This is a genomic window from Marinomonas sp. 63XJN7_7_ISO-PGPR-S23-202, assembly GCF_056173505.1.
This window is the reverse complement of the sequence record NZ_CM149677.1, coordinates 2,792,470-2,850,140: the sequence shown is the minus strand read 5'-3', so window position 1 is coordinate 2,850,140 and position 57,671 is coordinate 2,792,470. Positions and strand designations below refer to the sequence as shown.

Annotated in this window: 52 protein-coding genes and 1 pseudogene (2 of these 53 only partly in view); 41 read left to right on the top strand and 12 right to left on the bottom strand. The window is 44.1% G+C overall.

Features of this window, described 5'->3' with window-relative positions; translation table 11 throughout:
* Window positions 1-851 carry the 3' portion of an AI-2E family transporter gene (locus AC0VYG_RS13205; RefSeq protein WP_475428459.1) on the top strand. The gene continues 208 nt to the left of window position 1, outside the view, so only the last 851 of its 1,059 coding nucleotides appear in the window; its start codon lies off the left edge, out of view; its stop codon occupies window positions 849-851.
* A 141-nt stretch (window positions 852-992) separates the two neighbouring features.
* Here AC0VYG_RS13205 and AC0VYG_RS13200 read toward each other — a convergent pair whose 3' ends face one another.
* Window positions 993-2,753, bottom strand: coding sequence for a methyl-accepting chemotaxis protein (locus tag AC0VYG_RS13200; RefSeq protein ID WP_475449859.1), 1,761 nt, complete (start codon window positions 2,751-2,753; stop codon window positions 993-995).
* 169 nt (window positions 2,754-2,922) lie between these two features.
* Window positions 2,923-3,660, bottom strand: coding sequence for a hypothetical protein (locus AC0VYG_RS13195; protein WP_475428458.1), 738 nt, complete (start codon window positions 3,658-3,660; stop codon window positions 2,923-2,925).
* A gap of 242 nt (window positions 3,661-3,902) precedes the next feature.
* Here AC0VYG_RS13195 and AC0VYG_RS13190 point away from each other — a divergent pair, with 242 nt between their 5' ends.
* Together AC0VYG_RS13190 and AC0VYG_RS13185 are read left to right on the top strand one after the other, a co-directional pair.
* A complete protein-coding gene (locus tag AC0VYG_RS13190; protein ID WP_475428457.1) occupies window positions 3,903-4,637 on the top strand; it encodes a response regulator in 735 nt (244 codons plus the stop codon).
* Window positions 4,638-4,814: 177 nt separating this feature from the next.
* A complete protein-coding gene (locus tag AC0VYG_RS13185) occupies window positions 4,815-5,516 on the top strand; it encodes a dienelactone hydrolase family protein (RefSeq protein ID WP_475428456.1) in 702 nt (233 codons plus the stop codon).
* A 106-nt stretch (window positions 5,517-5,622) separates the two neighbouring features.
* Here the strand turns inward: AC0VYG_RS13185 and AC0VYG_RS13180 are convergent, their stop codons facing one another.
* Window positions 5,623-6,729, bottom strand: a complete 1,107-nt coding sequence (locus tag AC0VYG_RS13180; protein WP_475428455.1) for an ABC transporter ATP-binding protein — start codon at window positions 6,727-6,729, stop codon at window positions 5,623-5,625.
* Window positions 6,730-6,738: 9 nt separating this feature from the next.
* The gene (locus tag AC0VYG_RS13175; protein ID WP_475428454.1) at window positions 6,739-7,527 is read right to left on the bottom strand and encodes an IclR family transcriptional regulator; all 789 of its coding nucleotides are present in this window, start codon (window positions 7,525-7,527) and stop codon (window positions 6,739-6,741) included.
* A 208-nt stretch (window positions 7,528-7,735) separates the two neighbouring features.
* On the opposite strand from AC0VYG_RS13175, the gene AC0VYG_RS13170 reads away from it, so the two are divergent.
* The 14 genes from AC0VYG_RS13170 (at window position 7,736) to AC0VYG_RS13105 (ending at window position 24,953) form a co-directional block, all read left to right on the top strand.
* Entirely contained in the window at window positions 7,736-8,611 is an 876-nt protein-coding gene (locus AC0VYG_RS13170) for a carbohydrate ABC transporter permease (RefSeq protein WP_475428453.1), read from the top strand.
* Complete coding sequence (locus AC0VYG_RS13165) at window positions 8,611-9,462, top strand: carbohydrate ABC transporter permease (RefSeq protein ID WP_475428452.1); 852 nt, start codon at window positions 8,611-8,613, stop codon at window positions 9,460-9,462. Before AC0VYG_RS13170 ends, AC0VYG_RS13165 begins: the two co-directional genes overlap by 1 nt.
* Window positions 9,463-9,467: 5 nt before the next feature.
* On the top strand, window positions 9,468-11,609 hold the full coding sequence (locus AC0VYG_RS13160; protein WP_475428451.1) for an alpha-galactosidase: 2,142 nt from the start codon (window positions 9,468-9,470) through the stop codon (window positions 11,607-11,609).
* Entirely contained in the window at window positions 11,610-13,373 is a 1,764-nt protein-coding gene (locus AC0VYG_RS13155; RefSeq protein WP_475428450.1) for an IlvD/Edd family dehydratase, read from the top strand.
* Window positions 13,373-14,179, top strand: a complete 807-nt coding sequence (locus tag AC0VYG_RS13150; protein ID WP_475428449.1) for an SDR family NAD(P)-dependent oxidoreductase — start codon at window positions 13,373-13,375, stop codon at window positions 14,177-14,179. The genes AC0VYG_RS13155 and AC0VYG_RS13150 overlap by 1 nt, the downstream gene beginning before the upstream one ends.
* Window positions 14,179-15,165, top strand: coding sequence for a 2-dehydro-3-deoxygalactonokinase (locus AC0VYG_RS13145; RefSeq protein ID WP_475432543.1), 987 nt, complete (start codon window positions 14,179-14,181; stop codon window positions 15,163-15,165). The genes AC0VYG_RS13150 and AC0VYG_RS13145 overlap by 1 nt, the downstream gene beginning before the upstream one ends.
* On the top strand, window positions 15,165-15,809 hold the full coding sequence (locus AC0VYG_RS13140; protein WP_475428448.1) for a 2-dehydro-3-deoxy-6-phosphogalactonate aldolase: 645 nt from the start codon (window positions 15,165-15,167) through the stop codon (window positions 15,807-15,809). Before AC0VYG_RS13145 ends, AC0VYG_RS13140 begins: the two co-directional genes overlap by 1 nt.
* Before the next feature lie 39 nt (window positions 15,810-15,848).
* Window positions 15,849-16,709 carry an SMP-30/gluconolactonase/LRE family protein gene (locus AC0VYG_RS13135; protein WP_475428447.1) on the top strand — a complete coding sequence of 287 codons (861 nt, stop codon included), beginning with the start codon at window positions 15,849-15,851 and terminating at the stop codon, window positions 16,707-16,709.
* 1 nt (window position 16,710) lies between these two features.
* Complete coding sequence (locus AC0VYG_RS13130; RefSeq protein WP_475428446.1) at window positions 16,711-18,696, top strand: beta-galactosidase; 1,986 nt, start codon at window positions 16,711-16,713, stop codon at window positions 18,694-18,696.
* A 41-nt stretch (window positions 18,697-18,737) separates the two neighbouring features.
* Window positions 18,738-19,970 carry an ABC transporter substrate-binding protein gene (locus AC0VYG_RS13125; protein ID WP_067014680.1) on the top strand — a complete coding sequence of 411 codons (1,233 nt, stop codon included), beginning with the start codon at window positions 18,738-18,740 and terminating at the stop codon, window positions 19,968-19,970.
* 291 nt (window positions 19,971-20,261) lie between these two features.
* Window positions 20,262-21,833: an ABC transporter substrate-binding protein gene (locus AC0VYG_RS13120; protein WP_475428445.1), complete on the top strand. Its 1,572-nt coding sequence runs from the start codon at window positions 20,262-20,264 to the stop codon at window positions 21,831-21,833.
* Complete coding sequence (locus AC0VYG_RS13115; RefSeq protein WP_475428444.1) at window positions 21,830-22,765, top strand: ABC transporter permease; 936 nt, start codon at window positions 21,830-21,832, stop codon at window positions 22,763-22,765. Before AC0VYG_RS13120 ends, AC0VYG_RS13115 begins: the two co-directional genes overlap by 4 nt.
* Window positions 22,762-23,562: an ABC transporter permease gene (locus AC0VYG_RS13110; RefSeq protein ID WP_475428443.1), complete on the top strand. Its 801-nt coding sequence runs from the start codon at window positions 22,762-22,764 to the stop codon at window positions 23,560-23,562. The genes AC0VYG_RS13115 and AC0VYG_RS13110 overlap by 4 nt, the downstream gene beginning before the upstream one ends.
* Window positions 23,559-24,953: an ABC transporter ATP-binding protein gene (locus AC0VYG_RS13105; protein WP_475428442.1), complete on the top strand. Its 1,395-nt coding sequence runs from the start codon at window positions 23,559-23,561 to the stop codon at window positions 24,951-24,953. The genes AC0VYG_RS13110 and AC0VYG_RS13105 overlap by 4 nt, the downstream gene beginning before the upstream one ends.
* An 81-nt stretch (window positions 24,954-25,034) precedes the next feature.
* Here AC0VYG_RS13105 and AC0VYG_RS13100 read toward each other — a convergent pair whose 3' ends face one another.
* Entirely contained in the window at window positions 25,035-25,841 is an 807-nt protein-coding gene (locus AC0VYG_RS13100) for a nucleoside-specific channel-forming Tsx family protein (protein ID WP_475428441.1), read from the bottom strand.
* A 411-nt stretch (window positions 25,842-26,252) separates the two neighbouring features.
* Between AC0VYG_RS13100 and AC0VYG_RS13095 the strand changes: the two genes are divergently transcribed.
* The 3 genes from AC0VYG_RS13095 (at window position 26,253) to AC0VYG_RS13085 (ending at window position 31,515) form a co-directional block, all read left to right on the top strand.
* Window positions 26,253-26,498 (top strand): hypothetical protein, encoded by a 246-nt coding sequence (locus tag AC0VYG_RS13095; protein ID WP_475428440.1) that lies wholly within the window; start codon window positions 26,253-26,255, stop codon window positions 26,496-26,498.
* A gap of 80 nt (window positions 26,499-26,578) precedes the next feature.
* On the top strand, window positions 26,579-31,072 hold the full coding sequence (locus AC0VYG_RS13090) for a response regulator (RefSeq protein WP_475449858.1): 4,494 nt from the start codon (window positions 26,579-26,581) through the stop codon (window positions 31,070-31,072).
* Complete coding sequence (locus tag AC0VYG_RS13085) at window positions 31,072-31,515, top strand: response regulator (RefSeq protein WP_475428438.1); 444 nt, start codon at window positions 31,072-31,074, stop codon at window positions 31,513-31,515. The genes AC0VYG_RS13090 and AC0VYG_RS13085 overlap by 1 nt, the downstream gene beginning before the upstream one ends.
* A gap of 98 nt (window positions 31,516-31,613) precedes the next feature.
* Here AC0VYG_RS13085 and leuA read toward each other — a convergent pair whose 3' ends face one another.
* Window positions 31,614-33,302 (bottom strand): 2-isopropylmalate synthase, encoded by a 1,689-nt coding sequence (gene leuA, locus AC0VYG_RS13080; protein WP_475428437.1) that lies wholly within the window; start codon window positions 33,300-33,302, stop codon window positions 31,614-31,616.
* Window positions 33,303-33,517: 215 nt separating this feature from the next.
* Between leuA and AC0VYG_RS13075 the strand changes: the two genes are divergently transcribed.
* Both AC0VYG_RS13075 and ribA read left to right on the top strand, forming a co-directional pair.
* Window positions 33,518-33,991: an Lrp/AsnC family transcriptional regulator gene (locus tag AC0VYG_RS13075; protein ID WP_067014653.1), complete on the top strand. Its 474-nt coding sequence runs from the start codon at window positions 33,518-33,520 to the stop codon at window positions 33,989-33,991.
* Between the two features lie 97 nt (window positions 33,992-34,088).
* On the top strand, window positions 34,089-34,694 hold the full coding sequence (gene ribA, locus AC0VYG_RS13070) for a GTP cyclohydrolase II (protein ID WP_475428436.1): 606 nt from the start codon (window positions 34,089-34,091) through the stop codon (window positions 34,692-34,694).
* A gap of 117 nt (window positions 34,695-34,811) precedes the next feature.
* Here ribA and AC0VYG_RS13065 read toward each other — a convergent pair whose 3' ends face one another.
* On the bottom strand, window positions 34,812-36,017 hold the full coding sequence (locus AC0VYG_RS13065) for a DEAD/DEAH box helicase (protein ID WP_475428435.1): 1,206 nt from the start codon (window positions 36,015-36,017) through the stop codon (window positions 34,812-34,814).
* 172 nt (window positions 36,018-36,189) lie between these two features.
* Here AC0VYG_RS13065 and AC0VYG_RS13060 point away from each other — a divergent pair, with 172 nt between their 5' ends.
* Together AC0VYG_RS13060 and AC0VYG_RS13055 are read left to right on the top strand one after the other, a co-directional pair.
* The gene (locus AC0VYG_RS13060) at window positions 36,190-36,747 is read left to right on the top strand and encodes a DUF1415 domain-containing protein (RefSeq protein ID WP_475432542.1); all 558 of its coding nucleotides are present in this window, start codon (window positions 36,190-36,192) and stop codon (window positions 36,745-36,747) included.
* Between the two features lie 60 nt (window positions 36,748-36,807).
* On the top strand, window positions 36,808-37,641 hold the full coding sequence (locus AC0VYG_RS13055; protein WP_475428434.1) for a CvfB family protein: 834 nt from the start codon (window positions 36,808-36,810) through the stop codon (window positions 37,639-37,641).
* A 36-nt stretch (window positions 37,642-37,677) separates the two neighbouring features.
* Here AC0VYG_RS13055 and AC0VYG_RS13050 read toward each other — a convergent pair whose 3' ends face one another.
* On the bottom strand, window positions 37,678-38,622 hold the full coding sequence (locus tag AC0VYG_RS13050) for a ketopantoate reductase family protein (protein ID WP_475428433.1): 945 nt from the start codon (window positions 38,620-38,622) through the stop codon (window positions 37,678-37,680).
* 85 nt (window positions 38,623-38,707) lie between these two features.
* Here AC0VYG_RS13050 and AC0VYG_RS13045 point away from each other — a divergent pair, with 85 nt between their 5' ends.
* Window positions 38,708-39,193: a YajQ family cyclic di-GMP-binding protein gene (locus tag AC0VYG_RS13045; RefSeq protein ID WP_475428432.1), complete on the top strand. Its 486-nt coding sequence runs from the start codon at window positions 38,708-38,710 to the stop codon at window positions 39,191-39,193.
* Between the two features lie 89 nt (window positions 39,194-39,282).
* Here the strand turns inward: AC0VYG_RS13045 and AC0VYG_RS13040 are convergent, their stop codons facing one another.
* Complete coding sequence (locus AC0VYG_RS13040) at window positions 39,283-39,612, bottom strand: MGMT family protein (protein WP_475449857.1); 330 nt, start codon at window positions 39,610-39,612, stop codon at window positions 39,283-39,285.
* Window positions 39,613-39,661: 49 nt separating this feature from the next.
* Here AC0VYG_RS13040 and AC0VYG_RS13035 point away from each other — a divergent pair, with 49 nt between their 5' ends.
* From AC0VYG_RS13035 to AC0VYG_RS12960, 16 genes and pseudogenes are all read left to right on the top strand, one after another.
* Window positions 39,662-40,141: an FxsA family protein gene (locus tag AC0VYG_RS13035; protein WP_475428430.1), complete on the top strand. Its 480-nt coding sequence runs from the start codon at window positions 39,662-39,664 to the stop codon at window positions 40,139-40,141.
* 130 nt (window positions 40,142-40,271) lie between these two features.
* Window positions 40,272-40,562, top strand: a complete 291-nt coding sequence (locus AC0VYG_RS13030) for a co-chaperone GroES (RefSeq protein WP_067014631.1) — start codon at window positions 40,272-40,274, stop codon at window positions 40,560-40,562.
* Window positions 40,563-40,619: 57 nt separating this feature from the next.
* Entirely contained in the window at window positions 40,620-42,266 is a 1,647-nt protein-coding gene (gene groL / locus AC0VYG_RS13025; RefSeq protein ID WP_475428429.1) for a chaperonin GroEL, read from the top strand.
* 192 nt (window positions 42,267-42,458) lie between these two features.
* A pseudogene (locus AC0VYG_RS13020) lies at window positions 42,459-42,518 on the top strand (HNH endonuclease); the annotation flags it as partial.
* A 24-nt stretch (window positions 42,519-42,542) separates the two neighbouring features.
* The gene (locus AC0VYG_RS13015) at window positions 42,543-42,983 is read left to right on the top strand and encodes a hypothetical protein (RefSeq protein ID WP_475428428.1); all 441 of its coding nucleotides are present in this window, start codon (window positions 42,543-42,545) and stop codon (window positions 42,981-42,983) included.
* A gap of 342 nt (window positions 42,984-43,325) precedes the next feature.
* Complete coding sequence (locus AC0VYG_RS13010; protein WP_475428427.1) at window positions 43,326-45,614, top strand: FimV/HubP family polar landmark protein; 2,289 nt, start codon at window positions 43,326-43,328, stop codon at window positions 45,612-45,614.
* A complete protein-coding gene (gene truA, locus AC0VYG_RS13005; protein ID WP_475428426.1) occupies window positions 45,607-46,524 on the top strand; it encodes a tRNA pseudouridine(38-40) synthase TruA in 918 nt (305 codons plus the stop codon). Before AC0VYG_RS13010 ends, truA begins: the two co-directional genes overlap by 8 nt.
* Window positions 46,508-47,125 carry a phosphoribosylanthranilate isomerase gene (locus AC0VYG_RS13000; protein WP_475428425.1) on the top strand — a complete coding sequence of 206 codons (618 nt, stop codon included), beginning with the start codon at window positions 46,508-46,510 and terminating at the stop codon, window positions 47,123-47,125. The genes truA and AC0VYG_RS13000 overlap by 17 nt, the downstream gene beginning before the upstream one ends.
* The gene (trpB, locus tag AC0VYG_RS12995) at window positions 47,118-48,329 is read left to right on the top strand and encodes a tryptophan synthase subunit beta (RefSeq protein ID WP_475428424.1); all 1,212 of its coding nucleotides are present in this window, start codon (window positions 47,118-47,120) and stop codon (window positions 48,327-48,329) included. Before AC0VYG_RS13000 ends, trpB begins: the two co-directional genes overlap by 8 nt.
* The gene (trpA, locus tag AC0VYG_RS12990) at window positions 48,326-49,147 is read left to right on the top strand and encodes a tryptophan synthase subunit alpha (RefSeq protein WP_475428423.1); all 822 of its coding nucleotides are present in this window, start codon (window positions 48,326-48,328) and stop codon (window positions 49,145-49,147) included. The genes trpB and trpA overlap by 4 nt, the downstream gene beginning before the upstream one ends.
* Before the next feature lie 23 nt (window positions 49,148-49,170).
* Window positions 49,171-50,034: an acetyl-CoA carboxylase, carboxyltransferase subunit beta gene (gene accD / locus AC0VYG_RS12985; RefSeq protein ID WP_475428422.1), complete on the top strand. Its 864-nt coding sequence runs from the start codon at window positions 49,171-49,173 to the stop codon at window positions 50,032-50,034.
* Window positions 50,035-50,038: 4 nt separating this feature from the next.
* Window positions 50,039-51,322: a bifunctional tetrahydrofolate synthase/dihydrofolate synthase gene (folC, locus tag AC0VYG_RS12980; protein ID WP_475428421.1), complete on the top strand. Its 1,284-nt coding sequence runs from the start codon at window positions 50,039-50,041 to the stop codon at window positions 51,320-51,322.
* The gene (locus AC0VYG_RS12975) at window positions 51,316-51,969 is read left to right on the top strand and encodes an SPOR domain-containing protein (RefSeq protein WP_475428420.1); all 654 of its coding nucleotides are present in this window, start codon (window positions 51,316-51,318) and stop codon (window positions 51,967-51,969) included. Before folC ends, AC0VYG_RS12975 begins: the two co-directional genes overlap by 7 nt.
* A gap of 45 nt (window positions 51,970-52,014) precedes the next feature.
* A complete protein-coding gene (locus tag AC0VYG_RS12970; RefSeq protein ID WP_475428419.1) occupies window positions 52,015-52,548 on the top strand; it encodes a CvpA family protein in 534 nt (177 codons plus the stop codon).
* An 81-nt stretch (window positions 52,549-52,629) separates the two neighbouring features.
* Entirely contained in the window at window positions 52,630-54,141 is a 1,512-nt protein-coding gene (gene purF, locus AC0VYG_RS12965; protein WP_475428418.1) for an amidophosphoribosyltransferase, read from the top strand.
* Window positions 54,142-54,370: 229 nt separating this feature from the next.
* Entirely contained in the window at window positions 54,371-55,543 is a 1,173-nt protein-coding gene (locus AC0VYG_RS12960; protein ID WP_475428417.1) for an O-succinylhomoserine sulfhydrylase, read from the top strand.
* A 130-nt stretch (window positions 55,544-55,673) separates the two neighbouring features.
* On the opposite strand, the gene AC0VYG_RS12955 is transcribed toward AC0VYG_RS12960, so the two are convergent.
* From AC0VYG_RS12955 to AC0VYG_RS12945, 3 genes are all read right to left on the bottom strand, one after another.
* Entirely contained in the window at window positions 55,674-56,477 is an 804-nt protein-coding gene (locus AC0VYG_RS12955; protein ID WP_475428416.1) for an OmpA/MotB family protein, read from the bottom strand.
* A 3-nt stretch (window positions 56,478-56,480) separates the two neighbouring features.
* Window positions 56,481-57,248: a motility protein A gene (locus AC0VYG_RS12950; protein ID WP_067020414.1), complete on the bottom strand. Its 768-nt coding sequence runs from the start codon at window positions 57,246-57,248 to the stop codon at window positions 56,481-56,483.
* 135 nt (window positions 57,249-57,383) lie between these two features.
* Window positions 57,384-57,671: the 3' end of an efflux RND transporter permease subunit gene (locus AC0VYG_RS12945; RefSeq protein WP_475428415.1), read on the bottom strand. The gene runs 2,853 nt beyond the window's last position; 288 of the gene's 3,141 nt are visible here — the last part of the coding sequence; the start codon falls outside the window, past its right edge; the stop codon is at window positions 57,384-57,386.

The window sequence follows — 57,671 nt, the reverse complement described above, 5'->3', positions numbered from 1 at the left end:
TGGTTGGCATTGGAAGTTTGGCCGCATTAGTAGGCTCTTCAATGGATAATTTGTCTGAGCAATTGCCAACCTATAAGCAGAACTTTGCAAAACAAATGGAGGTGCTTTTTTCTGGCCTCAATAGTATTGGTATTCATATTTCTGATAGTCGCATTCAAGAGTATCTTGACCCGTCCTCTCTTATGAAGCTCTTCACCAAGGCGCTAACCAGTCTAGGTAGTGCCCTAACCAATATTATTTTGGTGATTATGACCGTTGTTTTTATTTTATTTGAAGTGGTTGAATTGCCCAAAAAATTAACCTTAGCCGTGTCCAACGCAGAAAAATCCTTAAGTGGGGTTCGCTCTTTTGTTGAATCGGTCAATCGCTATTTGGTTATTAAAACCCTTGTTAGTATTCTAACGGGGGTCATGATTGCCATTTGGTTGTGGGCAATAGGGGTGGACTTTCCTATTCTCTGGGGCGTGTGTGCCTTTTTGCTAAATTTTGTTCCGAATATTGGCTCTATTATTGCGGCGGTACCTGCCGTTATGTTGGCTTTTGTTCAGTTAGGAGCTTTTTCTGCAGGGTTAGCAGCGGCGGGTTTTGCTGTCGTCAATTTAGTGGTTGGTAATGTAATTGAGCCACGCTATATGGGGAAAGGACTGGGCTTATCTACATTAGTTGTCTTTTTGTCATTACTGCTTTGGGGGTGGGTATTTGGTCCTGTTGGCATGTTGTTATCCATCCCGCTGACCATTATTATGAAATTGGCCTTTGAAGCGAACCCTCGCATGCATTGGCTCGCGGTGATGATTGACTCAAATACGTCGGCAGCGGATACCGATAAAGATAAAGGCGAAAACAAATAAGGCCATCAAGGTCAGCTCATTATCTCACATGCAAGCCCTTTACCAATTTGCAGTTCTTCCATAGACGAAAAAACCAACTTGAAGGCAAACAAGTTGGTTTTTAGGCAAGTGAGTCGGTAAGCGAACCGAACTCGACCTCAATTAGAAGTTAGCGATTTTCTTTAAATGACTGTGAGAGTCGTTCTCGTTGTCATTCAGTTGGTACTCATTCACGTCAGCAGCTAATTGATCCGCTTGACTGAGTAAACTTTCAGAGGCAGCAGCGGCTTCCTCTACCAAAGCGGCGTTTTGCTGTGTCATTTCATCCATATTGCTAACGGTTTTACTCACTTCATTCAGTGCAATGGATTGTTCTGATGAGGCATCGGCAATTTCGGTCATAATGTCATTCACTTGTTTGATAGCATTGACAATGTTTTGCATCGTTTCACCCGATTCACTCACCAGCTCATTGCCGTTATTAATGTTATGGGCCGATTCCGAGATTAAATCTTTAATTTCTTTGGCAGCGTTGGCTGAGCGCTGTGCCAAAGATCTAACTTCTGAAGCAACCACGGCAAACCCACGCCCTTGCTCTCCTGCACGAGCAGCCTCAACGGCAGCGTTTAATGCCAATATATTCGTCTGAAATGCTATACCATCGATCATACCGATAATATCTGATATCTTTTGTGATGAGTTATTAATAGAAGACATGGTATTCACCACTTGCTCTATTAATTCTCCTCCTTTTGTTGCGATAGAAACCGCATTTGAGGTCAGTTCATTGGCTCGTTTTGCGTTCTTAGCATTCTGTGAAACCGTACTGGTCATTTCTTCCATGGTAGAGGAGGTTTCTTCTAAACTGGCTGCTTGTTGTTCGGTACGAACAGACAAGTCGCTATTACCTGTGGAGATTTCACGAGCACTCACGTGAACGGTTTCAGAAGCCTGACGTATTTGCACAATAATCTGCGTCATGGTATCGAAAAGTGAATTGACCCCCTCAGAAATCGCCAACGTCCCTTCAAACTTACCTTCAGTGGGAATCCTCTTTCTTAAATCCTTGCCTGAAGCGGCTTCAATTGCAGAATTGACCTGTTTGATGGTTTCTTGCAGTTGTTGTTCAGCAAGTACTTCCTTAGTGATATCGGAGGCAAACTTAACGACTTTGTAAGGTTTACCAGAAGAGTCACGAATAGGGCTGTAGTTCGCTTGAATCCAAACCACACTGCCATTTTTATGCACTCGTGGGAAACGTCCAACAAAATGTTTACCTTGGGATAGATCCTGCCAAAACTTTTTATACTCGTCACCTTTTCTGTAGTGAGAATCCACAAATAAACTGTGGTGTTGGCCTCGAATTTCGTTGATTGAGTAACCTAATGTGTCCAAGAAATTTTTATTGGCATCGAGAATGGTGCCATCCAATTTAAATGCGATGACGGCTTGCGAGGCGGAAATGGCTGCTAATTGACTTTCATAATCAGCATTTTGATTCTTTTTATCAGTAATGTCTGTGGCATATTTAACGACTTTATACGGTTTACCATTTTCGTCAAAAATAGGGTTATAGCTTGCTTCAATCCAAACAGGCTTGCCCTCTTTGGAGTATCGACAAAACTCACCTGCTTGAAACTCGCCTTTTCCGATATTGTTCCAAAAGATTTTGTAGTCTTCACTGGCATAGTATTGAGGGTCAACGAAAATACTGTGATGCTTACCTTGTATCTCTTCTAATGTATAACCAAGGACATTTAAAAAGTTTTCATTAGCGAAGAGGATGTTTCCTTTTAAATCAAACTCTATAATGGCTTGTGAACGTGATATGGCAGCTAATTGACCTTGTAAATTAATTAGCTCATCCTTGTTAACGACGACTTTACTGTCATCTACAGGTGTTGAAAACCAGTTTTTAAACATGATCTAAGCATCCTATCCTAATAGCGGTTTAGTTGGACTTTTTCTGTTTTTTAAAACAATGTAATTTTTTTGTTGGTCTTTGGTTGTGATACAAAATTGATGCTAAATGCCTTATCCTAAGACTAGTAAAAAAAATTCAAAAATCCAAAAATCTTGAGAGAAATACGTTTCAATATGTAAACTCTTTTTTAATCAATGAATTAAGTGCTTTTTTGGCACGGTCAAAGTCAATAGATTGCATGGCGCTTCTCAGTGCGCTCACTTCAGGAAAATCAAACTTTCCTAACCTCTCCTCAATATGCTGATAGCGATCTAAAGAACGTAAATTACAATTCTCAACAAGGTTTAGTAGAAAGACCAGCTCTTCATCTAAGTCCATTTCTTCTGTCTGGCCTAGCTGAGGGAGTGGCGAAGAGGTGGTATCTGACGGTGCTGTGGCCAGAGAAATTTTGTTTGCATGGGGTGTTGTTTGAAAAGAAGGATCTGATGCCTGCTGGCTATGCTTTTCTTCGTTTTTCGCAAAATAGCGTGAGACGGTATTGTTAAAAGCATGACATATCTGCTTTGTTTCCCTCACTTTCTCGGCTAGGCCAGAAGCCACTGAGGAGGGGAGGTGTTTTAATTGTGTTTCTAGATGATTCATATCAGCCGACAGTGCCATAAAGCCAAATGTGGCAAACCCACCTTTTAATATATGCAGCCCTTTTGCTGTCTGATCGTTTATCTCTTCAAGATACGTTACTGCGGTCATGACTTCCTTTTGAAAAGCGAATAAGGCCATTTTATAGGTATCAAACGAGTCTAAAAACCGAGATAAAGCCAGATCAAATGTTGAGTCGCTAATATTAAATCCATTATTTTTGAAGTAATTGATAAAATCCAGTTTGTATGTTTGTTCGCTATCCATTTTATTACCCTTTAACTATTTGATGCATCAAGCTTATTCTATGGGTACCTGCTACGTGCCAAAAAGAGATAGGCTATGATCAGCAGATTGCCACGACACCGAGAGGCTGATGGTAAAAGAGCTTGCCTAGGGCACCGATATTTTTTTTATTTATCTTTGTATCCATTAATGGCGACATAGGGATTCTTCACTATACTCATGATAAAAATAGGTGCTATTTAAGGATTGGACAAGGCCACAGGATGAAATTGATTACGAAAGAATTTGATCATACCCCTATCGTTCTTCTGGTTGATGACCAGCCCTCCGTTGCTTTTATTGTAAAAAAGGTTTTAGAAGGCTATTGCGAGTTGCTTTATGCCTCTCATCTTAGTAAGGCCCATGAGTTGTTGATAAAGAACGAAGTCGATCTGGTGTTGTTAGATATTGAGTTACAAGGAGAAACTGGCTGGGATTTCATTGAACAGCTTAAGTCTGTCTACGAGGTGTCTGATTTGCCTCCCATTATGTTCATTACCAGTCACACTGGCAGTGAGATAGAAGAAAAGGCTTTAGAGCTTGGGGCTGCTGACTTTATTGTGAAGCCCATTGTTCCTGCTATTTTAAAACTGAGGGTTATGAATTTATTAAGAATTAAGGCACTCGACAGACAAACCTTATTCTACAAAAATCAATTGGAAGATATGATAGAGCACTCTGCAATGGTGATGTCTTTTTGGTCACTTAATTGGCAATGTTTGTACTTTCGTGATGGCGATAAGGAATTGGACACACCAGATTCACTGAAATTAGTCGATATTCTTCCCATATCTGTAGCAAGCCATGTGATGCAAGTCAGCACAGAAGAAGGGCACCATCATGTTCAAACACAAACGAATCTAGATGGTATCGAAGGGCTGACGATGACAATACGACACTCTAGTATATTTGGTGATTATGTTTTTCTGTCATTCACACGAGCGTCAGATAACGGTTGATGCTCAAGCTGCAGGTTCTTTGATTGACTTGTGTCATCTGCCAGAAAACCGTAGGGTGAAATGCGTAAATACATCGACATTTATCGAAGTGAGTTTGTGAATCAAAATCGACTAGGTACACTCTCTAAAACATAATGCTATTAGCGTTTAAGCTAAGTTATTGCTTTGGAGGAATTTATGAACGGTTCATTTCAATCTCTTTTTGTCGACAATGTGACTCGTCAGCACTATCAGGCTGATCCTGCTACAACGGAAAAATCACATGTTCAGGTCGTTATATGGCCAACTTTTTCAGGCCTGACACAGTTTGAAAAAGACATTGCAGACCAAATCGCAGCTTTTGGGTACTCTGCAACCGCTTTGGATCTATATGGTACGAATACCCCTGAGGCCATGGAAGATAAGCGTTCCATTATGGGGGTTTTGCTCTCTGAAGAGGCACCATTACATGACTTGCAACGTTCATTAGTGGAAGCGGCTTGCCCAAATGCTTCTGGTAAAACCATTGTGCATGTTGGTTTTTGCTTAGGCGGACGTCTGTCTCTGGAAGCAGGACTTCATTTGACTGGGAGTGCGGGAGCTGTAAGTTTTCATGGCTTAATGAGTTTCTATCGCGGTGCCAAAGAGGACGTCAACCGAGATGTGAAAATTATGGTGCTAAATGGCTATGATGATCACTTAGTCGGCGATGAAGATTCACAGTCAGCGAAGCACTACTGGACAGAGTTAGGCATTGATTTCCAATTTATGGATTTTGGTAATACGATGCATTCTTTTATGCTGCCAAGTGCGAACAATCCAGACCATGGTAGTATGTACAACCCAACGGTTGCTAAGCGTGGCTACCATTATCTAGAACATTTTTTGAGTGAGTTTTAAGCCTAATTAAACGGCTTCTATTCTTAATAATACGATTAAATGCCCTCAGTTGAGGGCATTTTCATATGGCGTCGGTTTTTTGCTGTTTTACTGTGGTTTTATTCTGTTAACCACGCACCGGCACGGGCCGATCAATTAGCGCTTCTCCTTTTTGGTTAAAAAGGTAGCAGTCTTGTTTATTGATACCAACCTCAACAGATTCGCCATTCTTAGTTAAGTTTTGACCACTGGCTTCAATGGTTAGTTTGTGGCCCTTGTGTTCGCCATATAGGAAAGTCGTGCCACCTAAATGCTCTGCAACATCGACTTTAACACTCAATGTAAAGTCGGCGTTTTGTGTGGTTTCACTGACATGTTCAGGTCTCAGGCCAAGTTTTACATGGTCGTTTTTCGCGACCTTGATGCCATCCACTTCTAATTGAATGATTTGTCCTGCAACATCAATGGTGGCAAGGTCGTTGCCATCGATTTCCAATACTTTTGCATCTAAAAAATTCATTTTTGGCGAGCCAATAAAACCTGCGACAAACTCATTGGCTGGGTTATGATAAAGTTCGAGTGGCGAACCAACCTGTTCGACTCTTCCGTCGCGTAGTACGACAATTTTGTCGGCTAAGGTCATGGCTTCGACTTGATCGTGGGTGACGTAAATCATCGATGACTTTAAGCGATTATGTAGCTTAGCTATTTGAATGCGCATGTCGACGCGAAGCTCTGCATCCAAGTTAGATAAGGGTTCGTCAAAAAGAAACACATCCGGTTGTCGTACAATGGCGCGACCAATGGCAACCCGTTGACGTTGGCCTCCGGACAGCTGCTTGGGTTTGCGTTTAAGAAGTGGCTCCAGTTGCAGTATGCTGGCGGCATTGGCCACTTGCTTTTTGATTTGCTCAGGATCGCCTCCTGTCATGCGCAAACCAAAACTCATGTTTTCCTCGACAGTCATATGCGGATACAAGGCATAGGACTGGAATACCATGGCAACACCCCGATCAGCCGGAGCAACATGGTTCATGTTTTGTCCATTGATCTCTAGAGAGCCTTCGGTGATGTCTTCTAAGCCAGCAATTAAACGCAGTAGCGTTGATTTACCACAACCAGATGGACCAACAAAGACGACAAATTCACCATCTTCTAGGTCTAGATTGACCCCATGAATGGTTTCGATGTCATTAAAGCGTTTGATGACGTTTTTTAAAGTTATTGTTGCCATGAAATTACCTTACTGCTTGTCGGAGGCGATGGCCCCCATACGATTGGAGACTTTCAAGCAAGCTTCTTTAACCAGTGCTTGAAAGTGTTGGAAACGCGCGTCATCGACTCGAAATTTCGGGGCGGTGATACTAAGCGCAGCGATGGGGTCGTTTAAATGGTTAAAGATGACCGATGCGGCACATTGAATGCCTTCTTCATGTTCTTCTAAATCCAGTGAAATCTTGCTCTTACGAATGTCGGCCAATCTGGCTTTTAGGTCGTCCGCATTGGTAATAGTGGTCGGTGTATGACGAATAAAGGATTGCGCTTTTATCGCTTCTTCTAGTTGTTCCTCCTTTAGAAATGCCATCATGGCTTTTCCTACGCCAGTACAATAACCGGGGCCTTTTTTACCAACAGCTGAGAATAAGCGTAAGCTTTTTTGGCTTTCCAGTTTGTCAATGTAAATGACATCACCACGGTCTAATACGGCTAAGTGAATGGTTTCACCGGTTTCCTTCCAAAGATGTTTCATTTGATCGGCGGCGATGTCTCTCACATCAATTTTCGACCAAGACTGATGAGCTAACTCTAATAAACCATACCCTGGATGGTAGGTTTGGGCGTCTTCATCGAAGCGTAATAAACCTTTATCGACAAGTGAGAGCAAAATGCGATGGGCTGTTGCTTTAGGTAAATCTGCGCTTTCAACAATCTCGGCGAATCTTAGAGGTATCTCAGACATGCACACCTTCTGGAGCAAGCTTAGTGCTTTATCCAGAGAGGAGCCTCCGCTTTTGGTCTCCGATTTTGTCATGGTAGTTCTCCAAAAAGTAAGCTTAATAATCTTTATATCTATATGTGGAACTCGGTTCCATTATTTTTTTATTAAGTGTTGCAAAAAATGGAACTTTATTCCATTATTTTTTTAGGTGAGTTGTCTGTCAAGAATGATGACCCTTTATTTTAATAAAAATAGTTATAACTCTAACAAAAATAGTAATAAAAATAAGAGGTGGGTTAGCATGCAGAAATTGCATCGCAAACAACAACAATGGATGCCGATTGCCTTTCTTGCGCCGGCCGTCATTTTGTTTTCAGTGTACGTTCTCTTCCCCATTGTTCAGAGTGTTTGGTTAAGCTTCTATCAATGGGATGGGCTTGGTGAAAAAACCTTTGTTGGCTTTGGTAATTATATTGAGTTGTTTCAGGATGGTCAGTTCTGGACCGCATTTGTCAATAATATCTACTGGCTGATTTTTTTCATGTTGGCGCCACCTATTGGGTTATTGCTAGCGTTGTTTTTAAACCAAAAAATGATGGGCATTCGCTTTGTTAAAGCCATGTTCTTCTTTCCTTTCGTTATCTCCCAAGTGGTGGTTGGCTTAGTCTTTTCCTGGTTTTACGATCCGAGCTTTGGTCTGTTCAATAAATTCATTGAATTGTTTGGCTTTCAACCGATTGCGGTCTTGTCGGATCCAAATGTGGTTACCTTTGGCATTATTGCTGCTGGGTTGTGGCCGCAAATTGCCTATTGCATGATTTTGTATCTCACAGGGTTAAACAATCTCAACCCGGATCAAATTGAAGCCGCCCGCTTAGATGGTGCTTATGGCTGGAAAATGCTGCGTCATGTGATTCTTCCTCAGCTAAAGCCAGCGACGTTTATTGCTATTGTGGTTACCGTCATCGGTGCTTTACGAAGTTTCGATTTAGTGGCGACCATGACCTCTGGTGGACCATTTGGTAGCTCCAGTGTGCTGGCTTACTTCATGTACGAACAGTCGATTTTCAATTATCGCGTGGGCTATGGCGCTGCTATTGCCACGGTCTTGTTCCTGATGATGGATATCTACATTGCCTACTTTCTATGGCGCATGCTGAAGAGTGAGAAAGCCTAATGTTTCCTACCCCAATCGAAAAAAGATCATTACCTTTTAATATTAGTTACCGTGTCGCGGTTTGGATTGCCTTAATTTTATGGCTCCTACCTTTGATTGCGGTGTTATTAACCTCAGCGCGTTCTACGGCAGATTTAAATGCGGGAAATTACTGGGGGATTCCCACCCAGTGGATGCTTGTTCAGAACTATGAGCAAGTCTTTACGCAAACTCCCATGCTGCGTTATTTATTAAACTCCATCATTATTACGGTGCCATCTGTGATTGGCGCGGTGTCTCTGTCGACATTAGCTGGATATTCCCTGGCGAAATTTAAGTTCCGTGGGCGTATGGGGTTATTTGCGACTTTTATCGCTGGGAATTTTGTTCCCTTTCAAATTTTAATGATACCCGTACGAGATTTAACCATTCATATGGGCTTGTATGATACCGCCAGTGGTTTGATTTTATTCCATATTGCCTTTCAAACAGGGTTTTGTACCTTATTTATGCGCAACTTCATCGTGGGCTTGCCTGATGAATTGATAGAAGCGGCAAGGGTAGAAGGGGTGAGTGAGTGGAAGATTTTCCGCCATATCGTCTTACCCTTGGTCAGGCCCGCGCTAGCAGCTTTGGCGGTGCTCATTTTTACCTTTGTTTGGAATGATTATTTTTGGGCCTTGGTCTTGGTGCAAAGCGATGATGTACGCCCGATTACCGCTGGTATCGCTGCCTTGAAAGGTCAGTGGATGGCATCCTGGCAGTTAATTTCGGCTGGCTCCATTGTTGCTGCGTTGCCTCCGGTGATGTTGTTTTTTGCCATGCAACGACACTTTATTGCGGGTCTAACGCTCGGTGCAACGAAGGGGTAATGGTGATGAAAAATACACACAATATTGCTCTGTATCGTCAGGATAGACAGAATCAAACGTTGGTGATTGCTTGCCCACAAGATGGCGCGCCAGAATTGCTCTACTTTGGACGAGCTTTACCAAAAGACACTCACTTAAACAGTCTTTATTGGTCTCAGCAGCAAGCAACTCAGCAGGCATCCCTGGACGTACCCGCTCCAATGAGTTTGATTCCTGAAGCAGGCCGGGGGTGGTTGCAATCTCCTGGGGTAGAAGCCAGCGCAGTGGATCGGCCCGCTTGGGCAATGTGTTGGTCACTGTCAAACGTTCATCAGCAAACGGATGGTTTTTTGATTGAGTTGGAAGACACCCAGGCTCAGCTTGCGGTGGCCTTGTCTATTGGTTTGCAACCATCTGGGCTGTTACGGCATCAGTTGACACTGACGAATCAGGGACAAGGGGATATTACCGTTCATCGTCTTGCCTGCACCCTGCCAATGCCACCACATTTTACCCAAATGATGAGTTTTTATGGCCGTTGGTGCCAAGAATTTCAACAACAACGAAGTGAGTGGCAAAGTACTTGGTTGCAAGAGAACCGTCATGGTCGTAACTCTCATGCTAATTTTCCGAGTGTGATTCTGGGCGAGCAGGGTTTTAGTGAAGAGCAGGGGGAGCTGATTGGTGCGCACTTAGCGTGGAGTGGCAACCATCGGCTTAAAGCAGATTACACCATGGAAGGCCATCGGTATTTGCAAGCGGAGGCACTCTATTTACCTGATGAGATCGTGCTAAGTTCCAACCAATCGATCAGTACCCCAGAGTTATTAGCCAGTTACAGTTGTGCAGGACTCAATATGATGAGTCAAGTATTTCATCAACATGCTAGAGAGCGACTCGTGCTAAGCAAGCCCCGTCCGGTGCATATTAATACCTGGGAAGCTTTTTATTTTGACCATGACATAACGCGCTTAAAGGCCCTCGCTGATAGTGCTGCTCATGTTGGTGTTGAACGCTATATCTTAGATGATGGATGGTTTCGAGGGCGCAGTAATGATCAAGCAGCACTAGGGGATTGGTTTGTTGATCAGGAAAAATACCCTAATGGTCTGACGCCGTTAATCAATCATGTCAAAGGACTGGGCATGGAGTTTGGTTTGTGGTTTGAGCCAGAAATGGTGAATCCCGATTCCGACCTTTATCGCTCCCATCCAGAGTGGGTTTTGCAACTGCCACAATACGATGCGGTTCTCGCTCGCCATCAACTGGTATTGAACTTAGCCAAACCAGAAGTGTATGACTACCTACGAGAACGCCTGTTTAGCTTATTAAAGGACTATCCAATTGATTACATTAAATGGGATATGAACCGAGATTACACCCAACCTGGTGGTGAGATCCGCCCCCAAGCCTATGAACAGGTTGTTGCTTTGTATCGTTTGCTTGGTGAATTAAATACTGCGTTTCCAAATTTAGAAATTGAAAGTTGCTCATCCGGTGGCGCTCGCGTGGATTTCGGTATTTTGAACTTTACTAAGCGTTTCTGGGCATCTGACTGTAATGATGCTTTTGAGCGCCACGGTATTCAGCGCGGTTTTAGTTATTTTTTCCCGCCTGAAGTGATGGGCTCACATATCGGGCCGGATCAAAGTCATACCACAAATCGCATCCACGATGTGGCGTTTCGTGCGGGTACCGCCATGTTGGGGCATTTGGGTATTGAGTGGAATTTGTTGGATGCTAATGCTGAGCAAAAAGCGACCATTGCCCGTTGGATCTCTCATTATAAAGCCTATCGTCCAGTTCTGCATTCAGGCCGTAATTGGCGTTTACCCAGCGCCGATGGTCGAGCACAAGCCCAATGGGCGTTGAGTGAGGATGGTCAAGAGGGTCTATTGGTTTATAGCCAATTGACGATGCCGAAACAGGCGCAAACCTTACCCGTTCGTTTACCCGGGCTAGAAGCTGGGCAGAACTATCAAATCAGTGTATTGGAACACAGTCCATTACCTGGGCACTTGATGAAAGCTTTACCTGCGTGGTGGAAAAACGACCTTATTTTAAATGGCGCGACGTTAAGTCAATTAGGACTGCAATTACCGATATTGGATCCAGAATCCTTATTAATGCTGTCTATTCGCGCTGTATCCCGTTTGGAGGCTCAGTAAATGACCGATGCTAAGAAAGACAAAAAGGATAGTCAACCAGTCAATGGCGAGAAAAAACCACTCCGTAGCCAACAATGGTATGGCAAGTTAGATAAGGACGGTTTTATTCATCGCAGCTGGATGAAAAATCAGGGGTTGCCAGACCACAGTTTTGATGGTCGTCCTGTGATTGGCATTTGCAATTCTTGGAGTGAGTTGACGCCTTGTAATGCCCACCTTCGTGAATTAGCTGAGTACGTAAAACGAGGGGTATGGGAGGCGGGGGGAGTGCCTCTTGAATTCCCGGTAATGTCCCTTGGCGAAACACAAATGAAACCCACTGCCATGTTGTTTCGTAACTTGATGAGTATGGACGTAGAAGAATCCATGCGCGCCTATGGAATGGACGGTGTGGTGCTTTTAGGTGGCTGTGACAAAACCACGCCAGCGCAATTAATGGGCGCTTGCTCAGTGGATTTACCGACCATTATTGTCTCATCTGGCCCCATGTTAAACGGTAAATATCGAGGCAAAGACATTGGGTCTGGCACGGATGTGTGGAAATTCAGCGAAGCGGTTCGTGGTGGAAAAATGAGCCTAGATGAATTTATGAGAGCGGAATCCAGTATGTCTCGCTCCCGTGGTACTTGTATGACCATGGGCACTGCCTCGACCATGGCGTGTTTGGTGGAAGCACTGGGAATGTCCTTACCTGAAAATGGCACCTTGCCAGCTGTGGATGCGCGCCGTCAGGCATTGGCGCATTTAACTGGCGGTCGAGTTGTTGAGATGGTCAAAGAAGATCTAAAACCCTCTGATATTTTGACGAAGGCGGCGTTTGAAAATGCCATTCGAGCCAATGCGGCCATTGGTGGCTCCACCAATGCGGTGGTGCACTTGCTCGCAATCGCCGGTCGTTTGGGGGTGAAACTGACTCTCGATGACTGGGATCGCATCGGTGCCGAGATGCCTTGTTTGGTGGACCTAATGCCATCGGGTCGCTTTTTAATGGAAGATTTTCATTATGCTGGTGGTTTTCCTGCGTTAATTCAACGTTTAAGTCACCTGTTTGATATGTCGGCCAATACGGTCTGTGGTGCAAGTTTAGGTGAAATTACCTCTGGTGCGGAGTGTTTCAACGATGAGGTGATTCGCCCCCTTGATAAACCGCTTAGAAGCAATGCGGGGATTGCTGTTTTGCGGGGGAATCTGTCACCGCAAGGGGCGATTATTAAACCCAGCGCTGCGACCCCTGAATTGTTACAGCACACAGGTAAAGCTGTGGTGTTTGAAAACATTGAAGACTACAAAGCTCGTATCGATTCTCCTGAGTTAGCGGTCGACAAAGATTCCCTTCTGGTTCTGAAAGGTTGTGGGCCAAAAGGCTACCCAGGTATGCCAGAGGTCGGCAACATGGCATTGCCCAGTAAATTATTAGAACAAGGTGTCACGGACATGGTGCGTATTAGTGACGCGCGTATGAGTGGTACTGCGTTTGGTACGGTGGTTTTGCATGTAGCGCCGGAGTCGACCATGGGCGGACCATTGGCCTTGGTTCAAAATGGCGATGAAATTACGTTAGATGTGGCAGGTCGTGGTCTGCATCTGCATATCAGCGCGGAGGAAATGGCGAGTCGCAAAGCCGCATGGCAACCAGAAGAGAGCCAATATCACCGTGGTTATGCCAAGTTGTACATTGACCATGTAATGCAAGCGGATGAAGGTGCTGACTTGGATTTCTTAGTCGGTAATAGTGGCTCAAAAGTGAGTAGGGAGTCTCATTAATGTCAAACAATAAAAATAATAACCAGAACCATCTGAATTCGACTCAAGCTTATCCTCAGTACCCCAGTTTGTCGGGGCGTCATGCTTTGGTGACGGGGGGCGCATCGGGGATAGGTGAGGCATTGGTTCGTGCGTTAGCACAACAAGGTTGCTTGGTGAGTTTTTTTGATATTGATCAAATCGCAGGCAAAGCCTTGTCGGAAGAGCTAAACAGCAAAGGGCTGAAAACACATTTTAGCGGAGTGGATTTAACGGACATTGAGACTCTGAAAAGTACGATTAGAGAGCGGATAGCCGATTGGGGAGCGATTCGTCTTCTCGTCAACAACGCCGCCAACGATCAGCGCCATAGTCTGCAAGATTTTAGTTCAGAGCAGTTTGATCAATGTATGTCGGTCAATTTAAAGCCTCACTTCTTCACGGCTCAAGTAGTCGCTCCTGCTATGGCTGAAGCTGGGGGCGGTAGCATTATTAATATGAGTTCTAACTCTTGGATGTTGGGCTTGTCTGGTTACCCAGGTTATGTCACGGCCAAAGCCGGGATTTCTGGTTTAACCAAAGGCTTGGCTCGAGAACTTGGCGGGCAAAAAATTCGGGTTAATACGGTCTTGCCGGGGTGGGTGATGACGGAAAAACAAAAGCGTCTTTGGCTGACTCCAGAAGCAGAAGCAGAACTAATGGTTCAGCAAGCTCTTAAGGAAAAAATTGAGCCAGAAGATGTGGCGGATCTAGTGTTGTTTTTGGGGTCTGACAACAGTCGTATGATTTCAGGACAAAGTCTTGTTGTTGACGGAGGGCGTTTGTGATGACACAGACTCGTCCAGTGTTTGACTCAGATCCTTTTGTGCCTTTGTGTATCGCTGTGGATTGGGGAACGACCAATTTACGTGCTTTTCTAATGGATCAAACTGGACATATCCACGCCCAGAGAAGCAGTGATCGAGGCATGCTAACCCTCAATAGCGACGAGTTTGAATCTGTTCTACAGGATTTTTTAGGCGATTGGTTGCACCCTGATGTGCCTATTTATATGGCAGGCATGGTGGGCAGTCGTGGAGGCTGGCAAGAGGTGCCTTACCAAGTTTGTCCGATGCAACTCGACACACTTGCTGAGCACTTGTGTTGGCTTGATAGTCATTTGCCTTGTGAGGTAGCCATTGTACCAGGGCTTCAAGGGATTGGTATCAGTGGGCATTTCGATGTGATGCGCGGTGAGGAAACCCAGCTGTTAGGGGCGATGGATTGGCTGTATGAACAAGGTCAAGCGGATCAAGCTGTGTTGTGTTGTTTACCAGGCACCCATAGTAAATGGGTACCCCTGTTGAAAGGGGAGGTAACTCAGTTTTCGACCAGTTTTTCGGGGGAAATGTTTGCGCGACTGAACAATGAGTCCAGTTTGGTGAAGGGATTGCCTAAGCAGGGTTCCCTTAATAAAGAAGGCTTTCAACAAGGTCTATTAGCCAGTCAGCAAGCGGGTGGCTTATTGCATCATCTGTTTAGTGTTCGCAGTGACTCTGTTTGTGGACGTTTACCGGAAGAGCAGGTGCGAGATTATCTCTCTGGCATTGTTATCGGTCACGATGTGAACGATATGCTGGCTGCGCAACCGCAACCTATCAGCAGCGTGTTGATTGTTGGTAGCGAACATCTCTGCGAACGATATCAAGTCGCCCTGTCGTTTCATCAGGTAGCTTCTCAATGTTTGGACGCCAGTGAAGCGAGTATTCGTGGTTTAACACGCTTGGCTCGCCAGCAAGTGCGTCAGGAGCAACAAATAGGAGAAAAGAAGTAATGAACACATCTTTTAATGAGTTAATGGCTGAGTTTCCTATGGTTGCCATTTTACGAGGCATTAAACCAGAAGAAGTGGTTGAGCATACTCAAGTGTTAATTGATTCTGGTTTTCGATTGATCGAAGTGCCACTGAACTCGCCGGATGCCTTTACCAGCATTCGCTTATTGCAACGCACTTTTGGTCAGCAGGCATTGATTGGTGCGGGTACAGTTTTAACCATGGTGCAATTGACAGAACTGGTGGCTACGGGCGCTAAGTTGATGGTCTGCCCCCATACGGATGTGGAATTGATTAAGGCTGCGAAAGTCGCAGGCTTGTATGCCATGCCTGGCTTTTTTACGGCGAGTGAAGCTTTTGCCGCACTTCATGCGGGAGCGGATGCCGTTAAATTATTTCCGGCGGAAGCTTTTCCCAACATAAATGTTGTGAAGGCATTGGGGGCGGTTATTCCACAGGATGTTTGGTTATGTCCTGTTGGCGGTGTGACACCAGATAATGTACCAGACTATTTTGCTGTTGGTGCAAAAGGGTTTGGTCTGGGGTCGGCTTTATACAAAAAAGGTCAGTCTGTTGAGGTGACCAAAGTCAATGCCGATGCCTTTGTGGCAGCTTGGAACGATTATAGACAAACATCTGTGTAAGTGACCAGAGAAGAAAAGGTCATAACAAGGAGAATAATAATGAAACAGATTAGTACCCAGCGTCATCAATTGGCAGAAGGGCCTTTTTGGAGTGAAGTGGAGCAAGCTTTGTATTGGGTCGACATTCCTGCCTGCCAAGTATGGTGCTGGCATCAAGAGGATAATCGATACGAGCATTGGACCTTGTCAAAGAAAGTGTCTGCGGTTTTCACCACACAAAGTGACCGGCTGTTAGTGGCAATGGCCGATGGTGTTGCTTATTTGGATAAAACCACCACAACGTTGGATTACTTGTGTGATTTAGACAGTGACCTCCCTGGCAATCGTAGTAATGATGCTAAGTGCGACCCTGACGGTGTGTTGTGGGTAGGGACGATGGATGATTTAGAGCAACAAATGACAGGGCGGTTATGGAAAATTACGCCTGAAGGCAAAAAAGCGTTAATGCTGGAGAATCTTGGTATCAGCAATACGTTCGCTTGGGATGAGGGGCGTGGGCGCTTTTACTTTGGCGACACAATGACACGTCGAATTCACGCTTATCCTTACCCTGAGTTTTATGATGTTCGCCTACAAAAGCCCTTTGTCGAAGTGAAAGAAGGGGTTGGAAACGATGGCTCTTGTATTGATCTTGAAGGGTGTCTCTGGAATGCAAATTGGAATGGCGCTCGTATTGTGCGCTATAGCCCAGAAGGGGAGATGTTGCAGACCATTGAATTGCCTTTTGCCAAGCCGACCTCGTGTGTGTTTGGTGGGCCAGAAGGAAAAACCTTGTTTATCACATCCGCTAGCGTGGATACCTCCGCTGAGCAATTGGCAAATCAACCACTGTCAGGTCATGTGATAGCGATTGAAATGGATGTAGCTGGCGCGCCAAGTCAGCCATTTGCGGGAGCATAATATGAAGTTAGGCGTATGTTATTACCCGGAGCATTGGCCAAAAAGTCGCTGGCAACAAGATGCTCAAGAGATGCGAGAAATTGGTCTTGAGTATGTGCGTATTGGGGAATTTAGCTGGAGTACCATTGAGCCAGAACCTGGTGAGTTGCATTGGGAATGGTTGGATGAGGCATTAGATATTCTTCATGAGCATGGTTTGAAGGTGATTCTAGGGACACCAACGGCAACCCCGCCGAAATGGCTGGTGGATCGCCACCCGTCTATGTTGGCAAAAGACGAGCAAGGCAGGATTCGTCATTTCGGATCGCGTCGTCATTATACCTTTGCCAGCCTTGATTATCGGGACGAATGTCGGCGAATGGTAACCTTAATGGCTGAACGTTACGGCCAACATCCTGCGGTGGTGTCTTGGCAGACGGATAATGAATATGGTTGTCATGATACGGTGCTGAGTTACGCAGAAGCGGATTTAATGGCGTTTCGTCTCTGGCTAAAAGACAAATATGGCACCATCGATCGCTTAAATACTGCCTGGGGAAATGTCTTTTGGAGTATGGATTACCGTTCGTTTGAAGAGGTTGACTTACCGAATTTAACGGTGACAGAAGCCAACCCCTCCCATCGTTTGGATTTTCAGCGTTGTTGTTCTGATCAAGTGGTTGCGTTTAATAAGTTACAGGTGGACATTCTACGTCAGTATTCAAAAGGCCGTGATTTAGTGCATAACTACATGGGCTTTTTTACGGCTTTTGATCATCATAAAGTCGGTCAAGATTTGGATGTGGCCAGTTGGGATACTTATCCATTGGGCTTTCTGGATCAAGAGGCCATCTATAGCCAAGAAGAAAAGCAGATTTACTTACGAGTAGGACACCCAGATTTTGGCGCTTTTCACCATGATCTATATCGTGGCTGTGGCAAAGGGCGTTTATGGATCATGGAGCAGCAACCTGGCCCGGTAAATTGGGCACCTCATAACCCGACCCCAGCGGAAGGCGCGGTACGGCTATGGACATGGGAAGCGTTTTCTCATGGCGCTGAACTGGTCTCTTATTTTCGTTGGCGACAAGCGCCATTTGGTCAAGAGCAAATGCATGCAGGTTTGCTACGTCCCGATGGTCAAGGGGCAGAAGCAGCTAAAGAAGCGGCTCAAGTAGCGCAAGAGGTGTGTGATTTATCACAGGTGCTAGGGTTGAATGCCGAGGAATTAATGGCGTTACCTAAATCAGGTAATGTTGCCTTGATGTTCGATTATGATGCTTGTTGGTCATTGGATATTCAGCCGCAATCCCGTTCTTATCGTTATCTTTCTTGGTGTTATCGTGTTTATGAAGCGCTGCGTGAGTTAGGTTTGTCGGTTGATATTGTTTCTAACCAAGCAGCTTTAGATACCTATCCATTACTCGTACTTCCTGCTCAGGCGCACATTTCTAAAGACCTGCAAGCAAGATTAAATAGCTATCAAGGGGTGTTATTGGCAGGTCCCCGCACAGGTAGCAAAACCGCTACCTATCAAATTCCAGATAACTTAGCGCCAGGTCCACTGGCCAATCTATTGCCGTTGAAGGTTGAGCGTGTTGATGCGCTACCAGAGCACACTAAACCATCAGTCTTTGGTCTTTGGGGGGAGGGCTCGTTGTGTTATTGGCATGAACAAATTTCCACGGATTTACCTTGCCTGTTAAAAGATCATACTGGCCAACCTGTTTTAGTGGGTTGTGATAAGCATTTCTATCTTGGTTCCTGTATAGATAAGTCACTTTTGAAAGCTTGTCTTGTGAAGTTAAGTGAAAAGGCTGGCCTCTCGACAGAGTACTTACCAACAGGGGTCCGTATTCGTGAGCGCGGTCCTTTACTCTTTGCTTTTAACTACGGACAACACTCCGCCCATTATCAACCCGATGATGCACAGATTCTGATTGGCAGTGAATCGTTACCACCTGCAGGGGTCGCTATTTGGCGACGTGACTTAACGGATAATCAATAAGACTGGTTTCCATCAATAACAACAAAAAGAGGATGTATCATATGAAAAAACTATCTTTGTTTTGCATAGGGGCGTTGGCGTCTGTCGCGGCGTCTTTATCCCATGCAGGGACCTTGGTGATTAACTCGGATCAGGCGGATCCTGCGCCGAAAAAAGCCTTTGCGGAAGTGATTAAAAAGTTTGAAGCGGAAAATCCCGATATTAAGGTCCAGTATAATCTCTATGATAAAGAGGGTTATAAAACCGCTATTCGTAACTGGTTGGTGACCAGTCCGCCAGATGTGGTGTTTTGGTATGCTGGTAACCGAATGAAGACCTTTGTGAAGAAGGGTTTGTTTGAAGATGTCAGTGGCATGTGGAAAAAAGAAGGACTTAAAAAATTGATGCCCTCTGCCGTCAGCGCTATGACGGTCAATAATAAACAGTATGGTATTCCTTACACTTATTATCAATGGGGGATTTATTATCGAAAAGATATTTTTGCGAAATTAGGCTTAAAAGTCCCTAAGACTTGGAAAGAATTTTTAGCCGTCAATGCTAAATTGAAAGCCAATGATATTACACCAATTACTATAGGAACCAAGTACTTGTGGCCTGCAGCTGGTTGGTTTGACTACCTCGATTTGCGTATTAATGGCTTGAAATTTCATATGGATTTGATGGATGGCAAAATTGCCTATACAGATCCGCGCGTGAGAAAAGTATTTGAGTACTGGGATCAGTTAGTAAAACCGGGTTACTTCTTGAAGAATAATGCTGCTTACTCATGGCAAGAGGCACAGCCGTTCTTGTATAACGGTAAAGCGGCAATGTATTTGATTGGGAATTTTATTACGCCCAACTTTCCCAAAAATCTTGAAAATAAAATGGGCTTCTTCCCGTTCCCAACCATTAACCCTAAAGTACCTGACGCGGAAGAAGCGCCAATGGATACTGTTAATATACCGAGTAAAGCGAAAAACAAAAAAGATGCGCGGAAATTTTTAGAGTTTATGGCGCGTGCCAGCACACAGACACTGGTTAATGCTGCGTTACTACAGATTCCTACCAATAAAGATGCCCATGCACCTAATGATGTATTCTTAAATGAAGGGGAGAAAATGCTCAAAGCGGCTTCTGGCACCTCACAGTTTTATGACCGTGATACCGATCCGGCAATGGCACGAGAAGGTATGAAAGGGTTTCAAGAGTTTATGATGGAGCCAAATCGTCTTGATTCGATTTTGAAACGTTTGGAGCGAGTCAGAGAGCGTGTGTTTAAAGTGCAAAATTAGTACTTGTCTGATGTGTAAAACAAAAAAACACTAGGTATTCTGAAGAGATCCCCAGTAGTTGGACCATCCAATGACTGGGGATCTTTTTTATGCATCATTTACATGTGGTTTGATGAGCAACCCGTTTTTCTAAAGTATAGTTTTTATAAATATTGTGTAATTAGATTGCATTGAATGGTTGATGCATATTTTGGTTATGATATATCATAACGTTTTTAAAATGCTTCTAAAGGACTCATTGCCTGCTCTGGGCGATGTAATAACCTATTTTTATAGTAAGGATGATAAATAATGCAAAGTTTTCTACGTCTTTTTGGGCGACCGACAAGGTTTTTTTTACTGTTAAATCTCCTCATCACAATGACCGCTTCTGCGGTAGCCGCCGACAACCCAAAACCTACCTCACAAAATACTCTTTCTATCAGTGGCCCATTTGAGTTTACGAGTCTAGATCCCTCCAAAAATGGCTACATCTACACTCGTATGCAAGTGTTAGAAACCTTGTTAGGTGTCGATAATCAAGGTCATTTGATTCCAGAATTAGCCACCCAATGGCAGGTGAGTGATGATGGCCTAGCGTGGCGTTTTAAGCTAAGAAAGGGAGTGGTTTTTCATGACGGGCAACCTCTAGATGCGAATGCCGTTGTGAAGAGTTTATCGATTGCCATGGGTAAGCATGGCACTCTAGCAAAGGCACCTATAAGTAACATTCATGCTTTGAGCAAGGACGAAGTTGAGATACAGCTTACTCGACCTTACACCTTATTAGGGGCTGTGTTAGCAAATTACGCTAATAGCATTCTGTCGCCAGATAGCTATGGGAGAACGGGTAATGTCTTAGCTATGTCTGGTACTGGGCCTTATGAGCTTTTCCAATATGCGCCGCCCCATAAACTGGTGGTGAAAAAGTTTGCTGGTTATTGGGGGAAGAAGGCGAGCATTCCTTTTGCGAGCTATTTGACGGGGCATCGCGCAGAAAGCCGTGTGCTGCAAGCACGAAGTGGTCAGGCAGACATTGTGTTTGGTGTCGATCCGGCAAGTATTCCTATGCTGCAGCGTCTTCCTAATGTGTCTGTATTTGATGATGCTCTGCCACGGACAATTGTTTTAAAGCTGAATAGTGGTTATCCATCTCTTAATGATGTTCGTGCTAGACAAGCTCTGAGTTTGGCAATCAATCGTCGCGGTATTGCGAATGCAGTGCTTCGTTCTCCTGGATCACAAACCGAACAATTATTACCCGCCTCATTTGCCGACTGGCATTTACCCAATATCAAAGCACCTAAACAGCCAGTAGTGAAAGCGCAAAAACTGTTGACATCATTAGGCTGGCATCTTAATCAAGATGGTGTTTTAGAGCGCGACGGTAAGCCTTTTGAGTTGACGTTAATTACTTATGCGGATCGCCCAGAGTTGATCACTGTTGCCACCGCCATTCAAGCTCAGTGGGCGAAAATTGGCGTGAAGTTAAAGGTGAATATGAGTAACTCTAGTGCGATCCCCGCTGGTCATCAAGATGGATCTTTGCAAGTCGCCTTGATGGCGCGTAACTATGGTTTTGTCCCCGACCCGTTAGGGGTGATGTTAAGTGATTATGATCGCACTGGCGGCGATTGGGGGGCGATGAATTGGAATGACGAATCGGTTGATCGAGACCTCGTAACATTGCAATCAGTAACGGATAAAAAAATTCGCCGCCAATTAGCGCAGCATGTTGCCCAGGTCATTTACCAAGATCGGCCAGTGATTCCTGTGGCATTTTATAAGCAACATACTGCGGTAAATAATCGGGTAAAAGGTTTTCATTTTGATCCTTTCGAACGTACTTTTTATCTAAATGACATGGTGTTTGTCGCACGATGAAAAAAATATTCTTTCCTCGGCTGTTTCAATTATTGTCCGTGATTTGGGGAGTAGGAACGCTGACTTTTATCTTGATGCGAGCTTTGCCGGGTGATATGGCCTACCGGATCGCCGCTAGTCGTTATGGGCAAGATAATGTGAGCAGTGACGCTGCGGATTTGGTTCGTCAGGAGCTGAATTTAGATCAAGGAGCCTTTGTTGCGTATTTTTCTTGGTTGAAAGAACTGGTGCAAGGTAATTTGGGGCGCTCTTTAGTCAGTGATGAGCCAGTGTGGCAAATATTACAGCATATGTTGGGGCACTCTTTAGTATTGGCTTCAGTGGCACTGCTCTTGTCCTTCTTTATTGCCATTCCCTTAGGTTTGCTGGGGGCGGCTTTTGGTAAAAAGGTCGATCAAGGTATTGTGGTATTTTCGACGGCAGTAAGGGCCATGCCAGTGTTTGTGGTGGGGTTAATTTTTATTCTGGTGTTTTCTATTCATTGGAATTGGTTGCCTGTGGCAGGGTTTGGCTCGCCAGAACATATCGTATTGCCTGCGTTAAGTCTGGCTTTTACCTTGGCCGCTATCTCTAATCGTGTCGTGAGAAACGCCGCCATTAAAGCTTTTCACGCGCCTTTTTATCGCTTTGCTCAGATCAAAGGTTTGTCGTCAGGCCGGACTTTTTTGCGTCATGGTGCGCGTCATATTGCTTTGCCTGTGGTGGCCTTTTTAGGCATCCAGCTGGTGGGGATGATCGAAGGGATAGTGATGATTGAGTCCTTGTTTTCTTGGCCCGGAATTGGTCACGGTTTGGCTCATGCGATTTTTGCCCGTGATATTCCGGTAATTCAAGGGGCCGCCTTGTTAATGGGGATTTTGTTTGTGGTGTTGAATACCTTTGTGGATCTTATTTGTTATCGATTAGATCCACGAGCGAGGGGGCAAGCATGATGGTGTCATTGTTAAAACATGCCACACTAGGCCAAAAATGTGGCGCGCTTCTCTTGCTTGTGTTGTTGGCTTTTGCACTATTCGGGAACGCTCTAGCCCCCAACGATGGTGCTTATCAAGATCTGGATGCCATTCTAGCGCCTCCTAGTGAGACTCATTGGTTAGGAACGGATCACTTTGGTCGCAGCATGGTAGCGCGAATGGCAGATGCGATTCGTTTATCCTTTATGTTAGGGGTGCTGTGTGTCGTAACGTCTTCGGTCATTGGTGTATTTCTTGGTGTGTGGGCTGCTTGGTCGGGGAAAAAAGTTGATGCGGTGCTCAATGTTTTTGTGAATATCCTATTAGCTTTACCCGGACTTGTCATTGTCTTGCTATTCGCAGCTATTGTTCCAGGGTCGTTTTTTGTTCTGTATTTGGCTATATCATTGGTTCAATGGGTTGAATATTTTCGTGTCGTGCGAGCTATTACCAAAGCAACAGTGGATTCCCCTGCTATGCAATCTTCACAGATGATGGGCTTTGGCCGTTGGTATCTGTTTAAACGACATATTTGGCCTGCTATCGCCCCTTCTGTATTCACTCTAGCGACCTTTGGTTGTGCAACGGCCATTTTAACCATGGCGTCTCTGGGTTTTGTGTATGTTGGTATGCAGCCGCCTTTAGCGGAGTTGGGATTAATGATGGTGGAGTTGTTCCCTTACTACTCTGATGCACCTTGGTTGCTTGCTGAACCGCTTATTGCTATCGCTTTGTTGGTGCTGGGTTTTCATTTGTTGGGAAGGAAATCATCATGAATCCTCTTATTTCAGTGGATCAACTAAGTGTCTACTCAAAGGCGAGTTGTTTAGTCTCTCCGTTAACTTTTAACTTACACCAAGATCGCCCGTTGACGATTCTTGGACAAACGGGGTCGGGAAAAAGTTTGCTGGCTCAGGCAATCATGGGGCTTTTGCCGGATTCTCTCACAATTAAAGGTAAGGTGAGTATTTTTGCAAAGGCCCTGACGAAACAAGAATGCCGTGCTATGTGGGGAAAAGAATTAGTGATGTTACCCCAAGAGCCATGGCATGCCCTTGATCCATTAATGAACGCTCAGAGACAGGTCCGTGATGTGTATCAATGGGTTGTGGGGCAAGCAAAACACACTGCAAACAGCAGTGCGATGGAGGCTTTGACCTCTCTTGGTTTGGAAAAGAGCACGGATAAGCTGCCAGATGAATTATCGGGTGGTATGGCTCAGCGCCTAGCGATTGTTGCTGCGACAGCGGGTGGTGCTTCATTGATCCTAGCAGACGAACCGACTAAAGGGTTGGACGTTAGTCGTCGAGAAGAGGTCATTCGTCTTCTACAGGATAAATCACAAGGTGGCGGTTTATTAACCATTACCCATGATGTTCATGTTGCTAAGCAACTGGGTGGTGACATCATGGTGATCAAAGATGGGCAACTGGTGGAGTCGGGTACCGTCGAGCAGGTGCTTTCTAATCCACAAGCTGAATTCACTAAATTATTATTGCAGGCTCAGCCGAGCGAGTGGCCTGTGGTAGATCGTGACCCAAGTCATTATGCTAAGTCCGATAGGATAATGCAGGCAGAGACGCTTCGCTTAGTACGTGGTGGTAAGACGATTATTGAGGATTTGTCGTTTACAATATCAAAAGGTGAAGTTGTGGGCGTAGTAGGGGACAGTGGCTGCGGTAAGAGCTCATTAGGTGATGCGTTGCTTGGGCTGCTGCCATTAGAGGCTGGATCTATTGAGCGTTTTGACAAAAAAGCAAAACCACATCAATGGTTGAAGTTGTATCAAGATCCTCCATCAGCCTTTTCAGGAAGTGTCTCGCTGTCTACTTTGTTAGATGACTTGATTGGTTTGCATGGGGTAGATCAAGCGCGAATTAGACCGCTTATGGCTCGACTGAGCCTGTCGCAAGAAATACTAGAACGCACTTGTCTTGAGGTATCAGGAGGGGAGTTACAGCGCTTTGCGATTCTTCGAGCTTTGTTGCTAGACCCTGTCTTTTTATTTGCAGATGAGCCTACTTCACGATTGGATCCGATTACCGCAAAAGAAGTGACCATGTTGTTGGTGGAATTAGCAAGGGAGCAAGACTGTAGTGTGCTATTAGTGAGTCATGATCCTGATATGATTCGACACACTTGTGATCAGGTGATTGCCTTATCGTAATAAAAATAGACTAATTTTGCGGCTAAAAAAAATCCCCGTCTTGTGCGGGGATTTTTATGTGTAAGCTAATAAGACGGTGTCTTAGAATTTATAAGATACGTCAAAATATTGACCAAAACCTGTTGTTTTTAAACCACCATATGAGCCGTTTTCTATGCCGTATACGTTATTGAAGTATTTCAAACCGTAGCCTACTGCATAACGCTTAGAATGCCAGTAAATACCGTTGAAATTATCGAAGCCGGTAGAAGAGGTGGCGTATTTTTTGTCCATGCCGAATTGGTAATCAAAGTAACCTTGGTAAGCGATAAAAGAACCATTATCAAACGTCATAAAAGGTTTGAACCAGTTTGCCGATAATTGGTAACCATTCCAATCTTGACGATGGTTAGTCATATCATAAAGTTTGTAAAGGTTTACACCAGTTTTGCCCAACCAAGGCACCTCAACATCTGCGCCAATACCAACAAACGCATTATTAGTGGCATTTCCAGTGTTGGTATCGTGACCACCGTCCATGCTAAATAGAGTAGAAATATACCATTCTTTAACTGGACCAATAGAAAGATCTTTGCCTGTCATCGCATCCAAAGAGAAGCGTGGTGCAATCTTCATGAAGAGTTTATCTTGACCGTATTTATCGCTGCTTTTGCTGTTGGTCAGGTTGAATACATCAATGTATCCGTAAAGATCAACAATACCTGAGCGTCCACCAAATTCCATTTCCATGTAGTCATGGCTGTTTTTACCTGGTAGCTCTTTTGATGCATACATCAGGTTGAACTGTCTCCAAGAATAGTCATTTTTGTGAATATTATCAGAATAATCGGCGGCAAGAGTTGTCGTTGCTGCGGCAGCTAACCCTAGTCCTAAAAGTAGTTTACGCATTAGCGTCTCCATGAGTGCAATAGTGAGCGGTGTTTAAAATATAACCAATTAGTCAATATTATGACTGAAATGCGAATATTACATGATTTTTTTTTGATTACAATGGGTTTTTGATGAAGAAAATGTGTGCACCTAAATGGTTCGTTTGTCGATTGTTTTGCACCAACTGAGTGTTAGAGGGTTTTATGAAATTTCATTTATTTTCAATGTGTTAGGTTTTTTTATTAGTTTGATAGGCGGCTCTGGAATATCGTTGTGCAAAATAAAAAAGGAGAAAGAATGCTAACAAGTTGGTTTGAGGAGAAGGTGGATCATCCTTATAGATAAGTAAAGAAAGAGCATGTGTTTTATTTATCGGGGGGGTGTGGTCTAATTTTATCTTATATCGTTCTGTTTGACTAAGTAGGAATTATGTCTTTGAAATTACCTCTTATTGTAATGACTACAACTCTTGTTTTTTCCTCTTCCAGCGTGTTTGCCACGAAAGATGACTGCACTCCGAAATTAAACCTATACTTGAAAGGCATTCAAGACACAGTGAGTTCTAAATATGTATCTGAAAGACAAAAACAAGTTGCTCAGAAAATTTTAGAAAAAGTGAAAGCGAATCGTGACAGGATGGGGGATTGTGCCTTGTTGGATAAGCTGCTGCCCTAGGAAGTGGGTTGTTAAGGAACAATAAGCTCACCTTATGCTGATTTGCTGTAAAGCTACATTATGAAAAGGTATTTTTATTTATGTTAGGTTCTTTGACTGCTTTACAGCAAATAGAGAGTGTCAAGCAGTCGTTAATTGCGACTCTTTCTGTTGTCGATAGGTTGTTTACTTGCTCTTATACTGGGTTAATTTTTCAGGATGATTGCTTACTGTCTAATGAGCAAGATAAAGAGCGCTTTTTGTTGCTCGCTCAGCCAATCCGTCATCACTTCATGGCGGATCGTTTGGCCATCGAAAAAATCGTCGACAAAGAAGGGTTACCTGATTTTCTACAACAAGCATCGTTAATGCATTTTTTAACCCATAGCTCTTTGCTGATAGAGCGGGTTTGTGTAGACAATCAGGTAGACGCGCTATTATGTGTCGTGAGTCTGGATACTTCTCTTTCATTCGATCAAACGTTTTTCGATTCTCTTTCTCCTATTCTGACTATTTTAACGAGCCTGCTGAACAATAAACCTGTAGACAAACCTACTCCTTTGCTCGATAAAAAAGGTCAAGGCGATATTTCTCTGGCTCATAATGAGTATGATTATATCGCTTTATGCAATATGTCTCCTGATTTCCTCGCTGCTTATGATAACGATCTAAAGTGTGTGTATGCTAACAAATCCCATGAAAGAATTTTTAAAAACCGAAACATTGATGTGATCGGTTTAACTATTAAAGAGCTGATGGGAGAAAGCTTTTATCAGTCTCTTGAAGGTAGAATATCAGATATTGTGGAAGGTAATGAATCGAACTTTGAATATAGCTCCTATCACGGTTCTAATAACGAAAAAATTACTATTAAGGTTAGAATAGCGCCTCGTTATTTTGAGGGAAAACAAGATGGTTTTTATTTATTTTCCCAAAATATTACGGCATTAAGGCGCACTCAGGCTACGCTGAAGGCGCTGCACAGTGTTACCAACAATGAGTCGTTGTCTACGGATGAAAAAATACAGAAAATGTTGGAGATAGGGTGCGAACAATATGCTTTGCCCCTTGGTATTGTGAGCCATGTTGAAGGGGGAAAGTACACGATACAGTATTGCCAATCTCCTGATAATAAACTGTCGGCTGGCATGGTGTTTGATTTACAAGAAACCTACTGTGTATATACGCTTAATAGTGAGGAGCCAACATATTTTCATAATAATAAAAAACACATTAAACCGCCTTCTTATTATCAATATTTCGTTTTAGAAGCCTACATAGGTATTGTTATTAGGGTTGGCGGTGAGGTATGGGGAACGCTCAATTTTTCTAGCACTTATCCTAAAGATGTACCTTACGAAGAGGATGAGATCGAACTCATCAAATTATTAGGGCAGTGGATAGGCTATGAGATCTACCGAAACCGAGCGCTTGAAAGCCTAAAAGAGTCAGAATATCGCAATCGCCTATTATTGGATTCTCTCCAGGAAGGGGTGTTGGGCTTAGACTCTGACGGTAATATCTCTTTTGCCAATTCAGCAGCCTGTCGCTTAACTCAGTATAGTCAACATGAGTTGTTGGGCCAACATCATCATGCCTTTTTACATCATACCGCTCCCGATGGGACGCCCAATTTAGTAGAAAATTGTTCCGTCCGAAATACCTTAGAAACAGGGGTAAGCTCCCATTCAGACAATGAGTTCATTTGGGGTAAACAAGGACCTTTTGCTGTCGAGTTCAGTTGTGTTTCCTTAAAAAGAAATGATCATGAAGTTGGTGGGGCGGTGATTACTTTTCAGGATAAGACAAAACAAATAGAGTCGGAAACCGTTATTTTAGAACAGAAATTAATTTTCGAATCTTTGTTTATGGATGCTCCTACAGCGATTGCTTTCTATGATAATACAAGAACCATTCGGATGATAAACCCTGCTTTTTCTCGATTGTTTGGTTACTTGGAAGAGGAGATTATTGGCTGTTCAACGCGCCAGCTTTATGCGAAGGAAGAGGATTTTATTTGGCTTGGCAAATTCTATAAAAAAAAGGCTGAACAGCCTAAAATTTATGTGGATTATAAAGACAAATATGGCCGTATCTTTGCCTCTGAAACCTTTGGTAGTTCTCTTAAAAAGACAGATGGTAGTTTAAATGGCTACATTGTTCATATCAATGATATTACGGAAAGAATTAAGTCTGAGAATGAAGTGTTGACAGTGAATCAGCGTTTTTCTCTGGCGGCTAATTCTGCTGGCATCGGTGTCTGGTCCTGGGACACACGCACCAATAAAGTCATCTGGGATGATTGGATGTGGAAAATATTTGGCCTTAATAAAGGTGAGGATATTGATCCCTTTTGGGGTTGGCTGAGTTTGATGCACCCAGATGATGCGCCGTTACTTTACCATGCCCTTGGTGAGTCCTATCGAAAAAAAGAACATTTAGATACGGACTTTCGTATTATTCGGCCTGATGGTCAAATTCGCTATATAAAGGCCACAGGCATAATTGAATACGATAAAAAAGGCATTGTTTCTCGTATTACTGGCGTGAATTTTGATATTACCTCTCGCAAAGAGGCGGAAGAGGTATTAAAGAAAGCCAGCCATCAAGCGCAAATGGCGAATCAGGCGAAAAGTGATTTTCTTGCGACCATGAGTCATGAGATCAGAACCCCTTTAAATGGCATTCTTGGGGTGGCTGAGTTGTTGCAATCTTCTTATCTAACGGATGAGCAGCGTATGCAAGTGGATATTCTTCGAGAGTCTGGAGAAAGCTTGCTAAGGCTTATCAATGACATATTGGATTTCTCTAAAATAGAGTCCGGTCAGTTGACCATGGAGAAAGTAGAATTTGACTTAGAAAAGAAAATTTTTGGTGTCATTAGCTTACTGTTGATCAAAGCGGAAGAAAAGGGGGTTGACCTTTTGGTTGAGTACCCTGTACAGATGCCAAAACATTTTATTGGTGACTCATTTCGCATGCGCCAAATTCTGATTAACTTGATTAGTAATGCGGTGAAATTCACTCATGAAGGTCAGGTAGTGGTGCGTGTGTCATGTGAGTCAAATCAACAGGGCAATGTGAATGTCTCTATTGAAGTTCAAGATACGGGGATTGGGATTCCTGATGGGGCTCAAGCGTTTTTATTTAAGGCGTTTACCCAAGCGGATACCTCAACTACGCGCCGTTTTGGAGGGACCGGATTAGGGTTGGCAATCACAAAACAGTTGGTTGAGTTAATGGATGGCTCGATAGAGCTGGAAAGTAAAGAAGGAGTTGGTTCTACTTTTGTGGTACATGTGCCTTTGGTGGAAAGTTACGCGATTCATAAAGCGGAAGAGACAGTGCTCCCTTTGTCTTTGGTGGGGCGGAGTAAAATATTGCTCGTTGACGATAATGTGTCAAATTTAACCATTCTATCTAATCAGTTACGAGAGTTAGGTATGGTGTGCGATGTGGATCAAAATGCCAGATCAGCTTTTGACAAATGGCTCGATGCTTATGTAAGTCAGCGGCCTTACGATGCTATTATTTTAGACTATCAAATGCCCGATTTGAATGGACTGGACTTGTCTCGCTTGATTAGAGAGCATACTAAACAATTACATTCTCCTGCAATATTAATATCTACCTCAGCGGGCCGCTTTAGCCAGAATGACTTGACTGAAGCGGGAGTGAATGTGTGCTTAACAAAACCGCTTAACGTTAGAGTGTTATGTGAAGGGCTTGCCTTGGCACTAAACAGTACCGTTTTGGGTAAACAGTTTTCCTATTGGGACGTTACAAGCAGTAAAGATTCGTTGCCCACTGCTGCAAAGCAATACGGTGGTCGAGTATTGGTGGTAGAGGATATGGCCGCCAATAGGGTCGTTGCGCGAGGAATGCTCAATAAGTTGGGCGTCGAGATGATCGAGGCTAAAAATGGAGAAGTGGGGGTAGAAAAATGGTCCTCTGAACAGCCAGACTTAATTTTGATGGATTTACATATGCCGGTGATGGATGGGTTTTCTGCTATGCGCGCGATTCGACAAGCTGAAAAAAGGCTGATGTCCAAGCGCGTTCCTATATACGCTTTAACGGCAGATGCGATGGTAGAAAGGTCCAATGAAGTTTATCAAGCAGGTGGTGATGGTTTTATTGCGAAGCCATTCAAACAAGCCGATTTAGAAGTTGTGTTGGTAAAGCATTTATTGGTTAAGTCTTCATCAGATGTGATGGCAAGGCCGGAGGAGGAAGTGCTCGATCATTTAGTCTCAGAGCCGTGTATTGATGTGAGTGTACTGATGGAACTAAAAAGCGTTTTAGGAGAGGATTTACAAATACTTATTGATACCTTTTACGAAGACTCTCTTTCCATTGTCAATATATTAAAACATCATCGTCTTTCGCCGGATTTGGATACCCTTTACGCCGTCAGTCATAGTCTGAAATCCATTGCGATGAATGTGGGGGCAAAACGGCTGTCAGGCCTAGCCGCTCGCTTAGAAGCCGATTCGAAGCGAAGAATGGATGATCATGTTACTGAGTTAATTGATCTTATAGAACAAGAGTACAGTACGTTTTGTTCTGAGTTAAAAAAGCTGGCTGATTTGTGATGAAAGTATTGATAGCTGATGATACTAATACGGATAGATTGCTGCTTAAGCTGCATGTATCGAAACTGGGGCATCATAGTATCGAAGCCTCTAATGGTATTGAAGCGATAGAGCAATATACTCTCCATGAAAATGATATTGATTTGATATTAATGGACGCTCAGATGCCGCAAGTAAACGGCTTTGAAGCAGTGAAAAGAATTCGCCAAATTGAGCAGGAGCGGGGGCTCGAATGGGTGCCTGTTATTTTCCTGAGTGCGAGCGCCGAAATGGAAGATGTGGAAAAAAGCATTTCGGTGGGGGGCGATGATTATTTGATCAAACCAGTTCAACAAAAAGTCTTATTGGCTAAAATGCTTACCATACAGCGTATCGCCAATATGCGTCGAAGGTTAATTGCGCTAGATGCCACGTTGGCGAAGCAATCGGCTACAGATCCTTGATGGGCGGTGCAGAAGTGCGCCAAAGGAATAAAAAAACCGAAAGTAACAGATGTGACTTTCGGTTTTTTTATCAAAGAAGAAAGGGTTAACTGGGTAAGTTAAGCCACTGCCTCTTGTTTGCTTTGAGTCGACTTTTGGTTGACTGTTGCAAGTAATGCTTGGATAGAAGCGGATACAATGTCGTTGTCGATGGCAACACCATTAAATCGATCACCATCAATATTGGTCTGTACATAGGCAATGGCTTGTGAATCGCTGCCCACGGTTAAGGCATGCTCTTGATATTGGATAATATCGACTCGAACATTAAAATGTTTGCCTAGAGCTTCAGCAAAGGCCGATAGCGCACCATTGCCTTTGCCTGAAATGTTTATTTTGCTGCCAGCACCGACAAGTTCAGCGTGTATGGTGTCTACTTCGTCTTTGCTATGATCATACTTGCCTAGCTTATATGGCGTTGTTCCGGTCATAAAATGCGTTTCGAACAAGCCTTTCATGGATTCTGCGTCTACTACGCCGCCATCCTGTTCTGCAAACTGTTGGATAATCGGACTGAACTCTACCTGTAACCAGCGCGGCAAAGCTAGGCCATATTCTTGTTCTAAGGTATAAGCCACACCACCTTTGCCTGATTGGCTATTTACGCGAATAACTTCTTGGTAGCTACGGCCCACATCACGAGGATCAATGGGTAGATAAGCTACATCCCAAGGTTTGTCATCGGTCTGATTCGCCAAACATTTTTTAATAGCATCCTGGTGAGAACCGGAAAATGCGGTAAACACTAATTCACCTGCGTAAGGGTGACGAGGGTGTACCTGTAGCAAGGTGCATGCTTGAACCACACTGATGATTCGATCCATGTCGCCAAGTGCTAATTCAGGGTCGACTCCTTGGCTGTAGATGTTCATCGCCATGGTGACGATATCCATATTGCCCGTACGCTCACCATTGCCTAGCAACGTGCCTTCTATACGATCTGCTCCTGCCATGACACCAAGCTCGGCAGCAGCCACACCACAGCCTCGGTCATTGTGTGTGTGTAGACTAACGATCATGCAGTCACGTTTTTTCACGTGACGACAGAAGTATTCAATTTGATCGGCGTAACGATTTGGTGTGGATACCTCTACTGTCGCAGGAAGGTTGATGATAATTTTACGCTCTGGCGTGGGCTGCCATACTTCGGTAACCGCATCAACAACTTCTACCGCATAGTCAATTTCTGTTCCTGTGAAACTCTCAGGAGAGTATTGAAACACCCACTCTGTTTCAGGGTATTTTTCGGCGTGTTCCTTAACGCATTTCGCGCCATTAACAGCGATTTGCTTAATGCCTTCCATGTCCATGCGAAAGACTTGTTCGCGTTGTGTCGTGGACGTCGAGTTGTATACATGGACGATGGCTTTTTTCGCCCCTTTTAGTGATTCGTAGGTGCGAGCAATAAGCTCGGGGCGCGCTTGCGTTAGCACTTGAATGTAGACATCGTCTGGAACTTGATCTTCTTCGATTAACCAGCGAACGAAGTCAAAATCCAGTTGAGAGGCGGCTGGAAAGCCTACTTCTATTTCTTTAAAGCCCACATCAACAAGCAGGGCAAAGAACTGTTTCTTTTGTTCCACCGTCATCGGCTCAACCAAAGCTTGGTTGCCATCACGCAGGTCTACGCTCGACCAAATAGGGGCCTTGGTGATTACTTTATCTGGCCAAGTACGGTTTTCAATGGCAACCGGCGTAAACGGTTTGTATTTTCTGTGATTAAACGTTGTATGGTCAAAAGACGACATGATCTTGTCCTTATAAATGGGAGGTCGGTAAACCTCGTTTATTATTAATGCGTCTTGTAAAGGCGCTTGTTTTGTAGTGTGCGTATTTGTTTTCTCAGTATGACTATCATAACGAAAAAACTTGAGTAAAAGATTGCGTTTTTTGCTAGGAAAAATGATAATTTTAGCATTATATTGCTAAAATTATTGAAAATTAAGCAAAAGGTAGGTGTTAGATGCGGTTTGATAAAATTGATTTAAGTATTTTGCGAGAGTTACAGCAAGATTCTAGCTTAACCAATCAAGAATTGGCCGATCGTGTTGGCTTGTCTGCTTCTCCATGCCTGCGACGGGTGAAGGCGCTTGAAGAGAGTGGCGTCATAGACCGCAAAGTGACTTTGTTAAAGCGATCCAGTTTAGGGTTAAAATTAACGGCTTTTTTGCAAATTAGTATGGATCGACATACACCAGATCGGTTCAGTGTATTTGAGGAACAGGTGGATCTCTTTTCAGAGGTGAAAAATTGCAACTTGGTTACAGGGCAAAATTGTGATTACTTGTTAGAAGTCGTGGTGGAAGACATGGAAAAGTACCATGATTTTTTATTGGGGAAGCTCACTCGTATTCCTGGTGTGACTGGCGTTCAATCAAGTTTTTTATTGCGTAGTGTAAAAGAGAGCACGGCCTTGCCATTGAATCATATCATTTAGCAGGGTATTTCCTCATTTAGTGTTGATATTTATGCTTTTGACCAAATTAAGGGACGTTATAATTAGAAAAGTTAAAAATCCCTAGTAGAGAAAGATTATGAGTAAATTGACGGAGAAGCGGCGAGTTGTCATTCCTGTCCGTGCAGGCGATGTGATGGCCGAGTTCATCTCATTTGATGGTGATGATTCTGGTAAAGAGCATATAGGGATTTTTTTTGAAGGAAAAAGCAGTGAAAAGAACGATATTCCGTTGGTGCGCTTGCATTCCGAGTGTTTAACGGGAGATGTATTTGGGTCGGGGCGTTGTGATTGTGGTGAGCAGCTTGATGAAGCCATTGATCGCATCAATCAGGAAGGGGGCTACATTTTATATTTACGCCAAGAGGGGCGTGGTATTGGACTTTATTCAAAGCTCGATGCGTATGCCTTGCAGGATCAAGGTTATGACACCTATCAGGCCAATGAAATGCTCCACCTACCAGAGGATGGCCGAGATTTCGGTATTGCAGCGGAGATGTTGAAAGTGGTTGGTGTGACGAAACTGCGCTTATTAACGAATAATCCAGATAAAGCAAAGCAATTGATGGAACATGGTATTGATGTGGTGGAGTTGGTTCCGACAAAAGTACATATGAATCAACATAATCGCCAGTATTTAGAAACGAAAGCGAGACGCAAGCATCATACGCTTAAGTTTGATTGATGAGTTTTGGTTTTGGTGACACTTTTTAGATAACTCTTGATGTTTTAATGATCTAGGCGGGTTTGCCGCCTAGTCATATCAGGGGTTGAAAGTCTGGGTGTTTTTAAGACTGTGATCTTACTTTTTTGCAGCCGTTTTTTTCTTTTTCTTCCTACTATTGCCTTGTGAGCGTGTTTTGGTTTTGGGTTCTAGACCCTCAATACGACCAAATTTGATATTGGCTTGCATAAAACGCTGAATCTTTTCAATCATCGGAAGATCGTTTATGTCGATTAGGGAGTAGCATTCTCCTGGAGCACCTTCCCGTGACGCTCGACCAGCGCGATGAATATATGAATCCGCTTTGCGTGCTAGTCTTAAATTAATGACGGTGTTGATTTCTGGAAGGTCTATCCCCCGTGAGGCCACATCCGTTGCAACCAGAATCTGTAATCGACCACGTTTCATTTGCTTTAAATGCTCGCTACGATCCCCTTGCTTCATCTCACCATGTAAGCCATCACACATGAATCCCATATTGCGAATGCGTTGTACCCAAACATCAACATGCTCACGATTGGCGACAAAAACAACCGCTTGTTTTACGCGCTCTTGAGTTAATAGGTGTTTTAAAACCGCTTCCTTATGAGTGTCGTCATCGACACGGTAAGCAATTTGACGAATTTGTGTTGGCACTGTGCGAGCGGACTCGCCCAAGCGTAATTGTTGAGTGTCGTCGTCGAGTAGGGCGCTGGCAAAGCGTCCCATTTTTTCACCTTCTAATGTGGCGGAAAACATTAAAGTCTGGTGTTCTTTTGGGAGCTCTTTCGCAATGCGGTTAATGGCATCAACAAACCCCATGTCTAACATTCGATCAGCTTCGTCGATGACAAAATAAGAGACGTCGCTTAAATCAAGCCATTGCTTGTCATCTAATTCAACCAATCGCCCCGGTGTTGCCACTAAAATGTCGCAAGGTTCACTTAGTTGCTGCTGCTGCATGCCGTAAGGCGTGCCGCCAATAATCAATTGAGAGGCAATGCGAGTGTGTTGTGTTAGTTGTTGCACAACATTAAAGATTTGTCGTGCCAATTCTCGGCTCGGCGCGAGAATCAACACTTTTGGCGCAGTGGTTGACTGTTCATCACGGTCAAGAATGTGTTGAATGGCAGGAGCACAAAATGCAATGGTTTTCCCCGTTCCTGTTGGTGCCGTTGCCAATAGATCGGATCCATCTAACACAATGGGTATGGCTTGTTCTTGTATCGGTGTAGGGGACTCAAACCCCAAGTCGCTAATGGCTTGCTCTATGGTGAAATCAAGATCTAATTCAGCAAATGACATGTAAACTCTCTGTTGCGAGGAAAAAAGGTACGCCATTCATTCTATTTGCGCACAATTAGTCAATCATACCTTGTTTTATGGGCTTTCGAAATCGAAACATGCTGGGATTATCTATACCCTCTGGGGCGTTTGCTCTAGAATGGAGAAAACATTAGCAAGAAATAAGAGTGGTATGCAGCTGTCTGATGAATTGGTCACAACCCAGACCATGAAATGGGTAAAAGAGTTCATTGTTGGCTTGAATATTTGCCCTTTCGCTAAACGAGAAGTGGAGCGTGAATCGGTCCGTATTGTGGTGCTTCGTTCCAAAAAAATGCAAGTTGCTCTTGAGGAGTTAATGGCTGAGGTGCAATGGTTGGATGAGCATCCTGAAACGGAAACGACTTTGCTGGTGTTTCCGACGCTGTTCAGTGATTTTTACCGTTATCTAGACTTTGTTGATATGGCAGAAAACCTGATGTTTGAGCAAGAATGTGAAGGGGTGTATCAATTGGCCACTTTTCATCCTGATTATTGTTTTTCTGGCACCGAGTCAAATGATGTGTCGAATTATACTAATCGCTCACCTTATCCAATGTTGCATTTGTTGCGAGAAGCAAGTGTTGATAAGGCCATCGCCTTTTATGGGGATACGGATGTGATTCCCGAACAGAATATAGAAAAGATGGATGAGCTTGGCAAAGACAAGCTGGAAGCCATTTTATCCGCTTGTATGAAAACAAGCGATTAACGCTACCTTTTTTGATGGGTAATCAATGGTAGTGTGTAAAATACATAATTAGGAAAAAAAATGACGACACAAGTAGGGCGTTTAAATACGTTAAAAGTGGTTAAAGAGAAAGAGTTTGGAATGTATTTAGACGCCGATCAGTTGGGGGAAATTTTATTACCCAAGCGCTATATTCCTAAAGGGTTGAAAGTGGGTGAAGACGTTGAGGTGTTGGTTTATCTGGATTCTGACGATGAACTTATTGCGACGACTGAAACACCTAAAGTGCAAGTGGGGGAATTTGCGGCGCTAACCTGTGTTGCGGTCAATCAGGTTGGCGCCTTCTTTGATTGGGGCTTGCCAAAAGATTTATTGGTGCCATTTAGTCAGCAAAAAAATCGTGTGGAAGAAGGTGAAACACACCTCTTATTTGTCTATCTAGACCAACTGACAAATCGTATTGTTGCGACCACCAAGGTTGATGCTTTACTGAATCGTGAAGAAGCGCCTTATCGTACGGGCGATCAGGTGTCTATTATCATTGGTGATAAAACCAATATTGGTTTTAAGTGCATCATTGATAATCGTTTCTGGGGTGTTTTGTTTTTTCAGGATGCCTTTCGCCAATTACGTAAAGGTGAGAAAACGACGGCTTTTATTAAGCGTATTCGTGAAGACGGTAAGATCGACTTGAGCTTGCAAGAAGTTGGCTATAAGAAAGTCCGTAATATCTTAGACGATATTATGGACTACTTAGAGGCGCAAGGCGGTGAGATGACCTTAACGGATAAAGCCTCACCTGAAGCTATCTATGCTGTTTTTAAAGTAAGTAAGGCCACTTACAAAAAAGCGCTTGGTGCACTTTATAAAGATCAGAAAATTGTGCTCAGTAAAGAAAAGGTTACGAAAAAATAGCCTGTTGACACGGGGCATGCGCCAATTGAAAGGCTCCTAAGCGATGCTTAGGAGCTTTTTTTTCGTTTCTTCCCGTTGTTCTGGATTATTGATGGCTTGGTACAGCATTTCTTGAATGGGGAGTGAATGGTTGCTTGTTGTAGCGAGGTAGCCGGAAATATACTCGTTTTCTGTCGGTCGATTCAGACGAATGTCCTCGTGCATTGAAGAACGATTTAAGTGAGTGAGCTTGGCGACCGTGGTGATCCGATTCGTCATATTGGTTTGAGTGAGATGCTGGCTGTGTTGATAATATTCAAATTTGGGGTTAGTGAAAAAATCAGAGAGTTCTTTAATTGTTGCTTTTAAGAGTGGTGAGTACTCGTCGTTTAAAACGTCACCATTTTGAATGGCAAATAAGGCGGTAATGGGGTTAATCACCGCATTGATTGCCAGCTTTTCAAACAGTCTTTGATGAATATTGGCTACGCCTAGCTCTTCAAGGTGAAAGCTTTGTTTATCTGCTTGCTGGTCCCATAAACCGAAAAAGGTATCGCCTTTTCCTGTGTGTTTTACTTTATTGTTACTGAGTTTTAATGCGCCTTCACTGGTCGTGCCAGCCCATAATGTTTGTGTACTTTTTATTTGCGCGGCCAGTTCTTGTTGAGCTCCCATGCCATTGCATAAGCAGCAAATATCGGCATCGTCAGTTAAATGCTCTTGTACTTGTTGATACGCCGAAACAAGGTCAAAGGCTTTGGTGCAAAAAATAACTTTGTCATAATGCTTGGTGAGGTTGTCAGGAGAAAAAGATTTGATTTTGTAATCGACAATTTTGCCATCTGGATGCTCTGGATCCACCTGATCATCAAGGGTGATGGCATTCCCCGTTTTTTCAGATCGGTAAACTAAATGGACTGTCTGATCTAAGCGTTTTAGTTTGCATGTCACTAGCATACCAATGGCGCCAGCGCCAACTACAAGCCAAGGAGTTGTTTTCATAGTCATCGTTCCATTAGGTGTTTTATTTCAATCCCTGTTATTATCGCGCCAAACTTTATCATTGAAAATGCTAAGGAGCATAAAAATGCCATCATTTGACGTTGTTTCTGAGTTGGACTGGCACGAAGTGACCAATGCCGTTGACCAAGCAAACAGAGAGATAACTACACGCTATGATTTTAAAGGCGTAAAAGCAAGCTATGAGATTAAAGATAAAAGCAGTGTTGTGATGGAGACTGAAGCTGAGCCTCAGCTCCGCCAAATGGCGGATATTTTGAATCAAAAGCTGGTTAATCGTGGTATTGATTTGAAAAGCTTGGAAAAAGAGGACGTGGTCAAAGGAAATTTACGTGTGTCACAAGCCATTAAAATGAAAGAAGGCTTGGAAACCGACGAAGCGAAAAAAATTGTGAAAATGATCAAAGAGAGCAAGATCAAAGTTCAAGCGCAGATTCAAGGCGATCAATTGCGTGTGACAGGCAAAAAACGTGATGACCTTCAGCAGGTGATGGCTCTATTGCGTGGTGCGGATTTGAATCAACCTGTGCAGTTTACCAACTTCCGTGACTAGTTCGAGCTGGTCTATTGTAGAGAAGCTGAATCGTCGGCAAGTACCTAACAGTAGGGGGCTTGCTGACACGGTTTTCTGTTACGGTTTTGTTATGACTTTTTTCTTGGTAGGGCGTTGCTATGATGGATCAGCTTCGTGCCGATTATAAGCCAGCCTTCTTGCTCTAATCTCTCCCTTTGTCTTAGATACCCATCGGTGTTTTCTGCAAAACTGATGCGACGCTGAGCATTAACTACTCTGTGCCAAGGCAGCTTAGTGTCCTTGGGTAAGTTTTTCATTAATTGGCCAACTTGTCGGGCATAACCTGGGAAGCCAGCAAGTTTTGCCAATTCTCCGTAAGCAATGCATTCACCCTTAGGAATTTCGCTTAATATAAGCAAGACTTGAGATTTAAATCTATCCATTGGTTGATTCGTCACGTTTAGTCCTTAGATATAAGGTATAGCAATAATATTTAAGAAGGTAGATATGAGACTTGCACTTTTGCTTTTTATTCTCGTGCCCATTATTGAAATGACCATTTTAATTAAAGTGGGCAGTCATATCGGTGCGTTAGCAACCATTGGCTTGGTGCTTTTAACCGCTATTTTAGGTGTGACCATCATTCGTAAGCAAGGCCTTGAAACCGCTCTTAAAGCACAGGAAAAAATGGCGCGTGGTGAACTACCTGCTTCTGAGGTTGCAGAAGGTATTATGCTGATCTTCGCTGGTCTTTGTTTAATGATGCCAGGGTTTATTACGGATGCTATTGGTGGCTTATTGTTAATTCCACCACTGCGCCGCTTTTTTGCAGCGGGGTTAGTCGTCAACTTTATTGCTTCTATGGTGAAGAAAGGTTCGAGATGGACATCTTACAGTCGTTATGACTATCACAGTCAAGGAGAAACGATTGACGGTGAGTATTCGAAAGAGTCTAAAGATGACAACGACTTAATTGATAAAAAATAATTTATCGTAAGGGTTGAAATCGGTTTGCATAGCCGTATATAGGACTTTGTTAAAGATTCCTACTCAGTATGCGGTAGGGTTATCCAGCCAGGGGAGTCCTGGTATTGTTTTTAATTGGAGAGATTGATCAATGAATATTCGTCCTTTGCACGATCGTGTCGTTGTTCGACGTAAAGAAGAAGAAACAACAACTGCATCTGGTATCGTTCTACCTGGATCTGCGACAGAAAAGCCTACTCAAGGCGAGGTTTTGGCTGTTGGCACTGGCCGTATTCAATCAAATGGTGATGTGCGTGCTTTGGCCGTTAAAGTTGGTGATACTGTTTTGTTTGGCCAATACTCAGGCCAAACGGTTAAGATCGAGGGCGAAGAACTGCTTATCATGAAGGAAGACGAAATTTACGGCATTATTGAAGCCTAAGTCGTCCTGCAGTTTTATTACGATTCATAGCATTTACAACAGTTAAGGTATAAAAAAATGGCAGCTAAAGAAGTTAAATTTGGAGACAGCGCCCGTCAGCAAATGCTGAAAGGTGTGAACGTTCTTGCAGATGCAGTAAAAGTAACCTTAGGGCCTAAAGGTCGTAACGTTGTTATTGAAAAATCTTTCGGTTCGCCTCTTGTTACTAAAGATGGTGTAACAGTAGCGAAAGAAATTGAACTGGATAACAAGTTCGAAAACATGGGCGCTCAAATGGTTAAGGAAGTTGCTTCCCAAGCCAACGATGTGGCGGGTGATGGTACAACAACCGCAACCGTTCTTGCGCAAGCAATTGTTGCAGAAGGCCTTAAAGCCGTTGCCGCTGGTCGTAACCCAATGGACCTTAAGCGTGGTATTGACCAAGCTGCGGGTGCGGTAGTAAAAGAAATTGCAGCGCTTTCTACGCCTTGCAAAGACAACCGTGCCGTTGAGCAAGTGGGTACTATCTCTGCTAACTCTGATGCATCTGTCGGTAAGATCATTGCTGAAGCAATGGATCGTGTCGGTAAAGAAGGTGTGATCACGGTAGAAGAAGGCTCAGGTTTTGAAGATGAGCTTGCAGTAGTTGAAGGTATGCAATTTGATCGCGGTTATTTATCGCCATACTTCATCAACAATCAAGATACCATGAGTGCGGAACTTGAAAACCCATTCATCCTTCTTGTTGATAAGAAAATTTCCAACATTCGCGATTTGCTACCGATACTGGAAGGCGTTGCCAAAGCGTCTCGCCCACTGTTGATTATCGCAGAAGATGTTGAAGGTGAAGCGTTAGCAACTTTGGTTGTGAACACCATGCGCGGTATTGTAAAAGTGGCTGCTGCTAAGGCGCCAGGCTTTGGTGATCGCCGTAAAGCGATGTTGGAAGATATCGCTATCCTAACGGGTGCCACAGTGATTTCTGAAGAAGTTGGTATGACACTGGAAGGCGCTACTCTAGAACAGCTAGGTACGGCTAAACGTGTTACTTTGACAAAAGAAAGCACAACGATTGTCGATGGTGCTGGTCAAGCGGCTAATATCACAAGCCGTGTTGAGCAAATTCGTGCAGAAATCGCGAATTCTTCTTCTGATTACGACAAAGAAAAACTTCAAGAGCGTGTTGCGAAATTGGCCGGCGGTGTTGCTGTGATCAAGATTGGTGCAGCAACTGAAGTAGCAATGAAAGAGAAGAAAGCTCGTGTAGACGATGCTCTTCATGCGACTCGCGCAGCGGTTGAAGAGGGTGTTGTTGCTGGTGGTGGTGTTGCTCTTGTTCGTGCACTAACTAAAGTGGTTGACCTTAAAGGTGACAACGAAGATCAGAACGTGGGTATTACACTTGCTCTTCGTGCGATGGAAGCGCCAATGCGTCAAATCGTTACCAACGCAGGTGCTGAAGCGTCTGTTATTGTTGACAAAGTGAAACAAGGCGAAGGTAACTACGGTTACAACGCTGCAACAGGTGAATACGGTGATATGCTGGAAATGGGTATCCTTGACCCAGCGAAAGTAACTCGTTCTGCGCTACAAGCAGCAGCGTCTGTTGCAGGTCTAATGATTACTACTGAAGCAATGATTGCTGATCTTCCTAAGGAAGATGGCCCAGCTATGCCTGATATGGGTGGCATGGGCGGAATGGGTGGCATGGGCGGCATGATGTAATATCATCCCCTAAGCTACTTAGCTTAATAGAAAGCCTCGCTGTTTAGCGGGGCTTTTTTTATGGGTAGGGGGGAGAAAGCCTTTACATTGTGGAAACGACAACAGCGCCGTTGTCTGGGTTGCAACAAACTGATTACGCCTGAAACAGGATGGAACATTCATCATGTGGTAGAGCGTTACAAGGGCTGAAGTGACAAACTGGATAACTTGGTGTTGTTACATCCTAATTGTCATCGTAGACTAAATAGTTAATGAAATTGATAAGGATATGATCTGATGATTAATGATGAGCAGGAGAGGTTGTTACTATCTATTAATGACTTTTCGATAAGGGAAGTTGCCAATGATGGTGAACATAGAAATAACCTTGACGCACTCGAAGGCCTCAATCTTGTTAAGTCAACTAGAAAAACAGTGGGAGTTAACAAGCGAGGGTATCAGGGGGCTCCAAGGGGGGCTCTACGTTTGACTGAGCTTGGTACTCGTTATCTCGAAGAAAATAATCTTATTAAGTTTGATGACTTAGAAACTCGGAAGGCTAGTTTGGAAGGAGTTCTTGATAGTAAGGAAGATGTTACTCAGTACGAACTTTTGTTTTGGCACAAATGTGGCTGTATAGATGTATCAGATGATTTGATCGACTACACACATCTAGATAAAGCTTTGTATGTTCTATCCGATCTTGAAAATAAAATAGCTGTCGGTCTTGCTCGCTAGACTTATAAAGGCTTGAGCCGTATGCAGGGAAACTTGCACGTATAGTTCTTAGGGGAGGGAGGCGCAGTAATGCGCTGCTGCTACCCGACATATCATCCCCTAAGCTACTTAGCTTAATAGAAAGCCTCGCTGTTTAGCGGGGCTTTTTTTTAAAATATACTTTACCGTTGAAAGGACGAGTTTTGTTGTTTTTTTATAGATTAAAATGGTGAGACATTGATCATTGTTCTATTCTTAAGCCGATAGTCCAAACCATTGATTCTAAAGCTATTGATAAATAGCGACCTGTGTAAGATACTTGGTAAGTAATAAAAGCCATTTTTTTAATAGAAAGGGAAGCTTATGCTCAGGAAAACCCTCGTTAGTTTAGCCATTACTGGTGCGGTGTATTCGGTAAGCGGTTATGCGCTGGAGCTGGGTGAATTGACTTTAAAATCGAGCATAGATGAACCTTTTCGGGGGCAAATAGAATTATCAGATGTTGGTTCATTGACCCCTCAAGATATATTAGTTCGGTTGGGGAGTAGCGGTGAGTTCCGGCAAGCGGGTTTTTCGCCTTCTCCTGAGTTAAATGATTTATCCTTTGATGTTGCGCGCGGTAACAATGGTAAAGGCTTAATCATTGATGTGGTATCGAAGAAAGTTCTCAAATCTAAAGATCTGCATTTTGTATTGGCTGCTCGCTGGCCCAGTGGGCAAGTGGTAAGAGAATACGATGTCCCATTGACTCAGTCGGCTTTAGTTGATAAATCCCAAAAAGAGGTGATTCAGTCGCCAACGGTTACCTCACGAACTTCGAAGTCGAAGACTTCTGCCAGCAATGGTCGTAGTGTTTTTCAAAAAGAATCTCAAGCGGCAAACAAGTTGCCAATAAAAGGCAATGCGTTCACCCAAGCGGGTAATACCTTGTGGCGTATTGCTGAAAAGAATCGGCCATCGAGTAATTTTACGATTTATCAGACGATGATCGCGATTCAAGCATTAAATAAAAATGCATTTTACTCAAATAATATTAATCTTCTTAAACAAAACGTTGTGCTGCGTATCCCGACAGAGCAACAGATTGCTTTGTTCAATCGTTCTATGTCGAAAGAAGAATTTGAGCGACAAGTTCGAATCTGGCAAACAATTAAATCGGCGTCCTCTAAACATTCTCCTATTGCCCGTGAACAGCTAAATACACAAGCAAAGGGTAAAGGCGCGTCTAAACAACCTATTTCTGATTCCGACCGATTAACATTGGCATCGGGTCAAAGTGCGCTTTCTCAGAAAAATGCCAGTTCGAATGAGGGCAGTGGTAATGAATCCTCTCAATTAGAAAGTAAGCTTTCCGCCACTGAGGAAATGTTAGATAAGGAGAAGCGTGAAAAAGAGGATCTCTCGAATCAATTAGGCGACCTGAATAAGCAGCTTAAGACGTTACAAAAATTGATCAGCTTAAAAGATCAGCAAATGGCGGAGCTTCAAAAACAGCTCACCAGTGCGAAACAGTCCATGCAAGAACAAAAAAATACGGTGGATCAGCTATTAGAGACCATTCAGCAGCGGACTGACAAGGAGAAAGCAGAAGCTAACTCTTGGCAGCATAAGATCTTTGGCAACCCCATTATTGTGTCTGTGGGAGCCGTTGTTCTTCTTATGTTGGGCTTCTTGATCGGTTTGTTGATGCGTCGTATGGGCAAGAAAAAGCCTGACACAACGAAAAACGACGGTGACGAATTTGATTTAGCGGCGACTACACCAGTAGCTGCGGCTGCTGCGACGGGGGCTGCCGTAGCGGCTGTCGAAACAGAGGAGGCTAAGCCAGAGGAAGAAATAGAGGAAGAGGATCCTTTTGCTTTTGACTTTGGTGAATCAGAAGAGGAAGCTGATGAGTTTAGCGAATTCGATAATCTAGAAGAGCCATCCCTGCCAGAAGAAGTGGATGAGGATAATTATGAATTACCTGATGACTTAGCCTTTGCAGATGATTCGGTGGCAGATGATGATGACGAAGATGAGGATCCATTTGCTTCTTTGGATTCTCAGATGGACGATTTAAATGAGTTAGACGAGTTAGACGATACGCCCCCCGACGAGTTTGATTCCCTTGATGATGAGCTTGAGGCCGTTCCGGAAGAAGAGGCCCCAGAAGAAGACACGCCAGAGGACGAAATTCCAACCGTTGAGCCTGTTGAAGAGGATGTGGCGGCTGAGAATACATCTGACTCAGAGGCAGATTTTTCTGAGGAAGAGTCTTTTGTCTCAAATCTACTTGAAGATACAGATGGTGAGAATGAAGAGGGGCCTGATGAGTCTGCAATCTTTGACCAAGAGCCAAATGAATCGTTAGCGTCGAGTATCGAAGAGACGTTAGCCGAAGCGCAGGAAGATGCGGATGTTGAGGCGCCATCATTTGGTGAAGCTGAAGCGGCTGATGGTGAGGCGGTCGATGATGATGAAGAAGAGTTTGATTTCTTTGATGCCAGCGGCGATGAAGCGGCAACGAAATTAGATCTGGCAAGAGCTTACATGGATATGGGCGACGATGAAGGTGCTCGTGTTATACTTGAGGATGTAGTTTCATCCGGTAATGAACAACAAATTGCCGAAGCAAAAAGTATGATAGAGCGAATGTTCCCAAGTGACTAAAAAGAAAGTAGTTCTTGTCGTTGAGTACAACGGCGCTGCCTATAAAGGCTGGCAGGCACAAAAATACGATGTGCCAACGGTTCAAGAAGAGGTAGAAAAAGCGGTCAGTATTATTGCAAACCACCCTGTCAGTATTATTTGTGCTGGCAGGACGGATACTGGTGTTCATGCCAGTGCTCAAGTGATTCATTTTGAGACAGAGGCTGTTCGAAATGAACGATCTTGGACGCTGGGAGTGAATACCCATCTTCCCCGTGATATATCCATTGTGGCGGCTCGTTATGTGGATATGGATTTTCATGCACGTTTTAGCGCCCTGAGCCGTCGTTACCGTTATGTTATTTACTCCGCTGAGTTGCGTCCTGCCATTTTAATTGATGGCGTGACTTGGACGTATAAAAAACTTGATGTTCAAGCCATGCAGGAAGCGGCCAATGTTTTTGTCGGTGAGCATGACTTCTCTTCTTTTCGTGCTGTTGGTTGTCAAGCAAAAAGTCCAGTACGTACTATCCTAAACTTTTCCGTTCGACAGTTTGGCCAGTATGTGGTGCTAGATGTTAGAGCTAACGCATTTTTACATCATATGATTCGCAATTTTGCAGGGGTATTGATTGCCATTGGGGCGGGTGAACAGCCAGTTGAATGGGCGAGATATGTACTTGAAGCCAAAGACAGAACAAAAGGAGGTGTGACCGCATCGCCTTTTGGTTTGTATTTTGTCGATGCAGAATATCCCGAACATTTCAATATCCCTAAGCCAACTCTCGGTCCGCACTTTCTGCCGGTTATTGAAGAATCGGTTGGTACTGTGAAGTCATACTATCGGAAAGACGGATCAGTATGTTCTACTTCGTCTGATCAAAAAACACTTTCGGCTGATAAAGAGTTGTCTTATGACCTGTCGAGTTAAAATTTGTGGCATAACGAATCTTGAGGATGCATTGGTTGCCTGTCGTCACGGAGCAGATGCGCTGGGTTTTGTTTTTTATGAAAAAAGCTCACGTTATGTTGATCCCCAAACAGCCAATGAGATAGTGGCTCAGTTGCCGCCTTTTGTGGTGCCTGTGGCGTTATTTGTCAACGCAGAATCCTCTTTGGTTGAGCGTGTTATCTCAGAAAGCACGCGTTGGATGATTCAGTTTCATGGGGATGAAACAGAGTCGGCTTGTTTGACGTATAATCGTCCCTATATAAAAGCCCTAAGGGTCAGAGAGGGGGAAGATATTTTGGCGCTTGGTCAAGCTTATTCCTCGGCCAGTGCCATTTTGCTGGATGCCTATAAAGAAGGTATGCCAGGAGGGACAGGCGAATCATTTGACTGGCAGTTGATTCCGAAGGACGTGCCTTTTAGCGTGATATTGGCGGGGGGGTTAACGCCTCAAAATGTTCGTGCGGCGGTTGAGCAAGTGGCTCCTTACGCAGTGGATGTGAGTGGTGGTGTTGAACGATCCAAAGGGCTCAAAAGTGAGTCACGTATTCAAGAATTTATTATTGGAGCGAAATGTGAGTGATAGTCCAATTGATTTAAACCTACCCGATGCGCAAGGGCGTTTTGGGCAGTTTGGTGGAACATTTGTATCCGAAACCTTGATGTCTGCACTTGATGATTTGACCAAGATGTACGAAGAATTATCGCAAAGTGCAGAGTTCCAGGCGGCGTTTGATAAAGACCTAGCGCATTATGTTGGGCGTCCGTCGCCTTTGTATTTTGCCGAGCGTTTAACCGCAAAAGTAGGCGGTGCGAAAATTTATCTGAAGCGTGAAGACCTAAATCATACGGGGGCCCATAAAATCAATAACACCATTGGACAAGCCTTGCTTGCCAAACATATGGGCAAACCAAACATCATCGCTGAAACGGGAGCGGGCCAACATGGTGTGGCGTCTGCGACTGTGGCGGCTCGCTTGGGGCTGAAATGTAAGGTTTTCATGGGCGCAGAAGATATCAAGCGTCAGTCCTTAAATGTGTACCGTATGAAACTGTTGGGGGCGGAAGTTGTTCCTGTCGAGTCTGGTACAAAAACCTTAAAAGACGCGTTGAATGAGGCCATGCGTTACTGGGTGAGTAATGTCGATGATACTTTTTACATTATCGGGACGGCTGCGGGTCCACACCCTTATCCTAAATTAGTGCGTGATTTTCAAGCTGTGATTGGCCGTGAGACGAAAGTTCAGTGTATGGAGCAGGAAGGTCGTTTACCCGATGCGCTTGTTGCTTGTGTTGGTGGCGGCTCTAACGCGATTGGCTTATTTCATCCGTTTATCGGCGATAAAGATGTGGCGATGTATGGCGTTGAAGCAGGTGGTGATGGCGTCGAAACGGGCCGTCATGCGGCGCCTTTATCGGCAGGTCGTCCTGGTGTGTTACACGGTAATCGTACCTATGTGATGGCCGATGAAGATGGTCAAATTATCGGTACCCATTCTATTTCTGCTGGTTTAGATTATCCCGGTGTGGGGCCTGAGCATTCTTGGTTGAAAGATGTTGGTCGTGCCAAATATGTGGCCATCAATGACGATGAGGCGATGGAAGGGTTCCGTGATCTGACTCGTCTTGAGGGGATTATGCCTGCCTTGGAGTCCAGTCATGCAGTTGCTTACGGAATGAAACTTGCCGCGACCATGAGTAAAGATCAAATCATTGTAGTCAACTTATCTGGTCGGGGTGATAAAGATATTTTAACCGTTGCAGAATTGGATGGGATTGAAGTATGAGCCGTATAAATGCATGTTTTGACAATTTAGCAGCTTTAGGTAAAAAAGCGCTGATTCCTTATATTACGGCAGGCGATCCTACACCAGAACACACGGTAACCATTATGAATGGTTTGGTGGCAGCGGGAGCGGATGTTATTGAGGTTGGTATGCCCTTTTCCGATCCTATGGCCGATGGTCCCGTTATTCAGCTGGCATGTGAGCGCAGTCTAGCCGCTGGGACGAGTGTACGTAAAGTATTGGACATTATTCGTCAATTTAGAGAGCACAATACTGACACACCTGTTGTGCTTATGGGTTATTTGAACCCCATTGAGTTTTTTGGCTATCAAGCATTTGCCCGTTCTGCTAAAGAAGCGGGGGTAGATGGCATTTTATTGGTGGATCTGACTCCAGAAGAGGCGACAGATGTAGTAGAATGTTTCCGCGAAAATGATATTGATCTCATTTATCTGTTATCACCTACGACGACACCAGCTCGAGCGAAGAAAATTTGTGCGCTTGCTTCCGGTTATGTTTATTACGTTTCTGTGAAAGGCGTAACGGGTTCGACTGCATTGGATGTGGATAGTGTGAAAAAACACGTTGATTCATTGCGAGAAATTACTCGTTTACCAATAGGGGTCGGCTTTGGTATTCGAGATGCCCAAACGGCAGCTGCGGTGAGTCAATGTTCGGATGGCGTAATTGTTGGCAGTGTATTGGTGAATGCCATCGCAGAAAATCAAAATCAAGCAAAAGAATATATCGCTGACGCTTTACAGTCTATTCTTGCACCAATGCGTGCGCAGATGGACGCTGAGCAAAGCGGCAGTTAGTAAATAAGGATTTGGAGAAACAAATGAGTAGCTGGTTAGATAAATTTTTACCGTCAATTGTGCGCAGCGAATCAAAGCGTGGTTCGGGGTCTGTGCCTGAGGGGCTTTGGAAAAAGTGCCCGAAGTGCGACAGTGTATTGTATCGCCCTGAATTAGATAAAAACCTCGATGTTTGCCCAAAATGCCATCATCATTTGCGTGTTAGCGCGCGTCGTCGCTTAGATATCTTTTTGGATCATGAGGGTCGCTATGAAATTGGTGAACACTTAGAGCCTGAAGATAAATTGAAGTTTAAAGACTCTAAACGCTACAAAGATCGATTGGTAGCGGCGCAAAAAGCCACTGGCGAGAAAGATGCCTTAGTCGCAATGGAAGGGGCATTAAATGGCATGCCTGTGGTTGCCGTTGCGTTTGAGTTTAGTTTCCTCGGGGGCTCCATGGGAGCGATTGTCGGGGAGCGCTTTATCCAAGCGGTGAATGTGTGCCTTGAAAAACGTATTCCTTTGATTTGTTTTTCAGCCTCTGGTGGCGCACGTATGCAAGAAGCGTTGATCTCTTTAATGCAAATGGCAAAAACCAGTGCAGGCCTTGAGCGTATGAAGCAAGAAGGTATTCCGTACATTTCGGTGATGACGGATCCCGTATTTGGTGGGGTATCTGCTTCATTGGCTATGTTAGGAGATTTAAACGTTGCTGAGCCAAACGCGTTGATCGGTTTTGCGGGGCCTCGTGTTATTGAGCAAACGGTTCGTGAAAAATTACCGGAAGGGTTCCAGCGCAGTGAATTCCTGATGGAAAAGGGTGCATTGGATATGATCATCAAGCGTAACGAGATGCGTGATCGCCTCTACAATATTTTATCTATGTTGACAAATAGAGCGGCTTAATTGAATGACATCCGAGTCGTTGACTGTGTGTAAGTCTCTGGATGACTGGCTTTCGTATATTGAAAGCCAGCACCCTTCAGAAATTGAATTGGGCTTAGAACGAGGGGCATCGGTTTTAGCTAAGCTTAATGTCGTCAGACCTAAAGCAAAAATCATTACCGTAGCGGGCACCAACGGTAAAGGCTCGACTTGCGCTATGTTGACCCAGTATCTGTGTTCACAAGGTTATTCTGTTGGCACCTACACCTCTCCCCATTTTATCGATTTCAATGAGCGCATCGCAATCAATGATCAACCGTGCGAAGACGATCTAATCTGTCAGGCTTTTAAGACAATCGAATCGGCTCGTGGTGACACGCCGCTGACCTATTTTGAATTTAGCACTTTGGCTGCCTTATGGGTTTTCTCTCAAGCACATTTGGATTATTGGGTGTTGGAAGTGGGCCTTGGTGGTCGACTGGATTCTGTGAATATGGTCGATACCGATGTGGCGGTCGTGACGTCCATCGCGTTGGATCATATCGACTGGCTAGGCGACTCCCTTGAGGTCATTGCTCAGGAAAAGACTGGCATTGCCCGAGCTGGGAAGCTGCTTGTCAGTGGCGTTGTTAACCCCCCTGTATCATTAGCGAATACAGCTAACGATATTGGAGCCATATTGCGTCAAAAAGGCACGGATTTTTCCTACGTTAAGACGAGGGATGTGTGGTCTTGGTCTGGCAACGGTCTTCGCTTTGATGGCTTGCCTATCCCTAATTTGCCCATTGAAAACGCGGCGACGGTTGTGGCCGTGTTAACTTATATGGGGCTGTCTCCAACAAAAGAGGCTTTGGCATCTTTGTTTCGCCACGCCCAATTAACCGGGCGTTTTCAACAAGTATCCAGTGAGCCATTGGTGTACATTGATGTCGCTCATAACCCTGAGGCGGCGGCTGAACTGGCGAATCGGATTGCTGATTTTGAATCGGCTCCTATTGCTGTGTGTGGTATGTTAAAAGACAAAGACATTGACAGTGTCATGGTAATTTTAACTTCGCAATTCTCGTCATGGTATTTTGCGGATTTAGAGGGTGTGCGAGGAGCGAAGGCAGATGAGCTATTTGCCAAGCTGAATCACCCACATAAGCAGTCTTTTTCATCGGTAGCCCAAGCGTATGATGCCGCCGTCGATAAGGCGACCAAGGAGTCAAGGGCCGTCGTTGTATTTGGCTCGTTTGTAACGGTTACAGACTATTTAGAGCATGCTCGCCATTTGCAGCATGATCGAGAAAAAGGTGTTCCATGTTAGATAAAACTTTGACTCATAGATTGATCGGTGCGGGAATTATGATTGCCGCTGCGGCGATTATTCTACCGCAAGTTTTAAATGGTCAACGTCCCCCCGAGCTGGGGGTCCAGGTAGAAGTAAGTAAAGCCCCTGTTTTTCCCGAGGCAAAAATAGCCGCGACTCAGCCTGTAGACAGTTTGTCGGATGAACCTGCTACGAATGATGTCACCCATGTCTCAGTCACAAACAAAGACTCCACCGCAGCGGTTCCAATAAAGCAACCTCAAGATATTACGCTTGTACCAACCGACAAGGCGTCTTTTAAGAAAGACGCTTCTGTGTCAAATCAACCAGCCCAAACGGGGTCCTCTTCATCCAGTGCAGCAAAAGCTTCAACAGACAAGCAAGCTAGCAAAAGCCAACCTAAGCCACAAATAGCGGCTCGTTGGACGGTACAAATTGCCACCTTTGCGAATGAAGCGAATGCAAAACGTTTGGTGGCTAAGTTAAAAAAGGCAAATTACTCGGCATACAGCATCACTAGCAGCTCTCTGAATAAGGTCTATGTTGGGCCTGAGTTTGAGAGAAGTGCGTCTGAGAAAACCATGAATGACATTAAAAAGAAATTTGGTCTCAAGGGATTTGTGACGAAGTTTTCAGAGAATTAGCAATTCGCTTCTGTTAGAATCCTCCGCGATTTTATGGAGACCATTATGAACACAGTAAACTCTATTACTACAATAGATTGGTTGATTATCGCCGTTGTTCTTGTATCGACTTTGTTGAGTTTAAAAAGAGGGTTTGTTAAAGAAGTGTTGTCTCTGGTGACCTGGGTTGTGGCATTTGTCGTGGCTGTGAAGTTTTCGGATAATATGCAGGCTTTACTGGTTCACCAAATTCAGAGCGATCAAATTCGTTATATAGTGGCCTTCGTTGCTTTGTTTGTTGCGACTTTAATCATTTGTGCCTTGGTGAGTTATTTAATAGGCTCGCTCATACAAGTCACGGGATTGTCGAGTACCGACCGAGTATTAGGTATGGTATTTGGCTTTGCGCGAGGCGCTTTAGTGGTCGTGGCGTTTGTATCCTTACTAAGTTTAAGTCCATCAATTGAAAAAACTCAGATGTGGAAAAACTCGACTCTGATCCCTCAATTGGTGTTATTAAAAGATTGGACGCGAGATATGTTAGGCAAGAGTTCGGATGAAATCAGTCCGTCTCTCATAAATCGCGTGCTAAGTAGTTAACGGTTACTTGTAGTAAGTAACCCCCAAAGAAGAACCTTTTTGCGTATTTTACGTAATTTCCCCAAAACGAGGATCTAATACATGTGTGGTATCGTTGGTGTCGTTGGCACGTCCATGGTTAACCAAACCATTTTTGATGCTTTGACTGTCCTGCAACATCGTGGTCAAGATGCAGCCGGAATGGTGACAAGTCATAATGGACTATTATGCTTACGCAAAGACAATGGACCTGTGAGCGAAGTATTTCGTACACGTCATATGAAAAAACTACATGGTAACATTGGCATTGGGCATGCTCGTTACCCCACCGCAGGCACCTCCAGTTCTGCAGAAGCGCAGCCTTTTTATGTTAACTCACCTTACGGTATTTCACTGGCGCATAACGGTAATTTAACCAACACCGCCAAACTCAAACAAGAAGTGTTTGAGTCCGACTTGCGTCATATCAATACAACGTCTGATTCAGAGGTTCTATTGAATGTCTTGGCTCATGAAATGAGTTCAGAAAATAAGTTAATTCCAACGCCTGACGATATCTTTAATGCGCTAGAGCGCGTTTATAAGCGCATTGAAGGTGGGTACGCGGTTGTGGCTCTGATTACAGGTTACGGAATTTTAGCCTTCCGTGATCCTGATGGTATTCGTCCGCTGATTTACGGCTCAAAAATGAGTGAAAATGGTGGCATTGAGTACATGGTGGCCTCCGAAAGTGTCGCTTTAGACGCCGCAGGCTTTACTATTGAACGTGATATTAAGCCAGGTGAAGCAATTTTCTTCGATGTGAACCATAAGGTTCACGTTCGTCAGTGCACACCGAAGAAAGTGCCTCGTCCTTGCTTGTTCGAATATGTATATTTTGCACGTCCCGATACGGTGATTGACAACATTTCCGTCTATAAGGCGCGTATCAATATGGGGGATCGCTTAGCGGCGAAAATCCAACGAGAATGGCAAGATCATGATATTGATGTCGTTATCCCCATTCCAGATACGAGTCGTACGGCGGCATTGCAAATCGCACAGACGTTAAATATCCCATTTCGCGAAGGCTTGGTAAAAAATCGTTATATTGGCCGCACGTTTATCATGCCTGGTCAGGCTGTTCGTAAAAAATCGGTGCGTCAAAAACTCAACCCAGTACCTTTTGAGTTCAAAGACAAAACGGTTTTATTGGTTGATGACTCCATTGTACGGGGTACCACCAGTAAAGAAATTATCGAGATGGCTCGCGAAGCGGGGGCGAAAAAGGTTTACATTGCCTCTGCTGCTCCAGAAGTACGTTACCCGAACGTTTATGGTATCGATATGCCAGCGGTAACGGAATTGATTGCACATGGCCGCAATGTTGATGAAATTTGTGAATTGATTGGAGCGGATAAGCTGATCTTCCAAGATCTGGATGATTTGATTGAGGCCTGTATCGATGAAAAACATTCTGAGGTGCGTGAATTTGATACCTCGGTTTTTGATGGCCAGTACATCACGGGTGATATCGATGACGCGTATTTGGAACGTTTGCAAGAAGCCCGCAATGATTCTAAAAAAACGTCTATTGCCGTGAGCTCTAGCAGTGACATGATGTACCCCATGTAGAAAAATAAGCGATCAGTGATATTTCTAGTAATCATAAAGCCAGGTTATATATAGCCTGGCTTTATTGTTTTAAAACCTGTCGTTTTTTTTAATCTGATTAAGGCACTTTAGGCTGCATTGATTTGATGGGCGTCATTCGGATGAGTTGAAAAAGGCGCATATAGAAGGCCTTTTGATAAAATTATTATGTATAGGGTTGATAAGTAGTAACCAAGTTGGAGAGACAGGAATGCCTGATTATAAAGATGCGACGAATGCCATTCACTCTGGTGTGCGTCAGACGCAGGAGCAAGAAAATAGTGAAGCGATTTTTGCTACCTCTAGCTTCGCTTACGCCAGTGCTGAAGAAGCAGCGACTAAGTTTTCTGGAGAAGAGGATGGCAATGTGTATTCTCGCTTTACAAACCCGACCGTTGAGTTGTTTGAAAAGCGCTTAGCCACATTGGAAAAAGGCGAAGCGGCGATTGCAACCAGTTCCGGTATGGCGGCTTTGATGACCATGGCATACAGTCTGTTGAGTGCTGGCGATAAGGTTGTATGCTCCCGTAACATTTTTGGTTCTACGGTTAAATTCTTTAGTACCTACACAACCAAATTTGGTGTGGAAGTGGTGTATGTGGATGCGACGGATTATCAAGCTTGGGAGGATGCCATCGATGAAAAGACCAAGCTTTGCTATTTTGAAACGCCGTCTAACCCATTGTATGAAGTAGTGGATGTACAACGAGTGGCAGACCTTGCCCATGAGAAGGGCGCGTTATTGTGTGTCGATACAGTCTTGGCAACGCCAGCCCTGCAGAATCCATTGACGCAGGGGGCGGATATCGTGATGCAATCGGCGACGAAGTTCATTGATGGGCAGGGCCGTACACTGGGTGGGGCGCTGATCTCCAGCAAAGAAATAGTGGAAGTGTTCACAGCCTTTATGCGCAGTGCGGGGCCGTGCATGAGCCCTTTTAATGCTTGGGTCTTGGTTAATGGTTTAGAAACCTTGGCACTGCGTATGACCGCTCATTCAGCGAATGCGCTTAAATTGGCCCAGTTTTTAGACGCTCACCCGAAAGTCATAAAAGTGAACTATGGTGGATTGCCAAGCCATAAATATCACGAGCTTGCTAAGAAGCAGCAAAAAGATTTTGGCGGCTTGTTGTCGTTCGAAGTGGAAGGAGGACGTGAAGCGGCGTGGCAAGTGATCAACAGTGCCAAGCTGGTGTCCATTACCGGGAATTTAGGTGATACCAAAACCTTAGTGACGCATCCTGCTACCACCACACACGGTCGATTAACCGATGAAGAAAAAGCCAAAGCAGGCATTGTGGAAGGTTTGATTCGTGTATCTGTGGGGTTGGAAGACATCGAAGACATTATCACGGATTTTGACGGGGCTTTGTCTCAGATCTAGCTAAAACTCATTATTTTGATTGAGTGTCACTGGAAAAGAGAATGCTGTCTTATTGATGCATTCTCTTTTTTTACGTCCGAAGGTTGAAGCAGGACTCCTTGTTAAGTATTTATCTACCTGAATCTTCAAGTTACGGAAATGCGAGTGGCTTGGTGTTCTGAGTTTTTTCTTTTGTGGCTGACTTGGGCATTCTTTCTAAAACAAACTCAGCACGACGGTTTTTAGCACGGTCCGCTGGCGTGTCATTTGGCACAAGTGGGATACTGTCAGCATAACCTGTTGCTGTCATTCTTTCGGGTGAAATGCCTTTGTCTAGGAAGTAGCGCAAAATGGTGGTTGCGCGCATCGCTGACAACTCCCAGTTGCTTGGGAAGCGCGCTGTTTTGATAGGAACATTATCCGTATGACCTTGGATGTTAATGGTATAATTTGGATACTTTTTAAACGTATAGAGTAGGGTGTTTAAGATAAAGTCTGCATCATAACCAATCTGGGCCTCACCCGAGGCGAATAAACTTTTACCATCAACTCGGATGATGAGTTTGTCGCCATTTTCTGAAACAGACACCATTTTGTTGAGTTTATAGGCATCAAGTTGCCTTTTTAGCTCTCGCTCCATCTTGGGAAGGTTTGCGTCAGGGGCATCTTCGTCGGTTTGTGAGTCGGTTTTACCGGATTTTATGTCAGTATTTTTTAGTGGGATGGGGGCAATGACTTTATTACCCCCTTGAACCGGTTTATCGTCTGTTCCTTTGATATCATTTTTGTTTGAAATGGCAATTTGAATAGAGGATAAAGTTGATTCTAGACTCGATTGAGTCATTCTGGACAGCGAAAATAGCAGAATAAAAAACACCAAAAGTAAAGACATTAAATCGGCAAAGGTGAAAATCCAGGTTGGCACATCGTCGTCTTCGAAAAGGGGATCATCCATCGTTTAATCCCTAAGGCCAACAGGTTTACGTTGATGTGCAGGGACATAAGAGGAGAGGCGTTCATACACGGCCAGATAATTATTGCTGCCCATCATGGCGATGGTGCCATCTCGGATGATTTCTAAGGTTTGTATTTCTAAAATGGTTCTGGCTTTGAGCTTTCCCGCAATGGGTTGGAAGATGACCGTTGATAAAATAGAACCATAGAAGGTTGTTAATAACGCAACCGCCATAGCAGGGCCGATGGCTTCCGGGTTATTGAGCTGGGATAGCATTTGAATCAAACCAATTAACGTACCAAGCATGCCAAACGCTGGAGCGTACATCCCCATCTTTTTAAACACATCCTGAACCACATAATGACGCATTTTTAACGAATCGATATCAGCTTGCAGGGTATGGCGAATATAGTCCTCATCGGATGCATCAGAGGCCATATTGAGTGCTCTTTGTAAGAAAGGGGAGTCGGCTTTTTCTCGACTTAATGCCATTAAGCCTTCGCGACGAGCCACTCTGGTTAATTGCAACATGGTAGCAATCATCTGTTGTGGATTCTGTTTGTCCTGAGTAAAAACAATGGCGGCCGCACGAAAAGCGGCCATTGTGTCTTTGAATTGAAACGTAAACAGCGTAGCGGCGATGGTGCCGCCAATGACAATCATAATGCCTGGAACATTGACAAAAATGCTGATATCGCTACTGCCATAAAGAATCGCGGAAACGATTAACGCGAGACCCGAGATGATCCCTACAAAAGACGTAAAATCCATAAATTAATAAGCCTAGTACGATACATAATGTAATAAGATTGACATTATGTAGAGGGTTTATTGACATGACAAGTTATGAATTGTCGATTGTTTTTAATTTTGCCTGGTTTTGCCTCCATCTATGTGTTTTCCCCATCACTGATCTATTGGTTTTTGCGTTATAGATTCAAGCTGATCTAACCTTTCTCGACGGCGATACCCTAATACCAATAAGCATGGGGTGAGTATGAGGGTTAATGGTGTGGCGAAGGTAAGGCCACCTGCGATGGCCGTAGATAACTGAGTCCACCACTGAGAAGAGGGGGCGCCCACACTGATATCCGCTTGCAATAAGTCGATATTGAGCTGAAATACCATAGGAACCAAGCCAAGAATCGTGGTGATGGTGGTGAGCATGACAGGGCGAAGGCGCTGTACCCCTGT

Excerpts from the sequence above, each read along its gene's own strand:
- AC0VYG_RS13160 (WP_475428451.1), top strand. The coding sequence starts at position 9,468 with ATGAAAAATACACACAATATTGCTCTGTATCGTCAGGATAGACAGAAT.
- AC0VYG_RS13130 (WP_475428446.1), top strand. The coding sequence starts at position 16,711 with ATGAAGTTAGGCGTATGTTATTACCCGGAGCATTGGCCAAAAAGTCGC.
- AC0VYG_RS13060 (WP_475432542.1), top strand. The coding sequence starts at position 36,190 with ATGCAGCTGTCTGATGAATTGGTCACAACCCAGACCATGAAATGGGTA.
- AC0VYG_RS13165 (WP_475428452.1), top strand. The coding sequence starts at position 8,611 with ATGTTTCCTACCCCAATCGAAAAAAGATCATTACCTTTTAATATTAGT.
- AC0VYG_RS13095 (WP_475428440.1), top strand. The coding sequence starts at position 26,253 with ATGTCTTTGAAATTACCTCTTATTGTAATGACTACAACTCTTGTTTTT.
- accD (WP_475428422.1), top strand. The coding sequence starts at position 49,171 with ATGAGTAGCTGGTTAGATAAATTTTTACCGTCAATTGTGCGCAGCGAA.
- AC0VYG_RS13125 (WP_067014680.1), top strand. The coding sequence starts at position 18,738 with ATGAAAAAACTATCTTTGTTTTGCATAGGGGCGTTGGCGTCTGTCGCG.
- trpA (WP_475428423.1), top strand. The coding sequence starts at position 48,326 with ATGAGCCGTATAAATGCATGTTTTGACAATTTAGCAGCTTTAGGTAAA.
- AC0VYG_RS13150 (WP_475428449.1), top strand. The coding sequence starts at position 13,373 with ATGTCAAACAATAAAAATAATAACCAGAACCATCTGAATTCGACTCAA.
- AC0VYG_RS12970 (WP_475428419.1), top strand. The coding sequence starts at position 52,015 with ATGAACACAGTAAACTCTATTACTACAATAGATTGGTTGATTATCGCC.
- AC0VYG_RS13175 (WP_475428454.1), bottom strand. The coding sequence starts at position 7,527 with ATGACAAAATCGGAGACCAAAAGCGGAGGCTCCTCTCTGGATAAAGCA.
- purF (WP_475428418.1), top strand. The coding sequence starts at position 52,630 with ATGTGTGGTATCGTTGGTGTCGTTGGCACGTCCATGGTTAACCAAACC.
- AC0VYG_RS13200 (WP_475449859.1), bottom strand. The coding sequence starts at position 2,753 with ATGTTTAAAAACTGGTTTTCAACACCTGTAGATGACAGTAAAGTCGTC.
- AC0VYG_RS12955 (WP_475428416.1), bottom strand. The coding sequence starts at position 56,477 with ATGGATGATCCCCTTTTCGAAGACGACGATGTGCCAACCTGGATTTTC.
- AC0VYG_RS13090 (WP_475449858.1), top strand. The coding sequence starts at position 26,579 with ATGTTAGGTTCTTTGACTGCTTTACAGCAAATAGAGAGTGTCAAGCAG.
- AC0VYG_RS13180 (WP_475428455.1), bottom strand. The coding sequence starts at position 6,729 with ATGGCAACAATAACTTTAAAAAACGTCATCAAACGCTTTAATGACATC.
- AC0VYG_RS13050 (WP_475428433.1), bottom strand. The coding sequence starts at position 38,622 with ATGAAAACAACTCCTTGGCTTGTAGTTGGCGCTGGCGCCATTGGTATG.
- AC0VYG_RS12975 (WP_475428420.1), top strand. The coding sequence starts at position 51,316 with ATGTTAGATAAAACTTTGACTCATAGATTGATCGGTGCGGGAATTATG.
- AC0VYG_RS12960 (WP_475428417.1), top strand. The coding sequence starts at position 54,371 with ATGCCTGATTATAAAGATGCGACGAATGCCATTCACTCTGGTGTGCGT.
- AC0VYG_RS13195 (WP_475428458.1), bottom strand. The coding sequence starts at position 3,660 with ATGGATAGCGAACAAACATACAAACTGGATTTTATCAATTACTTCAAA.
- AC0VYG_RS13155 (WP_475428450.1), top strand. The coding sequence starts at position 11,610 with ATGACCGATGCTAAGAAAGACAAAAAGGATAGTCAACCAGTCAATGGC.
- folC (WP_475428421.1), top strand. The coding sequence starts at position 50,039 with ATGACATCCGAGTCGTTGACTGTGTGTAAGTCTCTGGATGACTGGCTT.
- AC0VYG_RS13045 (WP_475428432.1), top strand. The coding sequence starts at position 38,708 with ATGCCATCATTTGACGTTGTTTCTGAGTTGGACTGGCACGAAGTGACC.
- AC0VYG_RS13000 (WP_475428425.1), top strand. The coding sequence starts at position 46,508 with ATGACCTGTCGAGTTAAAATTTGTGGCATAACGAATCTTGAGGATGCA.
- AC0VYG_RS13185 (WP_475428456.1), top strand. The coding sequence starts at position 4,815 with ATGAACGGTTCATTTCAATCTCTTTTTGTCGACAATGTGACTCGTCAG.
- ribA (WP_475428436.1), top strand. The coding sequence starts at position 34,089 with ATGAGTAAATTGACGGAGAAGCGGCGAGTTGTCATTCCTGTCCGTGCA.
- AC0VYG_RS13170 (WP_475428453.1), top strand. The coding sequence starts at position 7,736 with ATGCAGAAATTGCATCGCAAACAACAACAATGGATGCCGATTGCCTTT.
- AC0VYG_RS13120 (WP_475428445.1), top strand. The coding sequence starts at position 20,262 with ATGCAAAGTTTTCTACGTCTTTTTGGGCGACCGACAAGGTTTTTTTTA.
- AC0VYG_RS13010 (WP_475428427.1), top strand. The coding sequence starts at position 43,326 with ATGCTCAGGAAAACCCTCGTTAGTTTAGCCATTACTGGTGCGGTGTAT.
- AC0VYG_RS13065 (WP_475428435.1), bottom strand. The coding sequence starts at position 36,017 with ATGTCATTTGCTGAATTAGATCTTGATTTCACCATAGAGCAAGCCATT.
- leuA (WP_475428437.1), bottom strand. The coding sequence starts at position 33,302 with ATGTCGTCTTTTGACCATACAACGTTTAATCACAGAAAATACAAACCG.
- AC0VYG_RS13030 (WP_067014631.1), top strand. The coding sequence starts at position 40,272 with ATGAATATTCGTCCTTTGCACGATCGTGTCGTTGTTCGACGTAAAGAA.
- groL (WP_475428429.1), top strand. The coding sequence starts at position 40,620 with ATGGCAGCTAAAGAAGTTAAATTTGGAGACAGCGCCCGTCAGCAAATG.
- AC0VYG_RS13140 (WP_475428448.1), top strand. The coding sequence starts at position 15,165 with ATGAACACATCTTTTAATGAGTTAATGGCTGAGTTTCCTATGGTTGCC.
- AC0VYG_RS12950 (WP_067020414.1), bottom strand. The coding sequence starts at position 57,248 with ATGGATTTTACGTCTTTTGTAGGGATCATCTCGGGTCTCGCGTTAATC.
- AC0VYG_RS13190 (WP_475428457.1), top strand. The coding sequence starts at position 3,903 with ATGAAATTGATTACGAAAGAATTTGATCATACCCCTATCGTTCTTCTG.
- AC0VYG_RS13100 (WP_475428441.1), bottom strand. The coding sequence starts at position 25,841 with ATGCGTAAACTACTTTTAGGACTAGGGTTAGCTGCCGCAGCAACGACA.
- AC0VYG_RS13115 (WP_475428444.1), top strand. The coding sequence starts at position 21,830 with ATGAAAAAAATATTCTTTCCTCGGCTGTTTCAATTATTGTCCGTGATT.
- AC0VYG_RS13055 (WP_475428434.1), top strand. The coding sequence starts at position 36,808 with ATGACGACACAAGTAGGGCGTTTAAATACGTTAAAAGTGGTTAAAGAG.
- AC0VYG_RS13085 (WP_475428438.1), top strand. The coding sequence starts at position 31,072 with ATGAAAGTATTGATAGCTGATGATACTAATACGGATAGATTGCTGCTT.
- AC0VYG_RS13035 (WP_475428430.1), top strand. The coding sequence starts at position 39,662 with ATGAGACTTGCACTTTTGCTTTTTATTCTCGTGCCCATTATTGAAATG.
- AC0VYG_RS13075 (WP_067014653.1), top strand. The coding sequence starts at position 33,518 with ATGCGGTTTGATAAAATTGATTTAAGTATTTTGCGAGAGTTACAGCAA.
- AC0VYG_RS13105 (WP_475428442.1), top strand. The coding sequence starts at position 23,559 with ATGAATCCTCTTATTTCAGTGGATCAACTAAGTGTCTACTCAAAGGCG.
- AC0VYG_RS13110 (WP_475428443.1), top strand. The coding sequence starts at position 22,762 with ATGATGGTGTCATTGTTAAAACATGCCACACTAGGCCAAAAATGTGGC.
- AC0VYG_RS13135 (WP_475428447.1), top strand. The coding sequence starts at position 15,849 with ATGAAACAGATTAGTACCCAGCGTCATCAATTGGCAGAAGGGCCTTTT.
- AC0VYG_RS13015 (WP_475428428.1), top strand. The coding sequence starts at position 42,543 with ATGATTAATGATGAGCAGGAGAGGTTGTTACTATCTATTAATGACTTT.
- AC0VYG_RS13145 (WP_475432543.1), top strand. The coding sequence starts at position 14,179 with ATGACACAGACTCGTCCAGTGTTTGACTCAGATCCTTTTGTGCCTTTG.